Consider the following 46,768-nt stretch of genomic DNA (forward strand, 5'->3'; position numbering starts at 1 on the left):
CCTCCCGGCGAACCGGTTTCGGGGGGGAGGGGCTGGGGGGGTCCCCTCCCCGCCTCCCGCCCCTCCCCCCGGCACCCGGAAACCCAAAACCCGGGACCGGCGGAACCCGTATGCTGCGAAGATCAGATGACCAGGAGAGGCGAGGCAGTGCCAGTCACCGACGAGGCGATCGAGAAGATCAAAGCCATGATCGTGAGCGGTGAACTCCGCCCGGGTTCGAAGCTCCCGAAGGAGGCGGACCTCGCCGGGCGGCTGGGCCTGTCGCGCAACTCCCTGCGGGAGGCCGTCAAGGCGCTCTCGCTCATCCGGGTGCTCGACGTGCGCCAGGGCGACGGCACGTACGTGACCAGCCTGGAGCCCGACATCCTGCTGGACGCCCTGGCTTTCGTCGTCGACTTCCACCAGGACCACACGGTGCTGGAGTTCCTGGAGGTGCGCCGCATCCTGGAGCCCGCCGCGACCGCGATGGCCGCCCGGGTGATGTCCGAGGAGGACATCGCCGGCCTGGCCGAGCTGCTGCAGGACCTGGACGAGGCCGCCACGCTGGACGAGACCATCGCCAACGACCTGGAGTTCCACCGCAGGATCGCAGCCGGTTCGGGCAACACCGTGCTCTCCTCGCTGATCGACGGCCTGTCCGGGCCGACCACCCGCGCGCGGATCTGGCGCGGCCTGACCGAGGAGGGCGCGTCCGAGCGCACCCGCCAGCAGCACCGAGCGATCTACGACGCGATCGCCGGCCGGCGCCCGGAGCTCGCCCACGCCTGGGCCACCGTGCACGTCGCTGGGGTCGAGCAGTGGCTCCGCGAATCCCTCGGCGAGCCGGGATCGGTCCTCGACTGACGGCTGGCGCAGCACGGCCGGCCGAGAGACCTGGCTCGACGCGGATCGATCCGATGAATGTCGCCCCCTCCATGGAATCGCTCAGTGCGATTTCAGTCCGTCCGACCAGTGGAACGATCCTCGAAGCTCGCCGACGGCGATCGAACTCCGCCGTCTCACCTGCGAGTTCATCCCCCCGCGAACAGGACGACGCTTCTCCGGAGCAGGCCGGCGGAGGCCCGGTGGGAATCGTCGACCTTGCGATTCATCGGACATGTCACTGTCAGATGCCTTGACAGTCCGCACGGTCGCCGCGATAGATGTACCTGACTCGCGCAGCCCACCCGAGAGCGAGCGTTCCAGGACAAACGGAGCATTCATGTCACGATCCATCAGTCGTAGGAGCATGCTCACCGGCATGGCAGTGGCAACCGCCGCCACCGTCGTCGGACCGGTCGGCGTCCCGGCCGAGGCGGCCGGGACCGGGGGCACCCCGTTACCCCTCGTCCCGCTGCGCGTCCCCACGTTCGACCAGGGAGCCTGGCAGCAGCCGGACAGCAGGATCCAGTGGATGCGCGACAACAAGGTGTCCATGTTCATCCACTGGGGCGTCTACTCGGCTCCGGCCCAGGGCGAGTGGCACATGTTCTACTCGAAGACCGGGCCGACGTCCTACCGGGCGCAGTACGCCGGCCCGTTCGCGAGCCAGTCCCAGTCCTACGACCCCGCCGCATGGGCCCAGCTGGCCAAGGACCTCGGAGCCGCCGAAGTCGTCCTGACCACCCGTCACCACGACGGTTTCGCCCTGTGGCCCAGCCGCCACCCCAACGCGTGGACCACCGGTGACGCCCCGTTCCCCGCCGGCACGGACTTCGTCAGGGGCTACGTCAACGCCGTGCGCGCGGCGGGCCTCCGGGTCGGGCTCTACTACTCCCCGATCGACTGGCGCTACCCCGGCTACTACGACGTGGGCGGAGCGAAGCCCCCGAGCCCCGCGCTGACCTCCGACTGCGTACTGCCGAACAGTCCGTACCCGTGGAACTACGAGGGCTCCGACCCGGCCGACTTCGACTACCACGAGAACGCCCGGACCATGAAGAACGAGGTGTACCAGTCCGTCAAGGAACTGGTCACCGACTACGGCGCGATCGACGACCTGTGGTGGGACGGCGGCTGGCTGGCACAGCAGGGCACCGACGCGGCGGGGTCCTTCTTCTGGGAGCCCGGTCAGTACCGGGACGGCGCCAACGGCTGGCAGGTGGACTCCGCGTACGGCGAGAGCGAGTGGGGCACCGGCAGACCGCTGGGTCTCACCGGCGTGCTGCGCCGGCACCAGCCGAACGCCGTGTCCAACTCCCGTTCGGGGTGGGTGGGCGACTACGACCTCGACGAGGGAACCGGTGTGCCGAGCGGGCCGATCCGGTACGGCCGCCTGGTCCAGAAGACGTTCAGCGTCGGCGGATCCTGGGGGTACAGCGGCGACTTCGCCATGCCCTTCTCCCAGGCACTGGGCCTGTTCGCCAACTCCTTCGTGCGCGACATGTCCGTACTCGTCAACGTCGGCCCGGACGCGACCGGTACGGTCCCGGGCAAACAGGCCGCGTTGATCCGTCAGCTCGGCGGGTTCATGAAGGCCAACCGGGAGGCCGTGTACAACACCCGCGGCGGCCCGTGGAACCCGGTGGACGGCCAGTACGGCTTCACGTTCGCCGACAGGACCGTCTACGCCCACCTGCTGGCCGGGTACGGCGGCGGCAGTAGCTTCACGACTCCCTCCCTGGGCGATGCGAACGTCACCTCGGTCTACGACGTGGTCTCCAGGAGCCCGCTGTCCTTCAGCCCGACCGGCGCGAACGCCGTCACCGTCACCGGCATCGACCGCACGCGCTTCCCGGACGACACGATCGTCGCGATCGTGCTCGACCGCCCGGCAGTGCCCACGGACATCGCCCGCGGGTGCCCCACCACGGCCGACAGCGCGGAGACCGCGCACGGGAACGTGGCCGCCAACGCCGTGGACGGGGACACCTCGACCCGCTGGTGCGCGGCCGACGGCGGCACCGGGCACTGGCTCCAGGTCGACCTGGGCTCGGTACGCCCGGTGACGGGCGCCCGGATCGCCTGGGAGCAGCCCGGGAAGGCCTACCGCTTCCGGGTCGACGGATCCGCCGACGGCGGTTCCACCTGGTTCACGCTCGCCGACCTGACCGGGAACTCCGCCCCCGCGCAGGTGCAGACCGCGGCGTTCACGGCCCGGACCCGCTACGTCCGGGTGACCGTCACCGGTGGCCTGGACTCCGGCACGTGGGCCTCGATCCGCTCGCTGGAGGTCTACGACCGCCTCTTCCTGGACCCGTCCCTCGCCAACGGCTAGCCAGGCGGCGCGGGCTGTCCCTCACCGCCCGGAGCGGTCAATGGCAGGGCCGAGCCGTGGTGGAAGTCGGACGGCTCACGTGGAGTGCGGCACCGCCACCGCCAGGACGCCCGCCGCGATCATTCGATCCCGGACGGGCAGGGGCCCACCGCGGGTTCGGCCATGTCAGGAGACCGAACCCGCGGCGTCGCCATCCCGCTCGGCCGATCGTCAGATGAACCGCCACAGGTGGTCGGACGCGCCGTTGTCGTCCCCCAGCACGATCTGGGCTCCCTGCGAGGCAGAGGCCCCCGACACGCCGAGGACCGGACCGGCGGCGGACTGGATGCGGAAGCTGTCGTTGCCGGCGCTGCGCAGGCGCCAGCGGTGGTCCGCGGCGCCGTTGTCGGTCCACTGGAGGATCCGGGCGCCGATGGCCGTGCCGCCGTTCTCCACGGCGAGCACCTTGCCGCTGTTGGAGTTCCTGAGTCGCAGGTAGCCGCCGGAGTCGACCACCGCGGTCCACAGGTGGTCCGCGGTGCCGTTGTCGCCCCACTGGATCACCGGGCCGCCGTCGGCGGTCGACATGTTCTGTACGCCGAGCAGCAGCCCGCTGGCCACGTTCTGGATGCGCCGGGTGCCGGTCGGGACGAACCACCAGCGGCTGGTGGCCGAGCTGGTGTCAGGGGCCTGCACGGCGAAGGCGCCCTGCGCGGTGGAGGACCCGGCGATGCCGAGCAGCTTGCCGCTGTTGACGTTCTGCAGGCCGTGCGAGCCGCCGGCCGTCGCCACGACGGTCCACTTGTGGTCCGCGGTGCCGCTGTCCGACCACTGGAGCACCGAGGCGCCGTCGGCGGTGGACATGCCCTGCACGCCCAGCACCTTACCGCTGTTGACGTTGCGCAGGCGCAGCGCGCTGCCGTCGACCACCAGCGCCCAGTCGTGGTCGGCAGTGCCGCTGTCGCCCCATTGGAGGGCGAGCCCGCCGTCGGCGGTGGACATGTTCTGCACGCCGAGCACGAGACCGCTGCCCTCGTTGAGCAGGCGGAATGCGGTGCTGTTCCGGGTGTTCCAGTAGACGGAGTAGTTGAAGCCCTGCGCGTCGTGGAAGGGGCCGAGGTTCACGGACGAGCCGTTGGCGGTCGCGGTGAAGGCGATGCCCGTGGTACCGCTGCGGGTGATCGACTTCGGGTCGATGAGCGGGAGGGCGGACAGCGCGGTGCTGCCGTAGTCGCCTGCCAGCACGACCGGGCCGTAGGTGACCGCGGCGACGTCCGGGTCGTCGTTGGAGGCCCGGAGCGTGACCTGCATCGGGAGTTTGACGGTCACCGTGTCGCCGGAGGCCCAGGCGCGGGTGAGCGTGGCGTAGCTGCCGGGTGTGGTGGCGACGTTCTGCACGGTGCCGTTGACGCTGACGGTGGCGCCGGTCGTCCAGCCCGGGATGCGGATGCGCATCGACCAGGTGTCGCCTGTGCTGCCGGTCACCTTGAGGGTGGTGGTGTCCTCCGCGGGGTACGCGGTGGTCTGGGTGATCGTCAGGCCGCGCTCGGCCCAGGTGAGGACGGTGGGCACGAACAGGTTCACGATCAGCGTGGTGCCGTCGCGGAAGTAGGCGGAGTCCGCCAGCTTGGTGTTGGACTCCATGCCGGTGCCCTGGCAGCACCAGAAGGAGTCGTAGTCGGTGCTCCAGGTGCCACCGCCCCAGGCGGGGCCGACACCCCGGCGGGCGCCGGCCTTCAGCGGGGTGAAGTACGTGACGTGCCCGTGCGGGTCGGCCGGGTTCTGCGCGCCGACGACGTGGTTGAGCTGGGCGCGCTCGTAGAAGTCGAAGTACGCGGCGTTGGTGGGGTCCAACTGCCAGAGCTCACGGGTGAGCTTGAGCATGTTGTACGAGTTGCAGAGCTCGCAGTTGTCGTTGGTCAGCTGGGAGGCGATCACGTTGGGGGCGCGGAAGTGCTCGGCCTGGCTGTTGCCGCCGATGGCGTAGGTGTGCGCGGTGGTGCAGAAGTTCCAGGCGTTCGTGGCGATGTCGTGGTAGCGCGTGGTCCCGGTCGCCCGGTACTCGCGGACGGCGCCGATCCACTTCGGCACCTGGGTGTTGGCGTGCAGGCCGTTCAGCTGGTCCTGGCCGGCCGCCAGCGGGTCGAACACGGCGGCGTGGTCGAAGCGTTGGGCGACCGTCAGCCAGCGGCTGTCCCCGGTTTCCAGGCTGAGGTCGGCGAGGACCTCGTTCATGCCGCCGAACTCGGTGCCCATGAGCGCCTGCATCTGGCTCTGGCTGAGCCGGCCGGTGCGCTGGTCGACCCAGCCCGCCATGGCCAGCAGGACGTCCCGGGCCTGGGTGCTGCCCAGCATGCGCCACACGTCGAGCAGGCCGGCCATGGTCTTGTGGACGCAGTAGTAGGGGACGTTGCCGTTCGTGAGCGAGCCGGACTCCAGCTTGGCGAAGTCGCTCTCGGGGAAGCCGGAGAGGTAGCCGGTGGAGAACCCCGCTGCGGCGTTGTTGGCCTGGCACTTGGCCAACTCGGCCACCATGGAGGTGGCCTTGTCACGGCAGACGGTGTCCCCCGTTCCCGCGTACGCCTGGGCCCACGCGCTGAGGAAGTGCCCCTGCACGTGGGTGCGGAAGGGGAACGACGGCGCATCCCAACCACCGGTCGCGGTCGCGGCGTTGGTGGACAGCTGGTGGTTCGCGCGGAAGTTGTACAGCAGCCGGTCGACGTCCACGAAACGCAGGTACGCCAGGGTCCGGTCCTGGTTCTCGCGGAACCGGCCGGCGGTCAGCAGGACCTGGCCGAGGCCGAACGGCTGGGTCGACGAGCGGACGACCTCCGCGGCCTCCGCGGCCGCCGGGGCGAGGCCGAGGCCGACGGCGGGCGCGAGGGCCAGCACGCCGGTCGCCTTGAGCAGGGTGCGGCGGTTCGGGGCGGGGGAAGACATCGCGGGATCCGGTCCTTCCGGGTGGGGGAGGAGATCAGCGCCGTATGTTAACGCTAACAAAAATGCTTCCGGGCAGCCTCCGACCTACGGGGCCGGGGTGTGGCGTGATGACGATGGCGCTGAAGGGTCGCCGGGCTCGGAGTGCGGCAAGTCCGACTTTCGGCAGGTGTCACGTTTATAGCTCCGGGATCCCGGCCCCGTCCAGGGGTTCGACAGTGCGGCATGGCGGGCCGAGGTGCGGGCTTTGGCGGCGTCCCGGCACCTGGCGAGCATTGACAATCGGTCTCGGAAGACCTCCACGACCGCGAGCGCCCGCGCGCATCCGCGCGGCATCGAGAACCGCGACGGCGTCCGTCCCACTCCCCCGCGCAGCGGAGTGGCCGGATTCCCGGCCCCTCGCACTGCCTTGCGACGCCCGAGGCCGGTCCCCAGGCGCGGCCATGGTCGTCTACAGATACGCCTCAGTAGCTCCACATGATCGGATATGAGTCGTACTCATTCTCACCGAGAGCTTTGCAAGTCGACCCGAGCGGCCAGCTAGGCGAGCCGCTTCCAACCGGGAGCACTGCACTCCAACTGGAACTTTCGCCCCCTCAGAAGGTGCTCACACTCGTCGGGTCCAGCACCTCCCCCGTGTCATCGGTGTTTCGGCAACGAAAAATATGCATGTCTATCGTCTTGACATGGCCGATCATTCGGCTCGATAAATACCACTCATAGAAGCACACTTGATGGAGGGACATCCCCATGAGAGCCCTGCGCATCGGCGCGCGGACGGCCATGGCGTTCGCGGCGGCCGCCGCCGTCGTCACGGCCGCACTGCCCGCCCAGCCCGCCTACGCGGCCACGACGAACTTCTACGTCGACCCCGTCAACGGCAGTGACGGCAACCCGGGGACCAGCACGACGTCGGCGTTCAGGACCATCCAGGCCGCACAGGCCGCGGTCCGGAAGGTCAACACGAACATGTCCGACGACATCGTCGTGAACCTGCGCGGCGGCACCTACCCGCTCACCAGCCCGGTCACCTTCGGCACCGCCGACTCGGGCACCAACGGGCACACGGTCGCCTACCAGGCCTACAACAGCGAGACGCCCGTCATCACCGGCGGCACGAAGCTCACCGGGTGGACCCCCGCCTCCAACGGCGAGTACAAGGCGTCCGTGGGCGCCCTCAACTTCCGCCAGCTGTACGTCAACGGGGTCCGCGCCACCCGGGCCCGCTACCCGAAGGCCGGGTCGGACCTCCAGTTGCAGGGCAGTGACACCACCAACAAGCTGCTGAAGGTGCTCGGTTCGCAGGTCTCCACCTGGGCCAACCTCAACCAGGTCGAGATGATGCTCGAGACGCAGTGGGGCGAGAGCTACCTGCGGCTGAAGTCGATCAGCTCCGCCAACGGCACCGCCGACATATCGATCCAGGACCACGAGGCGGGCATCCTCTTCCAGCGCCCGTATCCGCAGCTCGCCAACGGCTCCCCGCTGCACTTCGAGAACGCCCACGAGTTCCTCAGCGATCCGGGCGAGTTCTACGTCGACACGGCCGCGCAGACCGTCTACTACAAGCCCCGCCCCGGCGAGTCCATGTCCACGGCCGACGTTCAGGCGCCGACGCTCCGGACACTCTTCGACATCAAGGGCACCGATCTCGACAACCCCGCCCACGACCTGCGCTTCTCCGGGATCAGGTTCACCCAGACCACCTGGATGGAGCCGACCGACAACGGCTACCTCAACGGCCAGGGCGGCAACTACAACATCTCGTCCGACAACAGCAACCACCAGTACGTCGGCCGACCGCCGGGCGGCGTCCAGGCCGCGGACGCCGATCGCGTCTCCTTCACCGGCAACACCTTCACGCAGATGGGCGCCACCGCTCTCGACCTGAGCCACGGCGTCCACAACAGCAGCGCGATCGGCAACTACGTCTACGACATCGCCGGCAACGGAATCACGGTCGGCAAGTTCTCCGATCCGACCGTGGAGTACCACACCGTCTACAACCCGCCCTCCTCGCCGGCCGGCGAGGACCCCCGGGAGGTGACCAAGGGCGTCAGCGTCAAGGACAACCTGATCACCCGGATCGGTGAGGACTACCTCGGCACCGCGGCCATCAACGCGGGCTTCGTCAACAGCACCACCATCGACCACAACGACATCTCCGACACCCCGTGGGCCGGCATCTCGCTCGGCTGGGGCTGGCAGTCCGCGGCCAATGCCGAGGGGAACAACAGCATCAGCTACAACCGGATCGGCAACGTGATGAACCGGCTGTGCGACTCGGCCGCCATCTACCACCTGTCGAACGACCCGGGCACGGTCGTCAACGGCAACTACATCCACGACGTGGTCCGCAACGCCGCCGCCTGCGGCTCGGCCGTGGCCGGCCTCTACACGGACGAGGGGTCGGACAACATGACCCTCTCGAACAACGTACTGTCGCACACCGACGGATTCATCAACCAGAACCGCAACGGCGCCAACGTCACCCTCACCGACAACACCACCTCCGGCGACGCGGTGATCAAGGCCTCCGGCCTCGAACCCGGGTACCAGTGGATGCCCCTGCTCCCCGATCTCGCCTACAACAGGCCGACGTCCGCCTCCTCGGTCTTCGGCACCGGCACGGAGCCCTCGAAGGCCGTCGACAACAACGGCACGACCGGCTGGTCCCCGACCGGCAGCGACACCTCGGCCTGGTGGCAGGTCGACCTGGGCCGGCCCTACCAGCTCGGCCAGTTCGCCCTGACCACCCGCCAGGACCTGGACCAGCCCGGGACCCGCGGCAACTTCGAGGTCCGCGGGTCCAACGATCCGGGCTTCGGCAGCTACACCGTCCTGGGACGCCGGACGAGCGCCCTGCCGCTCGCCTCGACGCTCACCGCCCCCATCGACGTCCGCCAGGCCTTCCAGTACGTGCGGGTCGCCAAGACCGACGGCGCGTACTTCTACATCACGGACTTCAGCGTCCAGCAGACGGGCGGGGCCGTGGCGGCCCCGGTCGCCGCGCCGGCGGTCAACCCCTCGTCGTTCTACACGATCAAGAACGCCAACAGCGGGCAGGTGATCGACGTGTCCGGCGGGTCCACCGCCGACGGCGGAAGCGTCGTCCAGTGGCCGGCCAACGGTGGCGCCAACCAGCAATGGAGCTTCGTACCGGTCAGCGGGCAGCTCTTCCGGATCGTGAACCGCAACAGCGGCAAGGCCCTGGAGGTCCCCTGGTCCAGCCACTGGAGGTCGACCGCCGCGGACCAGTCGACCTACAACGGCGGCAACAACCAGCTGTGGTACTTCGAGCCGACCAGCGGCGGATACCTCCTCCGCAACGTCGAGAGCCGGCAGGTCCTCGAGGTGGGCCAGGGCTCCACGACGAACGGAGCCGCGATCGCCCAGTACATGCCGCTGAACCAGTCCAACCAGGCCTGGACGATCCAGTAGCCCCGGTGACACCGCCCTGGGCCGAGACGGGGGGCCGGAAAGCGTCGTTCTCCGACCCCCCGGTTGTCAGCAGCCACTCACAGAAGAGGACACCTGCAATGCGAAAGTCATGGGCACTGCCCCTGATCGCGCTCGTCACCGCCGCTCTCGGGATGACGACGACCGGTGCGGCCCCCGCCTCCGCCGCCGCCGACACGCCCCTGCGGGTCATGCCGCTGGGCGACTCGATCACCTGGGGTCTGGGGAGCAGCACGGGCAACGGCTACCGGGGCCCGCTGTGGGACGCGCTCGCGGCGGACGGCCATCCGGTGGACTTCGTCGGTACGGGGCGGAACGGTTCGATGTCCGATCCCGACAACGAAGGACACTCGGGATACCGCATCGACCAGATCGCCGCCCTCGCCAGCGCTTCGCTGACCCGCTACCGGCCCAACGTCGTCACGCTGGAGATCGGCACCAACGACCTCAACGGGAACTACCAGCCGTCCACCGCCGCCGCCCGGCTGAAGTCGCTGGTCGACCAGATCACCGCCGACGTCCCCGACGCGACCGTCCTCGTGGCCTCCCTGGTGGTGTCCACCAGCGGCTCGGAGGAGCAGTACCGGGCCGCCTACAACCAGGCCGTCCCTCAGATCGTGAGCGATGCGCAGGCTGCCGGCAAGCACGTCACGTACGTCGACATGAGCAGCCTCACCACGGCCGACCTGGCGGACACCTTGCACCCCAACGACGCGGGCTACCAGAAGATGGCCGACGCCTTCCATCGCGGCATCCAGGCCGCGGGCAGCGCCGGGTGGCTGAGGAATCCGGCGCCCGCCGCCGCACCCGTGCAGTCGGGCCTCGCCGGAAAGTGCCTGGACGTCAACGGCGCCGGCACCACCGACGGGACCGCCGTCCAGACCTGGGACTGCAGCGGCAGTGCCAACCAGCTGTGGTCCGCCTACACCGACGGCACCCTCCGCTCCATGGGCAAGTGCCTCGACGCTGCGGGCTGGGGGACGGCCGACGGCACCAAGGTGCAGCTCTGGGCCTGCACCGGCGGCGCCAACCAGGTCTGGCAGCCCTACAACGGCGGCTACCGCAACCCTCTCTCCGGCCGCTGCCTGGACGTTCCGGGCGCCTCCACGGCCGACGGGACGCAGCTCCAACTGTGGGACTGCACCGGCGGCTCCAACCAGAGGTGGACCACGCTGACCGCCGGATGACGCCCGCTCCGTGAACTCCGTCTAGTGCCCTGCAACGCAGAGCGGCCCCCGCGCCGATCGTCCGCCGAGGGCGGTGGGCGCGGGGGCCGCCGGTCGGCCGGTCCTCCGGAGACACAAGGGCTGCTGCCCGCCGGTACGGGCCGAGACACCGCTCAGCGCCGGACGGTGGCGGACGCTCCCGCCATCAGGGCCTCGACCTCGGCGAGCGAGGCCATCACCACGTCGCCGGGAGTCGTCATCGCGAGGGCACCCAGGGCCGTGCCGTACGCCAGGGCGCGCTCCAGCGGGGCCCCGGCGAGCAGGCCGTGGATCAGGCCGGCCGCGAAGCCGTCGCCGGAGCCGATGCGGTCCAGGACGTGCAGTCCCGGCATCGAGGGGCCGGCGGTGAAACCCGTTTCGGCGGACCAGGCGGCCGAGGACCAGTCGTTGACCCCGGCCGAGGGGACCTCGCGCAGGGTCGTCGCCAGCACCCGCGCTCCGGGGAGCAGGGCGGCCACCGAGGCGAGCGCGTCCGGCACCTCGTCGGCGCCGAAGCGCTCGGCGCCGGGGTGGCTGCCCGCCATCCCCAGGGCGCCGACGATGACGTCGGCGTGCCGGGCCAGGCGCAGGTCCGTCTCCCGGGCCCGCTCCGGCCCGCCGCGCCCGGCCCACAGGCTGGGACGGTAGTTGGGGTCGTAGGAAACGGTGACGCCGTGGCGGCGGGCGGCCGTCATGGCCTCCTCAGCGACGTCCGCGGTGGTGTCCGAGAGGCCGGCGAAGATTCCGCCGGTGTGGAACCAGCGCGGACCCGAGGAGAGGACCGCGTCCCAGTCGACGTCGCCCTCGCGCAGCTGCGAAACCGCGCTGCCCGCGCGGTCGCTGACGCCGAGGGCGCCGCGGATGCCGAAGCCGCGCTCGACGAAGTTCAGGCCGTTGCGCGCGCCGCGGCCGATGCCGTCGTCCGGCACCCAGCGGATCAGGGAGGTGTCGACTCCGCCCTGCAGGATGAGGTCCTCGACCAGCCGCCCCACCTGGTTGTCGGCGAGGGCGGTGACGACGGCCGTGCGCAGGCCGAAGCAGCGGCGCAGCCCGCGCACGACGTTGTACTCGCCGCCGCCCTCCCAGACCCGGAACGAGCGGGCAGTGCTGATCCGCCCCTCCCCGGGGTCGAGGCGCAGCATGACCTCGCCGAGGGCCACCACGTCGGTCACGGCGCAGCCACCTCCACGGCCTCGGCCGTCAGGCGCCGGATCTCCGCGTAGGCGCCGGCGTCCAGGTGTGCGGGCGTCGCCAGCCAGCTGCCGCCGACGGCTAGGACGGCGGGGTCGGCGAGGTAGGCGGCCAGTTGGGCGGGGCCGATCCCGCCGGTCGGCACGAAGCGCGCCGACGGGAACGGGGCCGCGAGGGCGCGGAGCGTGCGCAGGCCGCCACTCGCCTCGGCGGGGAAGAGCTTGACGGTGTCGAGTCCGGCCCGCAGGGCGCGCATCAGCTCGGTGGCGGTCGCGATGCCGGGCACCACCGGAACTGCCAGTTCCCGGCAGGCGTCGACGACTTCCTCGTCGTATCCGGGCGAGACGACGAACCGGGCCCCGGCCGCCACGGCACGGTGCGCCTGCTCCGCGGTGAGCACCGTGCCGGCGCCGACGGCCAGGCCGCCGTGCCCGGCCATCGCCTTGAGCACCCGCTCGGCGTCCGGGGTGCGGAAGGTGACCTCGGCACACCGGGCGCCGCCGGCGGCGAGCGCGTCGGCCAAGGGGCCGGCGGTGGCCTGGTCGCGCACGGCCAGCACCGGCATGACGCGGGCGCCGTCCAGGACGGCGGCGAGGTCGGTGCTCATCGGCCCAGCCATCCGCCGTCGACGGGCAGGACGGTGCCGTGGACGTAGGCGGCGGCGTCCGAGGCCAGGAACACGGTGGCGCCCGCCAGGTCCTCGGCCCGGCCCCAACGACCGGCCGGGATCCGCTCCAGGATCGCCGTGCTGCGCACTGGGTCGTCCTGGAGCGCCTGGGTGTTGTCGGTGGCGATGTAGCCGGGCGCGATCGCGTTGACGTTCACGCCGCAGCCGGCCCACTCGTTGGCCAGGGCCTTGGTCAGACCGGCGATGCCGTGCTTGGCGGCGGTGTAGCCGGGCACAGTGATGCCGCCCTGGAAGCTGAGCAGCGACGCCGTGAAGATGATCTTCCCCCGGCCGCGGGCCACCATCACCGCGCCCACCGCGCGGGACAGCGCGAACTGCGCACTCAGGTTGACCTGGAGCACCAGATCCCAGTCGGCGTCCGCGTGTTCGGCGGCCGGCGCGCGGCGGATGGTGCCCGCGTTGTTGACCAGGATGTCCACCGGCCGCTCGCGTCCGGCGAGGGCCGCGCACAGGGCCCGCACCGCGTCCGGGTCGGCGAAGTCGACGCGGAGCGCCTCGAAGGAGCGGCCCGCGGCAAGGACGTCCTTCTCGACGTCGCTGCCGCTCTCCTCCAGGTTGGCGCTGACACCGATGACGTCCGCGCCGGCCTCGGCGAGGGCGCGGGCCATGGCCCGGCCGATCCCGCGCCGGGCGCCCGTGACGACGGCGAGCCTGCCGGTCAGGTCGAAGGCACCCCTCTTGTCGGTGAGTTCGCTCCGCTCGCTCATGCGGTCGCTCCCTCGGTGCCGTCGGTGCAGTCCACGAGGATCTTCATCACGTCGCCGCCGCCCTCCAGGGCCTCGAAGGCCGCGGGGGCCTCGGTCAGCGGCACCACCTTGCTGATCAGCCGCTCGGCCGGGATCGTGCCGTCGGCGACCAGCGTCACCGCCCGCTCGAAGTCGGAGCGGTCGTACAACCGGGCTCCCACCAGGGTGAGTTCGCGCCAGAAGAAGCGGTGCAGGTTCACCTCGCGGGGGCGGGGGTGGATCGCCACCAGGCACAGCCGGCCCCGCACCCCGAGTACTTCGACCGCGGTGTCGACCCCGGCCGCCGCGCCGGACACCTCGAAGGCGACGTCCGCGCCCGAGTCCCCGGACCACTGCCGCACGGCCTCCGGCACGTCCTCGGCGGCCGGGTCCCAGGCCGCGAACCCCAACTCCTCGGCGAGCTTGCGCCGGTGGGCGCTCGGCTCCACCACCCGCACCTCCGCCCCGGCCGCCCGCGCCACCAGCGCGATCAGGATCCCGACCGGACCGCCGCCCACGACGACGACCCGCTCACCGGCCCGCACCTCGGCCCGCCCGACGTCGTGCACGGCCACCGCGGTGGGCTCCACCAGCGCGGCCCGGTCCAGCGGGAGCGAGCCGGGCAGTCGGACCAGCGTGGAGGCGGGGACCGTCCAGCGCTGCTGCATCGCGCCCGGCGAGTCGATTCCGATGAAGTCCAGCTTTTGGCAGACGTGCTGATAGCCACTCAGGCAGGCCGAGCAGGTGCTGTCCCAGCGCAGCGGCATCACCGTCACCGCGTCCCCGGGCCGCCAGCCGTCGACGCCGGAGCCGACCTCCACCACCCGGCCGGACATCTCATGGCCCAGGACGGCCGGCGCGGCGACGCGGGCGTCCATGTCGCCGTGGAAGATGTGGAGGTCGGTGCCGCAGATCCCCACGTAGGCGGGCGCCAGCAGGACCTCTCCGGGGCCGGGCTCGGCGGGCTCGACCGGTGCCGTGTCCAATGTGCGGGCGGCCGTGTATCGAACGGCAAGCGTCATGGTGATCCCAAGGGTCTCGTCGGTTCGGGTTACGAGTGGGGGGTGAGGCGGTAGAAGGCGGTCGCGGTGCCTGCGAGGATCGCCGAGGTCTCGTCGGCGGAGCAGCCGTCGAGCAGTTCGTCCACGGTTTCGGCCCAGCGGTTCCAGCCGCCCGCGAGGATCGCCACCGGCCAGTCCGAGCCGAACATCAGCCGGTCGGCGCCGAAGGCGCTCAGCAGGACGTCCCAGACCGGCCGGATGTCGGCGATGGTCCAGGCCTGGTGGTCGGCCTCGGTGATCAGTCCCGACAGCTTGCAGACCACCTGCGGGTGCGCGGCGAGCCGCCGCAACCGCTGCTCCCACTCCCCCAGTTCGCCGCGGGCGATGTCCGGCTTGCCCGCGTGGTCGAGTACCAGCGGGAGGTCCGGGAGGCGCTCGGCCAGCCGGCTCGCCTGGTCGAGCTGGTGGCTGCGGACGAGCACGTCGTAGCCGAGACCGCGGTCCCGCACCGCCGCCAACCCGGCTTCGACTTCGGGGCGTTGCAGCCACTCGGGGTCCGTTTCGCCCTGGACCAGGTGGCGCAGGGAGCGGAGGTGGCTGCCGCCCGGGCCGGCGAGCAGCCGGTCGATCTCGTCGCCCACGGAGGGGGACGTGAGGTCCGCCCAGCCGACCACGGCCGCGATCAGCGGGTCCCGGGCGGCGAGTTCGAGCAGGTCCTCGGTCTCCGGGACGTCCGGCACGCACTGCACGACCACGGTGCGGTCGAGTCGGCGGCCCGCCACCGTGCCGGTGGCGGTGGCGCGCAGGTCGCCAGGGGTGAACGTGCGGCGGATCGACGTCAGGTCGGGCTCGTCGAGCCAGGGTTGCGGGCGCTGGACGAGGTCCCACAGGTGGTGGTGGGCGTCGATGAGCGCGGGGGGCCGACTGGTGGTCACGGGGGCTCCGGTGGGGGTGGGTCCGGCATGGGCGGCTCAGTCGGCGGTGTGGCCGCCGGGTTCGCTCAGGTGCCAGACCTCGGTGAGGTCGGTCCACTGGCGGGAGTCGCCCCGGTCGGGGAAGGGCTCCTGGCAGGGGTCGGTGAGCTGCCACCACTCCTGGGTCACCGGGTCGGCCTCCAGTTCCGCGATGTCGGCCTCGAAGTCCTCGCCGTGGTACTCGAAGTACGCGAACAGCACGTCGTCGTGGAGGTGGATGCTGTAGTTGCGGATCTTCGCCCGGTGCAGCGCTGCCTCGACCCCGGGCCAGACGGCGGAGTGGAGTTTCAGGTACTCCTCCCGGTGCTCGGGCCGAAGCCTGATGGTCTGGGCGAAGCGCTTCATGAGGATTCCTCCGATGTTTCGACGTTCACGCAGGCCGGGGCACCGAACGGCGAACGATAGCTGGGGGTGCGGGTGCGGAGTTCCAGCCGGAGCGTCGTCCGGATCCGGGTGGACGCGGGCAACCGCACCGTCAGGTAGGCGCCGTCGCAGACCTTCTCCAACTCGCCGACCACCGGCTCGGTGTGGCCGTAGTCGTACATGTCGCCGATCCAGCCCTCGTCCGTACAGATCGTGTACCGGGCCGAGGCGATCGTATGCTCGGCGAATGCGCCCGCCTGAATGATAATCGTCCGATCTTTGTCTGGCGAGAGGTTCACCAGCTCGACAGTGGTCGCCTCGGGATCGATGGAGGTGACCAGGGCCGCCACGTCCTGCGGCAGCCCCGCCCGCCGAGCCTGGGCGTCGTGGTAGCGCAGCCGGGCCTGCTGGAGGCCGCCGTTGTAGAGCACCTGGGGGCCGCCCCAGGTCAGCTGGACGAGGGCCTCGGTGGCGACCGGGTTGCACTGCTGCCACACGTGGATGTCGGCCTCCTCCACCGCCAGGTCGCGGTAGCGCTCCATCCGCCGCAGGCGGTGGCGCACCTGCGCCTGGGCGGCGGCGAGGATCCGCTCGGGGTAGTCCGGGTCGTCACCGGCGAGGAAGGCGAACCACGCCTTCTCGTGCCCGGACTCCTCCTTCGCGCGGAACGGCCGCACGGTGCTCCAGTCGAGGCCGTCCGCCTCGCGCAGCCGCTCTATCCGGGCGCGGTCGACCTCGGAGGCGGTGTGGTGCCACAGCGCCATCGGCACCGGCAGGGTGACCGGGTTGTAGTCGAACCAGCCCGAGTCGTTGTGCCGGAACGGGAGGTGGAGCGTCGGCTTGTCGGTGTCCGAGGCGAGTTCGACCGCCCACTTGGACCGGAGGCTGGAGTCCGCCTCGGTGAAGGGCATCAGCCTGGCCCGGGAGATGATGTCGTCGAGCGAGGTCCCGACCATCGAGAGGTAGTCGTCCTCCCCGGTGCTCACCGCGGCGGCCAGCGCCGCCACGCAGGCCGCGTGGCCCACACTGTGCCAGCCGTGCGGCCAGGACCAGCCGTAGTGGCCGCCGTACCAGCGGCCTTCGAGCAGGCCGCCGACGGCACCGTCCGGGCTGACGTTGTCCGGGACGAGTCCGCCGTTGGCCTCTGTGCGCTCCCGCCAGGCCCCGACGTACTCGACGATCCAGTCGCGGTAGCGCTGCTCGCCGGTCAGCACCCAAGCGTTGAGGACCAGGCCGGCCGCGGCGAGGTTGACCGCGGTGTCGCCGACGCCGATCCGCTCGCGCATCTGGGCGCCGAGCCGAGGGTCCGCCGAGAGCGGGTACGGGCCTTCCTGCGCCTCGGGGAGCCATTCGAGCGGGTAGCCGTACGTGTCCGCTTCCTTCTGCAACCAGGGGTAGACGTCGCCGTCGCTCACGCCCCGGCGGTCCGGGTCGCTGCCGTTGTGCGGGCGGGTGATGATGCGGTGCGCGGGGTCGTAGTTGCCGTGGGCCGGGTCGACGTACAGCTCGGCGAAGCGCAGGGCGCGCTCGGACCAGCGGTCGGGGTCGGCCATGCACAGGAAGTAGAGCAGCAGCAGGCTCTCGCCCTGGTGGAACCAGTCGTAGCCGCGCTCGTACTCGCCCCGGAGCATGCCCAGTTCGGTCAGGTGCGCGGTGACGCCCTCCCAGTGCCTGCCGCTGGCGTCCAGGAGGTCGTCGGCCCCGCCCAGCAGGTACAGCTGCGGCCAGTTGAAGAAGACCTCGTAGAAGTCGTCCACACCGTCACGGGTGGTCAGCCGGCCGTTGTAGTTCAGCCGGCCGTCGGGGCCGGTGAACTCGCGGGCGAAGCGGCGCCAGCCGTGGTCGAGCAGGTCGAACAGCTCGCGCTGCGCCAGCGCCCAGCCGGGCGGTTCGAGCAGCGGCACCGAGGCCCGGATCTCGGCCGGTGAACCCGTGGCGTCCTCGCCCGGGGAGGGGTCGGTGGAGCTGGGGGACATGGGGAGGTTCTCCGATCGGGGTGACGGCACGGGTGTCATTCCTTGGTGGCTCCGGCGAGCATCCCGCTGACCAGGAAGCGCTGGGCGAAGAGGAAGACGACCAGGACCGGGGTGATGGCGACCAGGGTCGCGAGGGCCAGCTGCGGCCGCTCGATGGCGAGCGAACCGGCGGTCGGGTTGAACTGCGGCACGCTGCTGAGCAGGTTGCCGACGCCGACCTGGACCGGCATCTGGTCGTCCTGGGGCAGCATCACGTACGGCAGGAAGTAGTTGGTCCAGTTGGCGACGAAGCTGAAGAAGCCCACGAGCGCGATGACCGGCGTCGCCAGCGGCAGGGCGATGTGGAGGAAGACACCGAGTTCCGAGCAGCCGTCCATCCGTGCGGCCGCCAGCAGGTCCTTCGGCACGGCGGTGGTGAAGTAGATGTACGTGAGGTACACGCCGAACGGGTAGAACGCGTACGGCAGGATGATCGACCACATGGTGCCGATCAGGTGCGCCGCGTTGACCTCCAGGAACAGCGGCACGACCAGGGTGGCGCTCGGCATCAGCATCACGACCAGGGTCGAGACCAGCAGCAGGCGCCGGCCGCGGAACTCGGTCATGGCCAGCGCGTACCCCGCGGGCACCGACACGCAGAGGGTGATGGCCAGGGAGATCACCGCGTACAGGGCGGAGTTGCCGAGCCACTGCAGGATCGCGCCGTCCTGGAAGCCCCTCAGGGCGTCCCAGTTGGCCAGGAGGGCGTCCCAGGAGCCGAAGGAGAGCGGGTTGTCGTGGACCAGTTGCTGGTCGGTCTTGGTCGCCGCGAGGACGAGCCAGAGCACCGGCAGCACGAAGAACGCGGCGAAGACCGCGAGGACGGAGCCGGTCAGCAGCCGGTACGACGCGTTCCGTACGGGCCGGTGCCTCCGCCGGGACGCCCGGTGTGGAGCTCGGGTCATGGCACTCGGTTCCCGTTCCTCGCGTGGTGCGGCGGTGACCGCGGTGGCAGGGGTCTCAGTCGGCATCGAAGAATCCCGACCGTGCGACGAAGAAGCCGGCGGCCGTCACGCTGACGACCAGGAGCTCCATCGAGACCGCCGCCGCGCCGTTGACGTTGTTCATCTGGAAGGCGAAGTCGTAGGTCAGCTGGTTGAGCGAGTAGTCGCGCCCGGCCACGCCCACACTGGCGAGGGAGAGCAGCTGCGGCTCGACGAAGAGCTGCGCGCCGCCCGCGAAGGCCAGGATCACCATGTAGACGATCCACTTGCGGAGCATGGGGATCTGCACGTGCCGGGCGGTCTGCCAGGCGCCCGCACCGTCGATCCGCGCGGCTTCCAGGACGTCGTGCGGGATGTTGTTGAGCGCGCCGTACATGACGACGATCCAGCCGCCGGCCCCGGTCCAGAACGCGATCGCGGTGAACAGCACCGGGAGGTTGCCGGGCGCGATGACCTCGCCGAAGGTGTCGAAGCCCAGCAGGCCCAGCAGCGAACTGACCGGACTCACCGTCGGATCGAGCATGAACAGCCACACCAGCACGCTCGCGGCGCCCGCGAGCGCCCCGGGGATGTAGTAGAGGAAGCGGAGCGTGCGACTGATCGGCCCCGAGGAGAGGCGGTGCAGCAGCAACGCCAGCCCCACCACGAACACCACCAGCGAGACCAGCCAGAACAGCAGGTAGAGCGCCACGTGGCCGATCGCGTCCACGAAGCGGAAGTCCTGCGCCGTGGAGACGAAGTTGGCGAGCCCGGTGAACGAGCCGCCGGCGTCGGTGAAGGCGAAGTAGATCGCGTAGCCGGTCGGCAGGACGCCGAAGGCGACCAGCAGCAGCGCGTAGCCGGCGACGAAGGCCAGGCCGGCCCGGCTCCCGCGGGCGCCGCCGCGGCGCCGGCGGGAGCCGACCGAGGAGGAGTCGAGGGTCACTGCGAGACCTTGTATCCGAACGACTGGGCGTGCTTGACGATCGAGTCCTGCCAGGCGGGCAGCATGGAGGTGACGGTCTGCCCCTGGGTCAGACCGGGCTTGACCGTGGCGGCCCAGACCGCTTCCTGGCTGAACTGGCCCGAGCCCCAGCCCGACCACACCTGGGAGGAGGCGTCCTTGAGGGCGCCGAGGTCACCGGCGTAGTACCCGCCGGCCGCCTGCGCCTTGAGCCACTCCTCGGCGGCGGGCGCGTAGGCCGGGAAGCCCGGGGACTTCTGGGCCTGGTAGGCGTTGTCGGTGGTGACCCACTTGAGGAAGTCGGTGGCCGCCTTGAGGTGGGTGGAGTGCTGCGACACCAACCAGGTGCCGCCGCCGACGTTGCCGGTGGCCGGCTCGGTGTCGCCCTGCCACTGGGGCATCGGGGCCGCGCCGATCGTCTTCTCCGGCACCTTGAGCGTGTCCCGGAACACCGCGCCGCCGAACCACGCCGGGCCGGGCATGAGCAGGACCTTGTCGGCCTCGTTCTTGGCGAAGTCGGTGCTGAAGACCCCGCTGACGGACATGGACTTGTTCTTGATCAGGCCGTCCAGGAGCGTGGCCATCCTGGTGCAGTCCTCGCCGGTGGTGTTCACCGAGACCGCCTTGGGGCCGGTGATGTGGTTGGCCCCGCACTTGCTCGCCCAGAGGTAGATCTCGGGGGCGAAGGAGTCCCCGGCGTCGCCCACCAGGTAGCCGGGGTGCTCGGCGGCCACCTTCTCGCCCAGCGTCCGGTACTCCTCCCAGGTCTTCGGGACGGTGTAGCCGAACTGCTGCATCAGCGGCGCGTTGTACCAGAGCACGGTCTGCGAGAGGTCGTTGCGCAGGCAGTAGACGGTGCCGTTGACCGTACAGACGTCGTTGGCGCCCTTGGCGAAGCCGTTCAGGGTGTCCGCCGGGATCAGGCCCTTGTCGAGCGGTGCCGCGAAGCCGGCGTCGACCGCCCAGGTCGCCTCGTTGTTCTGGGAGCTGAACACGACGTCGGGCCAGCCCTTGCCGGTCCGGTTGAACAACTGGACCTTGGTCTGGAGGTAGTTCGAGCCGTTGGCGTCGCCGTCGTAGGAGACGATGTCCAGCTTCACCTCCGGGTGCAGCGCCTGGTACTGCTTCGCGGCGGCCACCCTGGTCGCGTCGACCCAGACGGTCAGTGTGCCGTCGGACTGCACCGCCTGGGCGAAGCCGTCCTTGGTGGTCTTTCCGGAGGAGCCGCCACTGCTACAGGCGGCCACGGTCATCACCAGGGTCGCCGCGCAGGCGGCGAGCATCACCGCTCGTCTCTTGCCGGACACTGCTTCCCGGCCGACCGGAGGCTTGTTGACGGTCATCATCGACTCCACTGCAGAGGCCCCGAACTGATCGGGAGGTGGGGGGAGGGCGACGCCGGACCGTCCCGGTACGGCGTCGGATACCGAAGGGCCGCCGTTCCGCTGCCGCCCTGGGAGACCATTAGCCGCCCTATCGAGTGGGTCGTCAAGTGTTCACACAGTCTTATTCAGACTGATTTGGGACCGCCTACCGGGCTCTGCACGGCGGTTGTGATGCTTTTTTAGGCACTTGTCTGCTTTTGTTGGTCGATTCGCGCCATGAAGCTCGATGGAATGAGTAGGACTCATTGCCGCCTGCGGTAAGCTGGGCCAGCTCGCCGACGCGCAGCCTCGCCTCGCGCCCCACCCCGAAGGCAGGACAGATGAACGACACGCCCACGCCTCAGACCGCGCTGCCCGCGCAGGTCTCCCCCGCCCCCGGGGCGGCGCCGACCGGTCCGGGCGAGGAGCGGCGGGACTACCGGCCGGGATACGAGATCGTGTCGGAGCAGATCCTCGAGTACATCGCCGAGGCACGCCTGGTGGCGGGCGACCGGCTCCCCACGGAACACGATCTGGCCAAGACGCTGAACACCAGCAGGGCCGTGGTCCGGGAGGCCGTGAAGATCCTCTCCGCGCTCGGCCGCGTCCGGGCGCACAAGGGGCGCGGCCTGTTCGTCGCGGACGACGAGGGCATGCTCATCACCAGCCGCTGGGGCGGTTTCTTCCGTCCCGTCGACCTGGACCACGTCCTGATGCTGTTCGAGTTCCGCAAGGTCCAGGAGATGGCCGCCAGCAGTCTCGCGGCCACCCGGGCCACACCCGCCGAACTGCGCACCATCGAGGTCGCCATGCAGCAGTGCCGGCACGGGGCCTCCCACGGCCAGGTCGACGTCTTCAACCAGGCGGACGACGAGTTCCACACGGCCGTGGCCACTGCCGCCCACAACACCTTCCTGCTCAGCGCCGTGCGGGACGCCCGCAGGCTGCAGCGCCAGTCCAGTGCCATCGGCATCCACGACGTGCTCAGCGAAGGGACCCAGGCGGCGGTCGAGGAGCACGAGGCGATCTACCGGGCCATCCGTGACGGCCGGCCCGACGAGGCCGCCACGGCCACGGCAGCACACCTCGACCGGACGCTGGAGGACTACCGCCGGGAGATCCAGCGGCGCCTGTTCGGCTAGCGGCCGCCCGTTCGCAGCGCGGCGGCGAGGCGGCGAGGCGGCGAGGCGGCGAGGCGGCGAGGATCCCCTCTCCCGACCGGGCGGTATCGCCCGGACTCCCCGACCGGACACCACCGCTCTCAGGAGACGGTCGACGGGTCCGGCGCGCGGCGACGGGTGTGGGCTTCCGCCAGAAGGAGGTACGCGGCGGCGGTCCAGGTGTAGGCGCGGTCGCGCAGTCCGGCGCCGGTGAGGGCGTCGAAGTTCTCGGCGAAGCCGGAGGTCTCGCACAGCGAACGGAAGCGGGCGCTGACCTCGTCGGCGAGGTCGGTGTGGCCGGCTCGACGGAGTCCGTCTTCGATCAGGACGGTCGACGGTGCCCAGATCGGGCCGCGCCAGTAGCCGTCCTCCTCGTAGCAGGGGGAGTCGGGGTGTTCGGTGGCCAGGCCGTGGTCGGTGAGGTGGCCGCGGATGCGGTCGGCGAGCTTGGCGCCGATGGACTGCGGCAGGTGCTCCCCGAGCACGATCGGCATCAGGTCCAGCAGGCTGCGGCTGTGGGTGGTGGTGCCGGTGTGCGGTGAGCGGGCGAGGAACCGATCGCCGTCCCACAGCTGGTCGAGCAGGGCGGCGAGGACGGTGTCGGCGAGGGCGGTGAACTCGTCGGCTTCCTCCACGCGGTCGAGCTCGCCGGCCATCCTGGCGAGCTCCTTGAGCTGCAGGACGAGGAACGAGGCCAGATCGGGTGCCTCGACCAGACGACGGGAGTCGAAGGTGGTCGCGTTGTCCCAGCCGCTGTCGTTGCCGTGGTGGTAGTGCGGCAGAGCCGAGCCGGGGGCGCGGCGGGCATCCAGCCAGAACCGGGTCCATTTCCTCAAGCGCTCGTACGCGACGGTGAGTTGCCGGCCGGTCAGCGGTTGTGGCAGGCGCTCGCGCAGGCGGTGCAGGGCCCAGCCGTGGATGGGCGGCTTGACGAAGTTGTAGAGGACTTCGGAGTGCGTGACCGAGTCCGGCAGGGCCCCTCGCTCGTCCTGGTGGTCGAACGGCAACTGGAACTGGTCCCAGGCGAGTTCAGGGGAGGCAGGGGCGACGGCCAGGGCGTTGAAGCAGTGGTCCCAGCTCCAGACCTTGTCCATCCAGTGCTTCGACATCAGGATGCCGGGGCGTTTCAGGAAGCCTTCGGGGCGGACGGTGGCGGACCACAGGACGTAGGCGGCGAGGTCGGCGGAGGGAGCGGTGTCGGTGAGGGGGGCGGCCAGATCCCGCGTGAAGGAGCGGAAGGCCGCCCGCGCGCGGTCGGTGACCGTGTCGAAGTCGTCGCCGGTGGCGTAGGGGGTGCGGGCGCTGTCCGTTTCCTCGATCACGGCCTCCCATTCGGGCGCACCGCGGAGGGTCAGGCGCCGGTCGGCGTCGGCGAGCCCTTCGGCGCCGGCGGTATCGGCGAAGGCGCCGGACAGGAGGGTGATGCGGTAGCGGCGTCCGGTTTCGTAGGAACTGAACTGGTAGGAGCCGTCGACCGGGTCGCGGTAGAGGTACGTGCCCGTGAACGGGGTCAGCTTCCCCTCAGCGGGGGTGATGGCGAGGGACAGGTTCCGGCCGCGTACCCGAAGGGTACTGGCGCTCTCGTAGGCGAACTCGACACGGCCTTCCGCGGCGGCCACGGTGAGGAGACCGGGCGTGGGGTGCCAGGCGGCCGGCGCCCGGTTCCCGGTGCCGGGTATGAGGGGCAGCAGGCGCAGGACGGCGTGCATGCCGTTCTTGTGGGAGACCAGGTGCAGGTCACGGGTGCGGGTGTGCAGTGCGGTGACCGGTGACAGGTTGAACCAGGACCCGTAGTGACTGAACGGTATGTCCTCAAGGGCGAACGCCGGGCCGTGGGCGATGTCGGTCAAGGCAGAGCTCACTTCTTGGTCGGATGTCGGGTGTGCGGCATCGGGCGGTCAGTCCTTGACCGCTCCGGAGGTGACGCCCGCGGCGATGTAGCGCTGGGCGAGGACGAGGATCAGGGCGGCGGGGATCGAGGCCACGACGGCGGTCGCCATGATCGCGTTCCACTGCTGGTTGTTGTTGCCGATGTAGTGGTAGATGCCGAGCGTGATCGGCTGGTTGGGCCCGCCGTTGTCGAGCGTGCTCGCGAAGACGAAGTCCGACCAGGACCACAGGAACGCGAAGAGGGACACGGTGACGACGGCGTTCCGGCTCATCGGCAGCACGATCGACAGGAACGTGCGCACGGGCCCGGCACCGTCGATCTGGGCGGCCTGCACGAGTTCCCCGGGAATCCCGGACATGAACGCGGTGAAGATCAGCACGCCGAACGGCACCGCGAGGGTGGAGTCCGCCACGATCAGGCCGGGCACGGACTCCATGAACCCGAGGTTCACATAGATGCTGTAGAAGCCCATCGCCATGATGACTCCGGGCACCATCTGGGCCACGAGCATCAGGAACGACACCAGGCCGCCGCCGCGGGGCCGAAGCTTCGCCAGGGCGTACCCGGCGGGCGCGGCCAGGGCGACGGTCAGTGCCACGGTGCCCAGACCGATGAACAGGCTCGTTGCCAGGTAAGGGAGTTGCTGGCCCAGGACCAGCCGGTACCCCTCGAGCGTCCCGTGGATCGGCAGCAGGTCCGGGGTGGCCTTGCGCATGTTCCGGTCTTGGGTCAGCGAGACGTTGACCATCCAGTAGACCGGGAAGAGCATGGCCGCGGTGAACAGGACGCCCAGGGCGGTCCTCCACCACGCGCGGTTGCGGGGGCGGCGGGACGCCGCGGCGTCGGCGGGGCGCGGGCCCGGGGCGGTTGCGGAGCTCATGATGCGTTCTGCTTTCGCTGGACGCGGACGTACAACAGGCCGAAGACCAGGGCGATCAGGACCAGGAGGTTGCCGACGGCGGAGCCCGGGCCGAAATGGGGCAGCAGGTTGCCGAAGCCGAGGCGGTAGGACCAGGTGGCGAAGGTGGTGGACGAGTCGTTGGGACCGCCCTTCGTCATGATCCAGATGATGTCGAAGACCTTCAGCGTGTAGACCAGGCCCAGCAGCAGCGTGATCGCCGACACCGGGCGCAACAGGGGGAAGGTGATGCGCCAGAACCGCTGCCAGGCGTTGGCGCCGTCCAGGGCCGCGGCCTCGTACAGCGAATCGGGGATGGTCTGCAGCCCGCTGTAGAGCACGACCAGGTTGAACGGGACGCCGATCCAGATGTTGGCGACGACGACCGACGCCAGCGACCAGGACGGCGATGTCAACCAGTTGACCGGGCCGACGCCGAGCGTGTGCAGCACCGCGTTGACGACACCGGAGTCGCTGTTCAGCATCCACGACCAGGTGGATGCCGACACGATCAGCGGCAGCAGCCACGGGACCAGGAAGAGCGCCCGCAGGGTGGACGACAGCGGGAAGTGCTTGACGAAGAACACCGCGAGCGCGAGCCCGATCGAGTACTGGAAGAACAGGGAGACGCCGGTGAAGATCACCGTGTGCGTCAGTGCCGGCCAGAACGTCGGGTCCTGGACGACGTCGCTGTAGTTCCGCAGCCCCGTGAACGGGGCGCCGCCCTGCACGAACGACCGCACGGTGTAGTTGTGCAGGGACAGGTCGATGTTGCGGTACAGCGGGTAGGCGTAGAAGACGGCCAGGTAGACCACCACCGGGGCCAGGAACCCCCAGGCGGTCCATTGCTGCGAGCGCGGCTTGCCCCCCGGGGCCTTCCCGGCGGAGGCAGCCGGTGCGGGTACGGTGGTCGCCGCCCCCCGTCGGGCCCGCGCGGGCGGAGCTGCCGCCATCTGCGTGGTGTCGGTCATCAGCGAGAGGTCCTTTGTGGACGGGCCCGCGCGGCAGCGCCGGAGCCCGGGGTTGCCGGATGAGAGCCGGAGGCTCTTACTTGGTGGCCGCGGCCTGGGCCGCGGCCAGGGCGTCCTTCGGCGACTTCGCACCGGTCAACGAGGACTGCACGGCTCCCCACAGCTGCTCGGAGATCTCGGGGTACTTCGTGCCCAGGTTGTCGCCGGTGCGGCCCTTGGCAGCGGTGACGGCCTGCACCCACACCGCCAGGTCCGGGTTGGCGGCGACCTGCTTGTCCTGCACGGCCTTGGTCGGAGCCACGTAGGACAGCGTGGTGTCGGTGGCCACCAGGTTCTCCGCACTGGTCAGGCAGGACACCAGTTTGGCGCTGGTGCCGTAGCGGCCCTTGTCGCTCTGCACCGGCACCGTGACGAACTCGCCGCCGGTGGGTGCCGCGGCGGTGCCGCCGTTCATGGTGGGGATCGGCAGGATCCCGTAGTCGAAGCCGGTCTTCTTCGCGTTCGCGAGCTGCCACGTGCCGTTCTCGGCGAAGGCGAACTGCCCGGTGGCGAACTCCTGCCAACTGGTCGTCTGGGTGTTGTTGATGACCGAGTTGGGCGCGTAGCCGCTCTTGAGCCAGTTCTGCCACAGCGACACGGCGGACACGGCCTGGTCCGAGGCGACGTCGGTCAGCCGCGCACCGGAGCCCCAGTACCAGGGCAGGAACTGGAAGCTGCCCTCCTCGGTGCCGATGGCGGAGAAGGTGATCCCCTTCTTGCCCGCGGCCTTCACCTTCTCCAGGGCGGCGTTGAGCGAGGCCCAGTCCTTGATGCTCGCCACGTCGACTCCGGCAGCCTGGAGGACGCCCTTGTTGTAGTACAGGGCCAGCGTGTTCGCACCGATCGGCGTCCCGTACGTCTTGCCGCCGCTCTGACCGGCGCTCAGCAGGTTGGGCAGGACCTGCGAGGTGTCGATCTCGTTCTCGTCGGTACCGGTGAGCACGCCGGCCTCGGCCAGCGTGGACACGACCGGGTTGTCGACGATCAGTACGTCCGGCGAGTTGCCCTGCTGCGCCGCCATCAGTGCCTTGTTGGTCAGGTCGCTCGTGTCGAACGCGGTCCGCTTGACCGTCACACCGGCCTGCGTGCCGCAGTTGTTCAGCAGCTTCGCCCAGTCGGAGCCGCCGTCGAACTGCGGGTAGGGGTCCCAGATCGTGTAGGTCCCCGAAGCCGAGCCGGACGAGCCGGCGGACGTCCCGGAGGATCCGCTGCAGGCCGAGGCGCCGGTGACGACGATCGCGACGGCCAAAGAGGCGAGTGCGAGTCTGCGAGAGGCGGTGCTGTTCATGGCGCGTTGTCCCTTTCCGACCTGCGGCGTCGCGGAGTCAGAAGAAGTGAGCGGAGGCTCTGGATGCGTTACGCGGAGATGTCGAACCGGTTGCGCGAACCGGTTCGACTGGGAACCTAGGCCGACCTACGGCTGTCGTCAAGAGGCCTGCGCGGCTTGCCATCTGGCACTGCCCGTCACACCCCGAGTCTCACCGCAGGGGTGGACACGGATGGCCCGGATCTGTTTCGCCATGTGTAGTCGAACCGGTTCGTTCGCCTTAGGATGGCGGCCACGACAGGGCCACGAGGGAGCGGAATGAACATCGGCGAGATCGCACGCCGTGCGGGAGTGTCACGCAGCACGGTCTCCTACGCGCTGAGCGGCAAGCGGCCCGTCTCCGAGGCCACGCGCAAGCGCATCCAGTCCGTCATCGACGAACTGGGCTACCGCCCGAACGCCTCAGCCCGTGCCCTCGCCGAAGGCCGGACCCGCACGATCGGCCTGGTGATCCCGCCGGCCGGCAGTCGCCTCACCCACATGCAGCTGGATTTCGTGGGCAGCGTGGTCGATGCGGCCGCGAAGGCGGACCTCGACGTCCTGCTCTCCCCGTCGGGCGGTGATCACGACCGCTCCTTCGAACGGCTGGTGTCGGAGAGCCGCGTGGACGGTGTGATCCTCATGGAGATCCGCCTGGAGGACGCCCGCGTCGACCGCCTGCGTGAGGCGCGCATGCCGTTCGTCGGCATCGGCCACCCGGCGGACGACCCGGGCATGTTCTGGGTCGATGTCGACTACGCCGGGCTGATCGACCACTGCGTTCGGCACCTCGCCGACCTGGGGCACCGCCACATCGCCCTGCTGAACCGATCTCCCGAGCTCGTCGCCGCCGGCTACGCGCCGGGTCACCGGGCCAGCGCCGGCTTCCAGCGAGCGATCACCGAACTCGGCCTCCAAGGGACCGAACTGCTGTGCGGCGATGACGCCCGCTCCGGCCAGAGGTGCATCACCGGCCTGCTCGAAGGCCATCCCGAGGTCACCGCGCTCGCCACGATCAACGAGGCTGCACTTCCGGGAGTCCAACGTGCCTTGCAGGAAGCCGGATTGGTGGTCCCCCGGGACTTCTCCCTCACCGGCGTCGTCGCCAGCCAATGGGCGGAGGACTTCCGTCCCCCACTGACGGCCGCGGACATGCCGAGCGATCAGTTGGCCGCCCGGGCCATGTCCTTGCTCATCGAGATCATGGGCAATCCGTCGACGCCGACCCAGCACGTCCTGATGAGCCCCCCGATCTCGCTGCGCCGCAGCACTGGTGCGGCTCCTGCCGGTTCCCCTGCAAGGACGGTCCGTCAGGACTGAGGCGCCCCAAGGCCCGGAGCGGGGCGCTCACCGGCGGCGGACACCACGGTCACGCCGCTCCGGTGTCCGCGTTCTCCAGCACCTGGATGCCGGGGGCCGGGCATATGTGTGCGTTAACGCTATCGATGCGCGACGCCTTGACGCCCGCGCCGACACGTGACCATAGTGATGCCGTCGCGGGGCCCGAAGCCTCCAGGGCCTCAGAGGCCCTCGCCGCCCATCGGTCGTCGGCGTCGACACCCGGCGCGCCCCTTCCTTCTCCATCGTCCGTGGAGACGTCGCGCCCTCTGCGAGAAGAAACGGCTTCCCCGAGCACCTCGACGTCCGCATCGGGGAAGGACTTCGCGACCGCGCCCGCACCTGGACCGCCGGCAGCTGCCTCCTGCTCGCCGAGGACCACGCCAGGCGCACCTCCCCCCAGAGCGACGACCGCCGGAGCGCACGACACCGGCAGGTCGCCGGAACCAACCCACCCCACCAGTCGGGAGAGCCGCCATGCAGCCGCACCGCCGCAGACTGACCGTCAGCCTCGCCGCCCTGCTCACCACCCTGGCCGCCGGGGTCGTCCCCGCCACCAGCGCGCACGCCGCCGACACCGGCGTGAGCGTCGACTTCTCGACCGCCGGGGGCGCCCCCGGCTACCGTGCCTCGGGCACGATCTACGGGCTGACCCCCGACGGGTCGCTGCCGCCGGACCACTTCTACCAGGACATCAAGTGGCACTTCGAGCGGGCCGGCGGCGCGCAGCTCAACGGTGGCGGCTACGCCACCAGCCTCGCCGACTACCGGACCCGCTGGAACGCCACCCTCGCCCAGTACAAGCGCACCGTCTCCCTCGGCGGCACGTTCGTCATCCTGCCGCACGACCTGTGGGGCGCCGACGGCACCACCAACCAGGCCTTTCCCGGCGACAACGGCAACTGGACGCAATTCGACGACTTCGTCAACCAGCTCATCTCCGACGTCAAGGCCAACAACATGACGGTGGAGTGGGACCTGTGGAACGAGCCGGACCAGAACGGCTTCTGGAGCCGGCCCCAGAGCCAGTACCTGCAGATGTGGTCGCGGTTCCACGCCGCCGTGCGGGCCGGCCTCCCCGGGCAGCTCATCGTCGGCCCCAGCAGCGCGACCCCGCCCGGCTCCTCCAACACCTGGTGGACCACCTTCCTGAGCTACGTCAAGGCCAACAACGTCGCCCCCGACATCTACAGCTGGCACGCCATCCCGCACGACCCAGTCCTGGCCGTCAGCAACGCCAACTCGACTCTCGCCGCCGCGGGCCTGACCAACACCCGCCCGTACCAGATCAACGAGTACGCCGGGCTCGAGCAGCAGAACCCAGGTGGCGGCGGCTGGTTCATCAGCCGTTTGGAACGGGCCGGCGCCGACGGCCTTCGCTCCAACTGGGGAGGGGGCCCCGGCCTGCACGACTACGAGGCCGGCCTGCTCACCAAGAACAGCTCCGGTCAGTACCTGCCGAAGGGCGAGTGGTTCCTCTACCGGTACTACGGCTCCCAGACCGGAAACATCGTGAGCCTCACGCCCGGTACCAACACCGACGGGCTGGCGACCAAGGACAACACCGCGCGCAACGCGAAGATCCTGCTGGGCGACAACGGCAACACCGGCAACGTCACCGTCGGTCTCAACCGCCTCGACACCACCTCGGTGGTGGAGAACGGCCGGGTGCGCGCGATCGTCCAGCGCATACCGAACAACGGCGGCGGCGCGGTGACCGGACCGGTGACGGTCTCCGACCAGACCCTGACCGTGAGCAACAACTCGGCGTCGGTGAACGTGCCCTGGACGGACGCCACGGACGGTTACACCGTCACCCTGCTGCCGCCGTCCAACACCACCATCTCCACCGTCGCCGTCGTACAGCACAGCGGCCAGTGCCTGGACGACACCAATCTCAGCACCACCGACGGCACCCAGTACCAGCAGTACAACTGCGAGGGCGGCTACCAGCAGATGCTCGACCTCAAGCCGGTCGCCGGGCGCGCGAACACCTACACCGTCGTCAACGAGCGCAGCGGCAAGTGCCTTGACGTCTCGGGCGCTTCCACGGCCGACGACGCCGCCGTCATCCAGTGGACCTGCAGCGGCGGCACCAACCAGATGTTCACCCTCCAGCCCGTCACCGCGCTCGGCAACAGCCAGGACTACCAGCTCGTGGCCGTCCACAGCGGCAAGTGCGTCGACGTCAGCGGTGTCTCCACCGCTCCGGGCGCCCTCGTCCACCAGTGGACCTGCGACCCGGCGAGCAACCTGGTCGACAAGAGGAACCAGATCTGGCGCCTGACCGGCAAGGCATGACCTGCCGCGCCCGCCCGCCGGGCACCGGGTCGACGGGCGGAGCGGCCGCGCGGCACGCCGACCGGGCCGTGTTCGAGGGGCTCGGCGTCGAGGCAGCCGCACGACGCGGCGGGGCCGTCGACCAGCTGGACCAGCTCGCCCACGGGCTTCCGAGCGGCCCCCGCTGACGGCACGTCGAACGAGCCCCCGGCGGCCCGGCCCTTCCGGGCCGCCGGCGGCTCATCGAGCCGCCGGCGCGGCTTCGTCCCTTGCTACTTCCGGCTCCACTGCTGGTTGTTGCCGCCGTTGCAGGTCCACAGCTGGACGAGGGCGCCGTTGGCGGTGGAGCCGCCGGAGACGTCCAGACACAGTCCGGACAGGGCGCTGGTGATGGTGCCGTCACTGTTGACGTTCCACTGCTGGTCGCTGCCGCCGGTGCAGTCCCAGATCTCGGTCTGCAGGCCGTTGGTCGTGGCCGCGCCCGGCACGTCCAGGCAGCGGCTGGAGCCACTGCCGCGCAGCGCGGTGCCGGCGCTGCCCCCGCCGCCCGGATTGGCTGTGGACTTCGCGTAGGTGGTCGAGTAGTCGTCCGAAGTCGACAGGCCCACGGGCACGTTGGGGCCGGTGATGAAGTTGTCGTCCGGGTCGGCCCAGTTCACGCCGTGGAACTGGGCGGTGGCGGATGCCGCCTGGGTCGCCTGCGTGGTCGGCACGGCCTGCGCCACGCCGGCGGTCAGCAGCCCCGACAGGGCCAGGGCCGTGGCCGCAAGGCCGGCGATCACGTGCCGGGCGGCCCGCCGAAGGCTGCGGCCGGTACGGGGTCGGCTCTGGGGGCCCGGGAGTTCGCGGGTTCGTCCGTTGCCGCTTCTTTCGAACGGCGGAAGAAGTGCCGGTTCATCGTGGCCATGCAGTCTCCCTGGGGGTGGGGTGGAGCTGATCGAGCGGAACGTGGGCGCCGACCAGGACGGTCTCGGAGATCCGCAGGCCGCCGGGCGGACGCGAGGAGGATCTCCGGATGGTCCGACCCCTCGGCCGGAGGGGAACGGGGCAGTCGGCTCGGTCGGCCCGGCGGCACCCGACGTCCGGCGGCATGCCCCGTAGAGATATCACGCCTCCCTGGCCGCCAAACATCCTATGAGTGCCGAGCAGTCATCCAACGCGCTGCAGAGGGGACGGATCGTCAGATTCCGTCCTCATATTGATGAAACCCGCCTCTGAGCCAGGTCAGCAGCTCCGTCGAGCACCCGGATACATCCCATGTATCGGCGGCGAGCAGCTCGTCCTGTCCGATGCCTTGACAGTTGTCACGAGGCTGCCAGAATCGGCTGGGCCGCTTCTGTTATCGCTCACATTTCCACGCCTTGCACGCGGCAGGCCGTGTCGAGCCGCACGGCATGCGCTGCCCGAGCTTCGGTGTCACGGCCCAGAACGCCCCCACCCAACGACGAAGGATCCAGCCATGGCGATCAACAGACGTGTCTTCCTGTCGAGTGCCGCCGGCATCGTTGCCGCCGCGACGGCGAACCTGACGCTCGGTACGACGAGGGCACTCGCGGCTCCGTCGTCCTACTCGCCCACCTGGGCCTCGGTGGATCAGCACCCGCCGGCGCCGGAGTGGTTCCAGGACGCCAAGTTCGGGATCTACTTCCACTGGGGCGCCTTCAGCGTCCCGGCGTACGGCAGCGAGTGGTACCCGCGGAACATGTACATCGGTGGAAGCGATGTGAACACCCATCACATCGCCACCTACGGGGACCCGTCGGTCTGGCCCTACAACAACTTCCTCGACGGGGCCCGCGACAAGGCCGGCAACTGGGTGCAGTTCTCGCCCAAGCCGGTCTCCCAGGGCGGGAACTTCGACCCGGACGCCTGGGCCCAGCTCTTCGTGGACGCCGGCGCCAGGTTCGCCGGGCCGGTGGCGGAGCACCACGACGGCTTCTCGATGTGGAACAGCACGGTCAACGAGTGGAACTCGGTGCAGCGGGGACCGAAGCTGAACCTCCTGCAGATCTTCCGCGACGCGATCCGGGGCAAGGGCCTGAAGCTGCTGGTGGCGATGCACCACGCCTACAACTTCAACGGCTACTACGACCACGCGCCGGCGCAGCCGACCGCCAGCCTGCAGAAGCTCTTCGGCCAGCTGGGCGCCACGGCGGAGAACCAGCTCTGGTACGACAAGCTCAAGGAAGTCATCGACCTGGCCCAACCGGACATCCTGTGGGAGGACTTCGACCTCTCCAAGGTCGACGAGACGCAACGCCTGAACTTCCTCTCCTACTACTACAACCAGGCCCTGGGCTGGGGCCGGGAGGTCGTGGCCACCTACAAGGACGGTTACGACAACCTCGGCGAGGTCTTCGACTACGAACGCGGCGGCCCGGGCGACATCGCCGACCCGTACTGGCTGACCGACGACAGCATCAGCAGCTCCAGCTGGTGCTACACCGTCGGCATCGGCTACTACTCCACCCAGCAGATGCTGCACGCCCTGATCGACCGGGTCAGCAAGAACGGCAACATGCTGCTCAACATCGCCCCCATGGCGGACGGGACGATTCCCCAGGGTCAGAAGGACGTCCTGCTGGGCATCGGCGACCACCTCCACCGGTTCGGCGAGTCCGTGTACGCCACCCGGGCGTGGACGGTCTACGGGGAGGGGCCCACCAAGATGGGCGGTGGCTCGTTCACCACCCCCGTGGCGGGCACGAACAAGGACTTCCGGTTCACCCGCAGCAAGGACGGCACCGTCCTGTACGCCACGGTCCTCGGCTGGCCCGGGAGTTCCACGACCATCAGCACCCTGGCGAGCGGCCGCATCGACCTCGGCTCCCTGACCTCGGTCCAGTTGCTCAACGCGACCGCAGGCACGTACACCAGCCTGCCCGCCCCGACCCAGGCGGGCGACGGCCTGCAGATCACGCTGCCGTCGTCCTCGGCCCCTTTCAGCGCCCTCGCCTACGTCCTGAAGTTCACCTTCTCCGGTCGGATTCCCGTCCTCCAGCCCGGCGGCACCGGCGTGGCCACCGCGTACAGCGACATCACGTACGCGGGCACGGCGGCCGCCCTGGTGCTGGGCGGCTACACAGCCGCCCAGTTGCAGAGCGCGGGGATGGCGGCGAATACCATCTCGTCCCTGCGGGTTCCGGCCGGCTACCAGGTGATCGGCTACTCCGGCGACAACTTCACCGGGACGGCGTGGACCTTCAGCGCGGACAACCCCGACCTGCGCAACACCGGCAACAACGACGCCATCACCTCGCTGAAGGTGATCTTCAACCCGGCCGCCTACTTCCGGATCAGCAACGTCACCGACGGCCTGGCCCTGGACAGCGGCGGCAACGTCGCCTCGGGCAGCAGCCTCAAGCAGTGGACCTGGAACGGCAGCCCCAACCTCCAGTGGCAGGCGGTCGACCTCGGCAACGGCTACTACAAGCTGGTCAACCGCACCAACGGGATGGTCGCCGACGGCTGGGGCGCCACCTCCGACGGGGCACCCGCGCAGCAGGCTCCCTGGAACGGCGGCACCAACCAGCAGTGGCAGATCACCAACCGGGGCAACGGCCTGTACAGCATCGCCAACCGCACCACGGGCCTGGTCCTGGACGGCGGGGGCCAGGTCGCCGACGGCTCCGTCACCAAGCAGTGGGGCTGGAACGGCAGCCCCAACCTGCAGTGGTCCTTCATCGCACAGTAGGCCGCCGGACGGGCGGTTCACGACGCGCTGCCCGGACCCCTGCACCGCCGTCGGCAAGTCCGCTCCGCGGGCCTGTCCGTGTGGTCGCCGCGCCAGGACCCTTCGTCGGACTCCCACAGCCGGGAGCCCGACGAGGGGCAGCCCGACGAAGGGGGTCCGACGAACGGCGCGGGGCCGTCAGCCGACGGGCAGCAGGGTCGGGTCCGCCATGATCCGGCGGACCGTCGTGAGCGCCGCGCCCAGCAGCGGTCCGCGCCGCCCCAGGGCCGAGGGGCGCAGCGCCTCCGGGGCCCAGGGCCGCACGGTGACCCGGGCGGTCAGCTCGGTGCGCACGGCCGGCAGCAGCCAGTCGGCGAGTTCGGCGTAGGCACCGCCGAGGACGAGGGCGTCCGGATCCATGAGGTCGACGGCGGAGGTGAGGGCCAGGCCCAGGGCACGCCCCGCGCGGTCCAGCGCCGCCAGGGTCGGCGCGTGCCCGGCGCCCGCCCGTTCGGCCAGCAGGGCGACGACGTCGCCCGGGTGGTGCTGCCCGAGGCCGGACTCGCGCAGCACGGCCGTCTCGCCCGCGTACTGCTCCAGGCAGCCGCGGGCACCGCAGGCGCATTCCGGGCCGTCCGGGTGCACCGGGAGGTGGCCGAGTTCGCCGGCGAAGCCCCGGGCGCCCCGGAACAGCCCCCCGTCGATGACCAGGGCGGCGCCGATCCCGGTCTCGGCGGACACGTGCACGAAGGTCTCCGGGTGCTGCCCGGTGCTCCAGTACTCGGCCAGCGCGCCCAGGTTGGCCTCGTTCTCGGGCTCGGGCACGGTGTCCGCGTCCGGCCAGTGGTCGGCGAGCCGGACACCGCACCAGCCGAGGTTCGGAGCTCGTTCGACCAGTCCTGCGGGGTCGTTCGGCACCACCCCGGGCACGGCCAGGACGCGGCCCTCCACGCGCAGCCCGAGGGCGGCGGCCTCGGCCTCCGCCTCGGCAGCCAGCGCGGCGGTCTCCGCCAGCACCTCTCCGGCCGTCCGGCCCGCGTTGACCCGTTCCTCCCGGCGCCACACACGCGGCTCGCCCTGCAGGTCCACCACGCACGCGCCGAGGTGGCCGACGCCGATCTCCAGGCCGAGGCCCGCCGGGCCCGCGTCGTTCACGGCCAGCGCCCGTCCCGGTCGGCCCGGGCGGCCGCTGGCGGTGGCGGCCGCCTCGGTGACCATGCCGCGCGCGATCAGCTCGTCGACCAGCGAGGAGACGGCCGCCCTGGTCAGCCCGACGCGTCCGGCGACGTCCGCGCGGGAGAGCGGGCTGTGCGCGACGACCGCTCCGAGGACCACCGCGAGGTTCTGCCGCCGCATGTCCTGTTGCGACGCGGGCCCGATCGAGGCACTCCCGTTCACCTTGCCGACCACCGTCACGCGCCGCTCCTCCTACCGGTCCTGGGCCGGAGCGCCCTGCAAGGCTCCGGCCCGACGCAGGGTATCGCCGATCCGCAGCAGCGTGTCCTCGTCCTTCTTCACCGGGTCCAGCACCGGGCCGCGGGCCGTCCGCCAGCGGCGGGCCACCGCGTCGGCCGGCTCACCGGTGAGCAGTGCGGCCGCCTGGGCGGCGGCGCCGAGCGCGACCAGTTCCTGCGCGTCGGGCACCTGGACCGACCGGCCGGAGAGCCGCAGCACGGTCCGCTGCCAGGCCCGGCCGCGGGCGCCGCCGCCGATCAGCAGCAGCGGTTCGTCGCCCTCCGGGTCGGCGCCGCCCGCGCGCAGCACGTCGTCCAGCGCGGCGAGCAGGGCGTGGGCGGCGCCGTCGTAGGCGGCCTGGAGCAGTTGCCCCGGGGTGGTGCCGTGGCGCAGCCCGTGGACCAGGCCGGAGGCGCCCGGGAGGTCCGGGGTGCGCTCGCCGTCGAGGTAGGGCAGGACGACGGCGGTGCCGCCCTCCTCGACCTCGTCGCGGCCGCGGCCGAGCAGCACCGCGAAACGGTCTACGGCGACGGTGCAGTTGAGCGTGCAGGCGAGCGGCAGCCAGCCGCCGAGGGCGTCGGCGAAGCCGGCGACGGTGCCGGTCGGGTCGGCGGGCCGGGTGCGGCCGACGGCGTAGACGGTGCCGGAGGTGCCGAGGCTGAGCACCGGCTGCCCGGGGAGCAGGCCGAGCCCGAGGGCGGCGGCCATGTTGTCGCCGGTGCCGGTGGCCACCGGCGTGCCTTCGCGCAGCGGCGTCCCCGGACGGACGGTGCCGGCCTGTGTGCCCGGGGTGAGGACCTGCGGCAGCAGGGCCGGGTCGAGGCCGATCCGGGCGAGGACGTCCTGGTCGTAGCCGTCCGGTCCCCACCAGCCGGTTCCGGAGGCGTCGCCCCGGTCGGTGACGGCCGCTCCGGTGAGCCGCTCGGTCAGGAAGTCGTGCGGCAGCCGGACGGCGGCGACGCGTTCGGCGGCGGCGGGCTCGTTGGCGCGCAGCCAGGCCCACTTGGGCGCGGTGAAGGCGGCGGTGGGGACGCTGCCGGTGCGGCGGGCGAGTTCCGCCGCACCGATGGCGGTCCGGAGACCGGCGGCCTGCGGCGCGGACCGGACGTCGTTCCAGAGCAGTGCCGGGCGGACCGGCGCCCCGGACGCGTCGAGGGTGACCAGGCCGTGCTGCTGGCCGCCGACCGAGACGGCGGCCACGCGGTCCGCCCAGCCCGTCGCCGCCGCGGCCTCGCCGAGTGCCCGCCACCACTGCTCGGGGTCGCTCTCCCGGCCGGCGTCGGTGCTGACGGTGTGCGGGGCGCGGCCCTGGCCCAGGACGGCGCCGGTGTCGAGATCGACGGCGAGGGCCTTGGTGGACTGCGTCGAGCTGTCGAAGCCGATCACGACACGTTGCTCAGCCATGCGTTCCTCCGGAGGGGTTCCTTCTGACGTTCCGGCATACTAATTTGTTGAGAGCCCTGACAAACACCCCTGGATCCGAATCCGGAGCCGCTCCATGCCCAGCGACCAGCTCACCCCCACCCCCGCGCACAAGTTCACCTTCGGCCTGTGGACCGTCGGCTGGCAGGGGCGCGACCCCTTCGGCGACGCGACCCGCCCCGCTCTCGACCCGGTCGAGACCGTGCAGCGGCTGGCCGAACTCGGCGCCTACGGCGTCACCTTCCACGACGACGACCTGATCCCCTTCGGCGCGGGCGACGCCACCCGCGAGGAGACCGTCAAGCGCTTCCGCGCCGCACTGGACGCCGCCGGGCTGAAGGTCCCGATGGCGACCACCAACCTGTTCACCCACCCGGTGTTCAAGGACGGCGCCTTCACCGCCAACGACCGAGACGTGCGCCGCTACGCGCTGCGCAAGACCATCCGCAACATCGACCTGGCCGCCGAGCTCGGCGCCTCGGTCTACGTCGCCTGGGGCGGGCGCGAGGGCGCCGAGTCCGGCGCGGCCAAGGACGTGCGCACCGCGCTCGACCGGCTGAAGGAGGCCTTCGACCTGCTGGGCGAGTACGTCGAGCAGCAGGGCTACGACCTGCGCTTCGCGATCGAGCCCAAGCCCAACGAGCCGCGCGGCGACATCTTGCTCCCCACCGTCGGCCACGCGCTGGCGTTCATCAACGAGTTGGAGCGCCCCGACCGGGTCGGCGTCAACCCGGAGGTCGGCCACGAGCAGATGGCCGGGCTCAACTTCCCGCACGGCATCGCCCAGGCCCTGTGGCACGGCAAGCTGTTCCACATCGACCTCAACGGCCAGTCCGGCATCAAGTACGACCAGGACCTGCGCTTCGGCGCGGGCGACCTGCGGCAGGCCTTCTGGCTGGTCGACCTGCTGGAGTCGGCCGGCTACGACGGCCCCCGGCACTTCGACTTCAAGCCGCCGCGCACCGAGGACTTCGACGGCGTCTGGGCCTCCGCGGCCGGCTGCATGCGCAACTACCTGCTGCTGGCCGAGCGCTCCCGCGCCTTCCGCGCCGACCCGGAGGTGCAGGCCGCGCTCGCCGCCTCCCGACTGCCCGAACTGGCCCTGCCCACGGCCGGGGACGGCCTGGCCGGGCTGCTGGCGGACCGCTCCGCCTTCGAGGAGTTCGACGTGGACGCCGCCGCCGTGCGCGGCATGGCCTTCGAGCAGCTGGACCAGCTCGCCCTGGAGCACCTGCTCGGCGCCCGCTGACCGCAGCCCTGCCCGAGCCGGGTCGTGCCCGAGGGCACGACCCGGCTCTTCGCGTGGTGCCGGTCGGGCACTGCCGGTCAAGCGGTTCGACGGTGGCACCGCGCCCCCACCGTGACGCCCCGCCCCAGAGCGACCGGAGAGGCCGAAGCGTCCTGAGGTTCACCGTCTCCATCGACCTCGGTCCTACGGCCCGGCTCTTTCCCCGCCGCGCCAGGCCGCGCTCATACATCTCCGACACGTAGGCGAGGAGGGCGTGGGCACGGTCCCCGGAGACGGCACCGTGCTCAAGCGCGCGCCCCGGCACGGCCCGGGCGGGCCGTGCCGGGGCGACGCGGTGAACTACCGCCGGCGGCTGGTGATCAGACGCTGCAGGACGATGAAGACGAACAGCAGGGCGCCGATGACGATCCGGGTCCACCAGGAGCTGAGGGTGCCCTGGAAGCTGATGACGGTCTGGATCAGGCCGAGCACCAGCACGCCGAGCAGGGTGCCCAGCAGGTAGCCGGAGCCGCCGGTGAGCAGGGTGCCGCCGATCACCACGGCGGCGATCGCGTCGAGTTCCAGGCCCACCGCGTGTAGGCCGTAGCCGGAGAGCATGTAGAAGGTGAGCAGGACGCCGCCGAGCGCGGAGCAGAAGCCGCTGATCGCGTAGACGGTCGTCTTGGTGCGCTGCACCGGCAAGCCCATCAGCAGCGCGGACTGCTCGCTGCCGCCGAGCGCGTACACGTTCCGCCCGAACCGGGTGTAGTGCAGGACCACGAAGGCGGCGGCGACCACCAGCAGCGCGATGACCGCGCTCGGTGAGACGAACAGGTCACCGAGCGGGATCCGGGTCTGCGCCATCGCGGTGTACTGCGGGTCGGTGATGGAGATCGACTCGACGCTGATCGTGTAGCACAGGCCCCGGGCCAGGAACATGCCGGCCAGGGTGACGATGAACGGCTGGATCTCGAAGACGTGGATGATCCAGCCCATCAGCCAGCCGGCGGCGGCGCCCATCAGGAGGACCAGCGGGATCACCAGCAGCGGCGGCCAGCCGTGCTTCTCGACCAGCCAGGCGGAGACCATGGTGGAGAGCGCCACCACCGCGCCTACCGACAGGTCGATGCCGCCGGTCAGCACGACGAAGGTCATGCCGACCGCGACGACCAGCAGGAAGGCGTTGTCGATCAGGAGGTTGAGCACGACCTGGCCGGAGAAGAAGCCGTCGTACTGCGCCGACCCGACGGTGAACATCGACACCAGCAGGACGGAGGTGACCAGCAGCGGGACCTGCCCGCGCACTCTGGTCAGCAGGGCGTTGGCGTTCACGCGCCGACCTCCCGGTTGGTGGTGGTGACAGGATTGGTTCGGGCTCCGCTCCGACGTCCGGCGCCGCGCCTGGCGACCTTGGCCCGGAAGTTCGGCGACTGGATCAGGCAGACCGTGATCACGACGAACGCCTTGAACACCAGGGTGGTCTCCGGCGGGATGCCGATGGTGTAGACGGTGGTGGAGAGGGTCTGGATGATCAGCGCGCCGAGGACCGTGCCGCCGATCGAGAAGCGGCCGCCGTTGAGCGAGGTCCCGCCGATCACCACCGCGAGGATGGCGTCGAGTTCGATCCACAGACCGGCGTTGTTGCCGTCGGCGGCCGAGACGTTCGAGGACACCATCAGGCCCGCCAGTGCCGCGCACAGCGCGCTGAACACGTAGACCAGGGCGACCAGGCGCATCGCCCGGATGCCGACCAGCCGGCTGGCCACCGGGTTGCCGCCGACGGACTCCAGCAGCAGTCCCAGCGCGGTGGAGCGGGTCAGCAGCACGGTGGCCAGCACCACCACGGCGCTGAGCAGGATCGCGAACGGCATGGTCAGCCAGTAGCCGCCGCCGATCAGCTTGTACGGCTCGCTGGTGATCGTGATGATCTGGCCGTCGGTGATCAGCTGGGCCAGGCCGCGCCCGGCGACCATCAGGATCAGGGTGGCGATGATCGGCTGCACGCCGACCCGGGCCACCAGCACCCCGTTCACCACGCCCAGCAGCACCGCCGTGCCGAGTGCGATGCCCACCGCGCCGAACACCGTGCCGAGGCTCGCCGGGTCGGCGGCCTCGCTGATGTGCTGGCAGGCCAGCGCACCGGCGATGGCGACGGTGGAGCCGACCGAGAGGTCGATGCCGCCGGTGGCGATCACCAGGGTCATGCCGAGCGACACCAGGATCAGTGGGGCGCCGAAGTGCAGGATGTCGACCGTACTTCCGTAAAGGTGACCGTCCTTGAGGTGGAGGGCGAAGAAGTCCGGGGTGAAGGCGAGGTTGGCGAGCAGCAGCACGGCCAGCACCACGGCCGGCCAGAACAGCCTGGACCGGGTCACCGCCCTGGCCCACGGGGTCGTCGGTACCGTGGTCATTCTTCCGCTCCGCTCGCGATGGTGGCCAGGACGCGCTCCGGGGTGAGCTCGCCGTCGTTGTCGAGCTGGGCGACCATCCGGTGGTCACGCAGCACGCCGACCCGGTGGCTGAGCCGCAGCACCTCCTCCAGTTCGGCGGAGATGAACAGCACCGCCATGCCCTTCTCGGCGAGGTCCGCGACCAGCTTCTGGATCTCGGCCTTGGCCCCGATGTCGATGCCGCGGGTGGGCTCGTCCAGGATCAGTAGCTTGGGGTCGGTGATCAGCCAGCGGGCGAGCAGCACCTTCTGCTGGTTGCCGCCGCTGAGGTTGCGCACCAGCGCCTCGGGGTTGCCGGGGCGGATGTCCAGGGCGCGGATCCAGCGCAGCGCGAACTGCTCCTGTGCGGTGCGCGACAGCGGGCGCGTCCAGCCGCGGGCGGCCTGCAGCGCCAGCACGATGTTCTCGCGGACGGTCAGCTCGCCGACCAGGCCCTCGGTCTTGCGGTTCTCCGAGCAGAACGCGATGCCGTGGGCGATCGCGTCACGCGGGTTGCGCAGGTCGGCCTCGGTGCCGTTGATCCGCACGGTGCCGCGGTCCTTGTGGTCGGCGCCGAACAGCAGCCGGGCCGCCTCCGTCCGGCCGGACCCCAACAGGCCCGCGAGGCCGATCACTTCGCCGCGTCGGATGGCGAGATCGTACGGCTCCACGGCACCCTTCCGGGCCAGGCCCTCGGCCTGCAGGAAAGCCGGGCCGGCGACCGGGGCGGAGCGCTCGCCCCGCTGTCCGCCCGCGAGTTGATCGAGTCCGGCGAGTTCGGCGCCGATCATCCGGGAGACGAGTTCGACCTGGTTGAGCTCGCTGGTCAGGTACTCGCCCTCCAGCCGGCCGTTGCGCAACACCGTCATCCGGTCGCAGATCTCGTAGATCTGGTCGAGGAAGTGCGAGACGAACAGGACGGCCACGCCCTGGTCCCGCAGCCTCCGTATGACGGCGAAGAGCTGGTTCACCTCGTCGCGGTCCAGGCTGGAGGTCGGCTCGTCCAGGATCAGTACCTTGGCCGAGACGCCGACCGCGCGGACGATCGCCACCAGTTGCTGGACGGCGATGGAGTAGCTGTTCAGCGGCGCGCTGACGTCGATGTCCAGGTCGAGTTCGCGGACCAGTTCGGCGGCCCGGCGGCGCATCGCCGACCAGTCGATCAGGCCGAACCGGCGGGGCTCGCGCCCGATGAAGATGTTCTCCGCGACCGACAGGTTCGGGCAGAGGTTCACCTCCTGGTAGACCGTGCTGATGCCGGCCTGCTGGGCCTGCAGCGGCCCGGCGATCCACACCTGCTCGCCGGCCAGCACCACCTCGCCGCCGTCCGACGGGTGGACACCGGTGAGCACCTTGATCAGCGTGGACTTCCCGGCACCGTTCTCCCCCATCAGGGCGTGCACCTCACCGGGGAAGAGCCGGAAGTCGACCCCGTCCAGCGCCACCACCCCGGGGAACTCCTTGCGGATACCCCGCATTTCCAGGACCGGTTGCTGACGCACCCCGGTTCTCCTCTCCTCGTGCGATCCGGCCCGGGGAGCGATCCGCCGATCGCTCCCCGGGCCGGCCAAGCCGGTCAGTACTGGCGGGTGGGCAGGGCCGCGGTGGCCTGCTCGGGGGTGAAGGTGCCCTCCTCGGTCTTGATCCGACGCGGCACCTGCTCGCCCGCCTTGACCTTCTTCACCAGGTCCATCAGCTGGTCGCCGAGCAGCGGGTTGCACTCGACGTCGTAGTTGATCTTGCCCTGGCTCATCGCGGTGAGGGAGTCCTTGACGCCGTCCACGGAGACGATCTTGATGTCGGTGCCCGGCTTCTTGCCGGCCTCCTCGATCGCCTGGATCGCACCGAGCGCCATGTCGTCGTTGTGGGCGTACAGCACGTCGATCTTCGGCTGGGCCTTCAGGAAGGCCTGCATGACCTCCTTGCCCTTGGCGCGGGTGAAGTCGCCGCTCTGCGAGGCGACCACCTTGAACTTCGGGTCGCCCTTGGTGGCGTCCGCGAAGCCGGCCTTGCGGTCGTTGGCGGGCGCGGAGCCGGTGGTGCCCTCCAGCTGGACGATGTTCACGTCACCACTGGCGGACGCGTACTCCTTGACCAGCCAGTCGCCGGCCTTCTTGCCCTCCTCGACGAAGTCCGAGCCGAGGAAGGAGACGTACAGCGACTCGTCCTTGGAGTCCACCGCGCGGTCGGTCAGGATGACCGGGATGTGCGCGGCCTTGGCCTCCTTGAGGACGGTGTCCCAACCCGACTCCACCACCGGCGAGAAGGCGATCACGTCGACCTTCTGCTGGATGAACGAGCGGATCGCCTTGATCTGGTTCTCCTGCTTCTGCTGCGCGTCGGAGAACTTGAGCTCGATACCCGCCTTCTTCGCCGCGTCCTGGACCGACTTGGTGTTCGCGGTGCGCCAGCCGCTCTCCGCACCCACCTGCGAGAAGCCCACCACGAGCTTGCCGCCGGAGCCCTTCCCGGCGGAGCCCCCGCCGCCGGAACCGCACGCGGTGAGGACGGTGACCATCGCACCGGCGACCAGGACCGCCGCAACTCTCTTGGACATGTGGGGACTTCCTCTCGGGATCGTCGATCGCGCGAACGGCACCGGCTGTGTGAACGCGAGGTATCGTCGCCGTTTCGCTCGGGACCGATTGTTAACGCTAACAATTGAGCCCGGCAAGGCCTCCGCGCCGTGTTACCCAATCTTGACCAGGGCGGACCGGCAACCGGAAGCACTCTCAGTCCGGTATCCCCGTCGGCCAGTTGACGTTCGGAGCACACGCTCCCTGCCGCTCGGGACAAGACCACCGGACACGCCTCGGGCCCGGTCAGGGCAGGTCACGGCAGCTCACCCGCACACGACCGGAATCCCGGACGGTAGAGGTCGGGCGATCACCCGGGGCACTGAGGCGGTCGGCGTGGCAGGCCCCACGCCGACCTGGGCGGGCGGTTTCCCGACGGCTCCGCCGGCTGGCCCGGGCGCGCCCGCATCATGGCCGTGCCGAGCCCGGGGGCGGGACCGCCCCCGGGCTCGGCACCCGTCAGGACCGGCGGCACCCTGCTCCGCCCGCTGCATCCCACTGCGGACGACCGCCGGTGCCCCGGCGGCTCAGCCCCAGGGCTGGGCGACCAGCCAGCTGGTGTCGGCAGCCCAACTGGTGGAGCTGTCCCAGCTGTTGGAGCCGCCGTTGTCGGCGATGTAGGCGGTGTAGTTGTAGTGGCGGAGGTACTTCGTCGGGAAGTTGACGGACCGGAAGGAGGTGCCGACCCCGCTGTTGCCACTGGTGGGGCAGAAGGTGGCGTCCTGCGCGAATGAGCCGACGCCGCTGTCGAAGTCCAGGTAGAGCTCGTAGTTGTAGTGGTGCAGGAACCGTCCGGGGCTGTTGGCGGACTCGAAGGACAGGCAGGAGGAGTCGGCCAGGCCGGCGCGGACGATCCAGGTGGCGTCGGCCTTGTCGGTGGCCGAACTGGCCGAGCCGGTGTCGGAGATGACGATCTTGGAGTCGGTGTCGTCGTGGCGCAGGTAGTGGGAGGTGCAGCAGGGCGCGGTGGTGGCCTGCAGGGAGATCCGGGAGCCGGGGGTCAGCGTGCCGGTGCTGGTCGAGCCGCTGTTGTAGCCGGCGGCGGTGATGTTGGCCTGGACCGCGTTCTCGGTGGCGTCCGACGGGTAGCCCTGGGTCATGACCCCCTCGTAGAAGGTGCCTTGGGCCCACTTGCTGTTGTCACCGCCGATGCCGAGGATGATCGCGCCCTCCTTGTGCATCGGGTCGTAGCCGGTGGCGTTGGGGCGTGCGCCGTTGTAGAAGGTGGACAGACCGCCCGACTGGGCGTCACCGCCGCGGAGGGCCCACTGGTTCGGGCCGCCCTTGAGCATGGCGGTCAGGAATCGGTTGCTGACGCTGGGGTCGTTGGCGTTGAATCCTCGGTTCACCCCGGAGAACAGGCCGTTCTCCAGGTCTGCCATGACCCACGGGCCGTTGCCGCTGCCCGAGCCCCAGCTCTTGTTGTTGCCGAAGTAGAGGGCCTCCATGTGGCCGTTGCCGGTGTCCAGACTGTTGGTCTCGGCGTTGCCGTAGTCGAAGCAGCAGCCGCCGTTGAAGTGCGTGCCGTCGAAGATGGCGTACATGCCCTCGGGCTGGTCGCCGGTGGCGATGCCGTTGGTGTTGTTGTTGCGGTAGCCGGTCCCGGGGGCGACGTAGACGCCGTACGCCTTGTGGCCGGCGACGGTGACCGGCGCCTCGACGGCGTTGGCGAGGTTGTCCGGCCCGCCGGCCGCCCCGCCGGCGGGCGCCTGGGTGAGGTGGTTGCCCTTGCCGGACTGGTCGTAGAGGACGGTGATGACGCAACTGGTGCCGGCGCAGAAGGAGTCCTGCGCGGCGGCGTCGGCGTAGCCGCCGGCGCTCAGCAGGCCGATGTCCCTGGTCGCGTTGTCGGAGGCGCGCCTGACCTGGTACAGGGGGCCGTTGTACGCCCCGTACAGAGCCCGGGTGGTGCTGTGCGCGGCGACGCACGGGGTGTTGCCGGCGGCGTAGATGTCGCACGGTCCCTGGGTGGCGGCCTGCGAGGGGGTGGCCGTGGCGGTGAGCAGGCCGGCCGCGAGCGCAGCGGTGGTACCGGCCGCGAGGAACGCGTGTCGGAGGCGGTGCATCCACGGTTTGATCATGAGGAGTTCCTTCACTGGGTGGGGTGGGGGGTGGGCGGGCGCCGCGAACCTCCCGGCGTCCGGCTGTGCGGACGGTGCGGGTTGCGCTGACGCCTGCAAGTCCGGTGCGGCTTCTGCCCTTTGGGAACCGGACCCGGCACGGGGGCTGTTGGTCAGCTCCAGGGAGCGGCGGCGAGCCGGTTGGCGTCCTGGGCCCATGACGAATGGCTGCCCCAGGATTCGGTGCCGCCGTTGCTCGCGACGCGGCCGGCGAAGCGGTGGTGGCGGACGTACCTCTCCGGGGCGCTGAAGGACTTCAGGGGGTGGTCGGCGCCGCTGTTCCCGTGCTGGGCGCGGACGGTGGCGTCGGCGGCGGAACTGCCGGAAGTCACCGGCGTGCCGACCACCGCCGGCGTTCGCCGGGCGCGGCTCAGCCGTGTTCGGGCGGTCATGAACGAACTCCTTCACGGGTGGGGGAAGGAAGAAGGCGTCCAATATTGTTAGCGCTAACAACAATGGCCGGAAAGTATGAACCAGGCCCGTCGAGAAAGGTCCTGGCCGGGCTGTATCGCCCATCACTATGGCCAGACGCCCCGGCACCGTCAAGACGTCTGGATGTTAACGCACACAATCCGCAGAAGAGTTCGCCTCCGACGGTCGCTTGCGTGCGGGGTGGAGCCCGGGGTGGCCGGAGCCGGGAATGGGGACGGGGCCCCGTACGCCCGTGCGGTGGCGTGCGGGGCCCCGTGTCCTTGGGGTCGGCTGTCCTGGGCCGGTTGTCCTGGGCCGGTTGTCAGGCCGGGTAGGGTAGTTCGGCTTCCCGGGTGTCGGCCGGGTGGACGTGCAGGGCGCCGTCCGGGCCGCCGGTCCGCAGCTGCCAGGGGTGCGGGCTGTCGGTGGTCACCCGGAGCCGGTCACCGCAACGGCGCACCTGGAAGCGGGCGCTCTCGCCGGGGCCGTCGCAGTGCGGGATCACCACCGTGGTCTCGGCGCCGTCGGCGAAGGCGTGCACGCGCAGTTCGACGCCCTCGGCCCAGGCCGAGACCGGGCGCTGGTCG

General features: G+C 70.5%; 34 protein-coding genes and 3 pseudogenes. 11 read left to right on the forward strand and 26 right to left on the reverse strand.

What is annotated here, in order from left to right; translation table 11 throughout:
• Window positions 1–147 precede the first annotated feature (147 nt).
• The 3 genes and pseudogenes from ACZ7BZ_RS35630 to ACZ7BZ_RS35640 form a co-directional block, all read left to right on the forward strand.
• Window positions 148–475: pseudogene (locus tag ACZ7BZ_RS35630) on the forward strand (FadR/GntR family transcriptional regulator); the annotation flags it as partial.
• Between the two features lie 5 nt (window positions 476–480).
• Window positions 481–843, forward strand: a pseudogene (locus ACZ7BZ_RS35635) (FadR/GntR family transcriptional regulator); the annotation flags it as partial.
• A gap of 397 nt (window positions 844–1,240) precedes the next feature.
• Complete coding sequence (locus ACZ7BZ_RS35640) at window positions 1,241–3,196, forward strand: alpha-L-fucosidase (protein WP_470361968.1); 1,956 nt, start codon at window positions 1,241–1,243, stop codon at window positions 3,194–3,196.
• A gap of 210 nt (window positions 3,197–3,406) precedes the next feature.
• Here ACZ7BZ_RS35640 and ACZ7BZ_RS35645 read toward each other — a convergent pair whose 3' ends face one another.
• Entirely contained in the window at window positions 3,407–6,115 is a 2,709-nt protein-coding gene (locus ACZ7BZ_RS35645; RefSeq protein ID WP_470361969.1) for a beta-L-arabinofuranosidase domain-containing protein, read from the reverse strand.
• Window positions 6,116–6,862: 747 nt separating this feature from the next.
• On the opposite strand from ACZ7BZ_RS35645, the gene ACZ7BZ_RS35650 reads away from it, so the two are divergent.
• Both ACZ7BZ_RS35650 and ACZ7BZ_RS35655 read left to right on the forward strand, forming a co-directional pair.
• Window positions 6,863–9,553: an RICIN domain-containing protein gene (locus tag ACZ7BZ_RS35650; protein ID WP_470361970.1), complete on the forward strand. Its 2,691-nt coding sequence runs from the start codon at window positions 6,863–6,865 to the stop codon at window positions 9,551–9,553.
• Window positions 9,554–9,651: 98 nt separating this feature from the next.
• On the forward strand, window positions 9,652–10,758 hold the full coding sequence (locus tag ACZ7BZ_RS35655; RefSeq protein ID WP_470361971.1) for a ricin-type beta-trefoil lectin domain protein: 1,107 nt from the start codon (window positions 9,652–9,654) through the stop codon (window positions 10,756–10,758).
• Window positions 10,759–10,910: 152 nt separating this feature from the next.
• Here the strand turns inward: ACZ7BZ_RS35655 and ACZ7BZ_RS35660 are convergent, their stop codons facing one another.
• Genes ACZ7BZ_RS35660 through ACZ7BZ_RS35705 form a run of 10 tightly spaced genes read right to left on the reverse strand, consistent with a single transcriptional unit; the run spans window position 10,911 to window position 20,963 of the window.
• Window positions 10,911–11,948 (reverse strand): PfkB family carbohydrate kinase, encoded by a 1,038-nt coding sequence (locus ACZ7BZ_RS35660; RefSeq protein WP_470361972.1) that lies wholly within the window; start codon window positions 11,946–11,948, stop codon window positions 10,911–10,913.
• A complete protein-coding gene (locus ACZ7BZ_RS35665; protein ID WP_470361973.1) occupies window positions 11,945–12,574 on the reverse strand; it encodes a bifunctional 4-hydroxy-2-oxoglutarate aldolase/2-dehydro-3-deoxy-phosphogluconate aldolase in 630 nt (209 codons plus the stop codon). The genes ACZ7BZ_RS35660 and ACZ7BZ_RS35665 overlap by 4 nt, the downstream gene beginning before the upstream one ends.
• Window positions 12,571–13,362: an SDR family oxidoreductase gene (locus tag ACZ7BZ_RS35670; RefSeq protein WP_470361974.1), complete on the reverse strand. Its 792-nt coding sequence runs from the start codon at window positions 13,360–13,362 to the stop codon at window positions 12,571–12,573. The genes ACZ7BZ_RS35665 and ACZ7BZ_RS35670 overlap by 4 nt, the downstream gene beginning before the upstream one ends.
• Window positions 13,359–14,402, reverse strand: a complete 1,044-nt coding sequence (locus ACZ7BZ_RS35675) for a zinc-dependent alcohol dehydrogenase (protein WP_470361975.1) — start codon at window positions 14,400–14,402, stop codon at window positions 13,359–13,361. Before ACZ7BZ_RS35675 ends, ACZ7BZ_RS35670 begins: the two co-directional genes overlap by 4 nt.
• Before the next feature lie 29 nt (window positions 14,403–14,431).
• The gene (locus tag ACZ7BZ_RS35680; RefSeq protein WP_470361976.1) at window positions 14,432–15,316 is read right to left on the reverse strand and encodes an amidohydrolase family protein; all 885 of its coding nucleotides are present in this window, start codon (window positions 15,314–15,316) and stop codon (window positions 14,432–14,434) included.
• Window positions 15,317–15,352: 36 nt separating this feature from the next.
• Complete coding sequence (locus ACZ7BZ_RS35685; RefSeq protein ID WP_470361977.1) at window positions 15,353–15,700, reverse strand: L-rhamnose mutarotase; 348 nt, start codon at window positions 15,698–15,700, stop codon at window positions 15,353–15,355.
• Window positions 15,697–17,694 carry a DUF8034 domain-containing protein gene (locus ACZ7BZ_RS35690; RefSeq protein ID WP_470361978.1) on the reverse strand — a complete coding sequence of 666 codons (1,998 nt, stop codon included), beginning with the start codon at window positions 17,692–17,694 and terminating at the stop codon, window positions 15,697–15,699. The genes ACZ7BZ_RS35685 and ACZ7BZ_RS35690 overlap by 4 nt, the downstream gene beginning before the upstream one ends.
• A gap of 35 nt (window positions 17,695–17,729) precedes the next feature.
• Complete coding sequence (locus ACZ7BZ_RS35695; protein ID WP_470361979.1) at window positions 17,730–18,638, reverse strand: carbohydrate ABC transporter permease; 909 nt, start codon at window positions 18,636–18,638, stop codon at window positions 17,730–17,732.
• Window positions 18,639–18,693: 55 nt separating this feature from the next.
• On the reverse strand, window positions 18,694–19,602 hold the full coding sequence (locus tag ACZ7BZ_RS35700; RefSeq protein WP_470361980.1) for a carbohydrate ABC transporter permease: 909 nt from the start codon (window positions 19,600–19,602) through the stop codon (window positions 18,694–18,696).
• Window positions 19,599–20,963: an ABC transporter substrate-binding protein gene (locus ACZ7BZ_RS35705; protein WP_470361981.1), complete on the reverse strand. Its 1,365-nt coding sequence runs from the start codon at window positions 20,961–20,963 to the stop codon at window positions 19,599–19,601. Before ACZ7BZ_RS35705 ends, ACZ7BZ_RS35700 begins: the two co-directional genes overlap by 4 nt.
• A 362-nt stretch (window positions 20,964–21,325) precedes the next feature.
• Between ACZ7BZ_RS35705 and ACZ7BZ_RS35710 the strand changes: the two genes are divergently transcribed.
• The gene (locus ACZ7BZ_RS35710; RefSeq protein WP_470361982.1) at window positions 21,326–22,126 is read left to right on the forward strand and encodes a FadR/GntR family transcriptional regulator; all 801 of its coding nucleotides are present in this window, start codon (window positions 21,326–21,328) and stop codon (window positions 22,124–22,126) included.
• A gap of 119 nt (window positions 22,127–22,245) precedes the next feature.
• Here the strand turns inward: ACZ7BZ_RS35710 and ACZ7BZ_RS35715 are convergent, their stop codons facing one another.
• The 4 genes from ACZ7BZ_RS35715 to ACZ7BZ_RS35730 all read right to left on the reverse strand — a co-directional run bounded on the left by ACZ7BZ_RS35715 (window position 22,246) and on the right by ACZ7BZ_RS35730 (window position 27,231).
• Window positions 22,246–23,994: an amylo-alpha-1,6-glucosidase gene (locus ACZ7BZ_RS35715; protein ID WP_470361983.1), complete on the reverse strand. Its 1,749-nt coding sequence runs from the start codon at window positions 23,992–23,994 to the stop codon at window positions 22,246–22,248.
• 48 nt (window positions 23,995–24,042) lie between these two features.
• On the reverse strand, window positions 24,043–24,804 hold the full coding sequence (locus tag ACZ7BZ_RS35720) for a carbohydrate ABC transporter permease (RefSeq protein WP_470361999.1): 762 nt from the start codon (window positions 24,802–24,804) through the stop codon (window positions 24,043–24,045).
• Window positions 24,805–24,911: 107 nt separating this feature from the next.
• Window positions 24,912–25,904, reverse strand: coding sequence for a carbohydrate ABC transporter permease (locus ACZ7BZ_RS35725; protein ID WP_470361984.1), 993 nt, complete (start codon window positions 25,902–25,904; stop codon window positions 24,912–24,914).
• A 76-nt stretch (window positions 25,905–25,980) separates the two neighbouring features.
• Window positions 25,981–27,231, reverse strand: a complete 1,251-nt coding sequence (locus tag ACZ7BZ_RS35730) for a sugar ABC transporter substrate-binding protein (RefSeq protein ID WP_470361985.1) — start codon at window positions 27,229–27,231, stop codon at window positions 25,981–25,983.
• Window positions 27,232–27,528: 297 nt separating this feature from the next.
• On the opposite strand from ACZ7BZ_RS35730, the gene ACZ7BZ_RS35735 reads away from it, so the two are divergent.
• Window positions 27,529–28,569, forward strand: coding sequence for a LacI family DNA-binding transcriptional regulator (locus tag ACZ7BZ_RS35735; protein WP_470361986.1), 1,041 nt, complete (start codon window positions 27,529–27,531; stop codon window positions 28,567–28,569).
• A gap of 49 nt (window positions 28,570–28,618) precedes the next feature.
• Here the strand turns inward: ACZ7BZ_RS35735 and ACZ7BZ_RS35740 are convergent, their stop codons facing one another.
• A complete protein-coding gene (locus ACZ7BZ_RS35740; protein ID WP_470361987.1) occupies window positions 28,619–28,969 on the reverse strand; it encodes a hypothetical protein in 351 nt (116 codons plus the stop codon).
• Window positions 28,970–29,064: 95 nt separating this feature from the next.
• On the opposite strand from ACZ7BZ_RS35740, the gene ACZ7BZ_RS35745 reads away from it, so the two are divergent.
• Both ACZ7BZ_RS35745 and ACZ7BZ_RS35750 read left to right on the forward strand, forming a co-directional pair.
• Window positions 29,065–30,888 carry an RICIN domain-containing protein gene (locus ACZ7BZ_RS35745; RefSeq protein ID WP_470361988.1) on the forward strand — a complete coding sequence of 608 codons (1,824 nt, stop codon included), beginning with the start codon at window positions 29,065–29,067 and terminating at the stop codon, window positions 30,886–30,888.
• Window positions 30,885–31,055 carry a hypothetical protein gene (locus ACZ7BZ_RS35750; RefSeq protein ID WP_470361989.1) on the forward strand — a complete coding sequence of 57 codons (171 nt, stop codon included), beginning with the start codon at window positions 30,885–30,887 and terminating at the stop codon, window positions 31,053–31,055. Before ACZ7BZ_RS35745 ends, ACZ7BZ_RS35750 begins: the two co-directional genes overlap by 4 nt.
• Window positions 31,056–31,139: 84 nt before the next feature.
• On the opposite strand, the gene ACZ7BZ_RS35755 is transcribed toward ACZ7BZ_RS35750, so the two are convergent.
• Window positions 31,140–31,649: an RICIN domain-containing protein gene (locus ACZ7BZ_RS35755; RefSeq protein ID WP_470361990.1), complete on the reverse strand. Its 510-nt coding sequence runs from the start codon at window positions 31,647–31,649 to the stop codon at window positions 31,140–31,142.
• 677 nt (window positions 31,650–32,326) lie between these two features.
• Between ACZ7BZ_RS35755 and ACZ7BZ_RS35760 the strand changes: the two genes are divergently transcribed.
• Window positions 32,327–34,561 (forward strand): alpha-L-fucosidase, encoded by a 2,235-nt coding sequence (locus ACZ7BZ_RS35760; RefSeq protein WP_470361991.1) that lies wholly within the window; start codon window positions 32,327–32,329, stop codon window positions 34,559–34,561.
• Between the two features lie 177 nt (window positions 34,562–34,738).
• Here the strand turns inward: ACZ7BZ_RS35760 and ACZ7BZ_RS35765 are convergent, their stop codons facing one another.
• Both ACZ7BZ_RS35765 and xylB read right to left on the reverse strand, forming a co-directional pair.
• Window positions 34,739–35,896 carry an ROK family transcriptional regulator gene (locus tag ACZ7BZ_RS35765; protein ID WP_470362000.1) on the reverse strand — a complete coding sequence of 386 codons (1,158 nt, stop codon included), beginning with the start codon at window positions 35,894–35,896 and terminating at the stop codon, window positions 34,739–34,741.
• A gap of 72 nt (window positions 35,897–35,968) precedes the next feature.
• Window positions 35,969–37,399: a xylulokinase gene (gene xylB / locus ACZ7BZ_RS35770; RefSeq protein ID WP_470361992.1), complete on the reverse strand. Its 1,431-nt coding sequence runs from the start codon at window positions 37,397–37,399 to the stop codon at window positions 35,969–35,971.
• Between the two features lie 94 nt (window positions 37,400–37,493).
• On the opposite strand from xylB, the gene xylA reads away from it, so the two are divergent.
• Window positions 37,494–38,666, forward strand: coding sequence for a xylose isomerase (gene xylA / locus ACZ7BZ_RS35775; protein WP_470361993.1), 1,173 nt, complete (start codon window positions 37,494–37,496; stop codon window positions 38,664–38,666).
• A gap of 339 nt (window positions 38,667–39,005) precedes the next feature.
• On the opposite strand, the gene yjfF is transcribed toward xylA, so the two are convergent.
• From yjfF to ACZ7BZ_RS35810, 7 genes and pseudogenes are all read right to left on the reverse strand, one after another.
• Window positions 39,006–39,977, reverse strand: coding sequence for a galactofuranose ABC transporter, permease protein YjfF (gene yjfF / locus ACZ7BZ_RS35780; protein ID WP_470361994.1), 972 nt, complete (start codon window positions 39,975–39,977; stop codon window positions 39,006–39,008).
• Window positions 39,974–41,056, reverse strand: coding sequence for an ABC transporter permease (locus ACZ7BZ_RS35785; protein ID WP_470361995.1), 1,083 nt, complete (start codon window positions 41,054–41,056; stop codon window positions 39,974–39,976). Before ACZ7BZ_RS35785 ends, yjfF begins: the two co-directional genes overlap by 4 nt.
• Window positions 41,053–42,552: a sugar ABC transporter ATP-binding protein gene (locus ACZ7BZ_RS35790; protein WP_470362001.1), complete on the reverse strand. Its 1,500-nt coding sequence runs from the start codon at window positions 42,550–42,552 to the stop codon at window positions 41,053–41,055. Before ACZ7BZ_RS35790 ends, ACZ7BZ_RS35785 begins: the two co-directional genes overlap by 4 nt.
• Before the next feature lie 98 nt (window positions 42,553–42,650).
• Window positions 42,651–43,631, reverse strand: coding sequence for an ABC transporter substrate-binding protein (locus ACZ7BZ_RS35795; protein WP_470361996.1), 981 nt, complete (start codon window positions 43,629–43,631; stop codon window positions 42,651–42,653).
• 546 nt (window positions 43,632–44,177) lie between these two features.
• Entirely contained in the window at window positions 44,178–45,731 is a 1,554-nt protein-coding gene (locus ACZ7BZ_RS35800; RefSeq protein WP_470361997.1) for an alpha-L-arabinofuranosidase B, read from the reverse strand.
• A 152-nt stretch (window positions 45,732–45,883) separates the two neighbouring features.
• Window positions 45,884–46,162, reverse strand: coding sequence for an AbfB domain-containing protein (locus tag ACZ7BZ_RS35805; protein WP_470361998.1), 279 nt, complete (start codon window positions 46,160–46,162; stop codon window positions 45,884–45,886).
• 341 nt (window positions 46,163–46,503) lie between these two features.
• A pseudogene (locus ACZ7BZ_RS35810) lies at window positions 46,504–46,768 on the reverse strand (alpha-xylosidase); the annotation flags it as partial.

It is taken from the genome of Kitasatospora sp. NPDC036934 (assembly GCF_055608425.1).

Bases quoted from the DNA above. Each gene is read 5' to 3' on its own strand.
- ACZ7BZ_RS35785 (WP_470361995.1), bottom strand. From the start codon at position 41,056: ATGACCACGGTACCGACGACCCCGTGGGCCAGGGCGGTGACCCGGTCC.
- ACZ7BZ_RS35690 (WP_470361978.1), bottom strand. From the start codon at position 17,694: ATGTCCCCCAGCTCCACCGACCCCTCCCCGGGCGAGGACGCCACGGGT.
- ACZ7BZ_RS35790 (WP_470362001.1), bottom strand. From the start codon at position 42,552: ATGCGGGGTATCCGCAAGGAGTTCCCCGGGGTGGTGGCGCTGGACGGG.
- ACZ7BZ_RS35750 (WP_470361989.1), top strand. From the start codon at position 30,885: ATGACCTGCCGCGCCCGCCCGCCGGGCACCGGGTCGACGGGCGGAGCG.
- ACZ7BZ_RS35760 (WP_470361991.1), top strand. From the start codon at position 32,327: ATGGCGATCAACAGACGTGTCTTCCTGTCGAGTGCCGCCGGCATCGTT.
- ACZ7BZ_RS35640 (WP_470361968.1), top strand. From the start codon at position 1,241: ATGGCAGTGGCAACCGCCGCCACCGTCGTCGGACCGGTCGGCGTCCCG.
- ACZ7BZ_RS35735 (WP_470361986.1), top strand. From the start codon at position 27,529: ATGAACATCGGCGAGATCGCACGCCGTGCGGGAGTGTCACGCAGCACG.
- ACZ7BZ_RS35670 (WP_470361974.1), bottom strand. From the start codon at position 13,362: ATGAGCGAGCGGAGCGAACTCACCGACAAGAGGGGTGCCTTCGACCTG.
- ACZ7BZ_RS35710 (WP_470361982.1), top strand. From the start codon at position 21,326: ATGAACGACACGCCCACGCCTCAGACCGCGCTGCCCGCGCAGGTCTCC.
- ACZ7BZ_RS35650 (WP_470361970.1), top strand. From the start codon at position 6,863: ATGAGAGCCCTGCGCATCGGCGCGCGGACGGCCATGGCGTTCGCGGCG.
- xylA (WP_470361993.1), top strand. From the start codon at position 37,494: ATGCCCAGCGACCAGCTCACCCCCACCCCCGCGCACAAGTTCACCTTC.
- ACZ7BZ_RS35655 (WP_470361971.1), top strand. From the start codon at position 9,652: ATGCGAAAGTCATGGGCACTGCCCCTGATCGCGCTCGTCACCGCCGCT.
- ACZ7BZ_RS35765 (WP_470362000.1), bottom strand. From the start codon at position 35,896: ATGCGGCGGCAGAACCTCGCGGTGGTCCTCGGAGCGGTCGTCGCGCAC.
- ACZ7BZ_RS35805 (WP_470361998.1), bottom strand. From the start codon at position 46,162: ATGACCGCCCGAACACGGCTGAGCCGCGCCCGGCGAACGCCGGCGGTG.
- ACZ7BZ_RS35675 (WP_470361975.1), bottom strand. From the start codon at position 14,402: ATGACGCTTGCCGTTCGATACACGGCCGCCCGCACATTGGACACGGCA.
- ACZ7BZ_RS35705 (WP_470361981.1), bottom strand. From the start codon at position 20,963: ATGACCGTCAACAAGCCTCCGGTCGGCCGGGAAGCAGTGTCCGGCAAG.
- ACZ7BZ_RS35665 (WP_470361973.1), bottom strand. From the start codon at position 12,574: ATGAGCACCGACCTCGCCGCCGTCCTGGACGGCGCCCGCGTCATGCCG.
- ACZ7BZ_RS35725 (WP_470361984.1), bottom strand. From the start codon at position 25,904: ATGACCGACACCACGCAGATGGCGGCAGCTCCGCCCGCGCGGGCCCGA.
- ACZ7BZ_RS35745 (WP_470361988.1), top strand. From the start codon at position 29,065: ATGCAGCCGCACCGCCGCAGACTGACCGTCAGCCTCGCCGCCCTGCTC.
- ACZ7BZ_RS35645 (WP_470361969.1), bottom strand. From the start codon at position 6,115: ATGTCTTCCCCCGCCCCGAACCGCCGCACCCTGCTCAAGGCGACCGGC.
- ACZ7BZ_RS35800 (WP_470361997.1), bottom strand. From the start codon at position 45,731: ATGATCAAACCGTGGATGCACCGCCTCCGACACGCGTTCCTCGCGGCC.
- ACZ7BZ_RS35730 (WP_470361985.1), bottom strand. From the start codon at position 27,231: ATGAACAGCACCGCCTCTCGCAGACTCGCACTCGCCTCTTTGGCCGTC.
- ACZ7BZ_RS35720 (WP_470361999.1), bottom strand. From the start codon at position 24,804: ATGCTCTTCCCGGTCTACTGGATGGTCAACGTCTCGCTGACCCAAGAC.
- ACZ7BZ_RS35685 (WP_470361977.1), bottom strand. From the start codon at position 15,700: ATGAAGCGCTTCGCCCAGACCATCAGGCTTCGGCCCGAGCACCGGGAG.
- xylB (WP_470361992.1), bottom strand. From the start codon at position 37,399: ATGGCTGAGCAACGTGTCGTGATCGGCTTCGACAGCTCGACGCAGTCC.
- ACZ7BZ_RS35695 (WP_470361979.1), bottom strand. From the start codon at position 18,638: ATGACCCGAGCTCCACACCGGGCGTCCCGGCGGAGGCACCGGCCCGTA.
- ACZ7BZ_RS35795 (WP_470361996.1), bottom strand. From the start codon at position 43,631: ATGTCCAAGAGAGTTGCGGCGGTCCTGGTCGCCGGTGCGATGGTCACC.